Source organism: Nocardia donostiensis, from assembly GCF_002081715.1.
Classification (GTDB): domain Bacteria; phylum Actinomycetota; class Actinomycetes; order Mycobacteriales; family Mycobacteriaceae; genus Nocardia; species Nocardia donostiensis.
The window spans coordinates 57,672-114,907 of the sequence record NZ_MUKP01000007.1 but is presented as its reverse complement, the minus strand read 5'-3'; the positions used below and the strand labels follow the sequence as shown (position 1 = coordinate 114,907).

Genomic DNA, 57,236 nt, shown 5'->3' with positions numbered 1-57,236 from the left:
AAACGCCGTGCCGAAACCGGGCTTTCGGTGCGTTCGGCCGACGGCCGCTCACCCAGCGAACAGTTGGAGCTGATCGCCGCGCGAACCCAGGAGATCGCCGTCCGGCACGCGCGGGTCTTCCTCGACGAGGTGCTGCCTGCGCTCACCGCAGAAGGTATCGAGATCATCGATTGGGCCGATCTGGACGACGAGGAACGCCGCAGGCTTTCTGCGCACTTCCAGGACCAGGTGTTCCCGGTGCTCACCCCGCTCGCGGTGGATCCGGCGCATCCGTTTCCCTATATCAGCGGGCTGAGTCTCAACCTTGCGGTGACGGTGCGGGACGCGACGAACGGCGGTGAGCACTTCGCGCGCGTGAAGGTTCCCGACAACGTCGACCGTTTCGTCCGGGTGCGGCGCACCTCCTCGGGTTCGTCGGTTGCGGCCTTCCTGCCGATGGAAGCGCTGATCGCCGCACACCTGGACCAACTGTTTCCCGGGATGAACGTGGTCGAGCAGCATTCGTTCCGGATCACCCGCAACGCCGATTTCGAGGTCGACGAAGACCGCGACGAGGACCTGCTGCAGGCACTGGAACGCGAACTGGCGCGGCGGCGCTTCGGTTCTCCGGTGCGGCTGGAGGTGTCCGACGATATGACCGAGCACATGCTCGATCTGCTGCTACGTGAGCTCGAGGTGGATCCGGCCGACGTCATCCAGGTACCGGGCCTGCTCGACCTGTCCTGCCTGTGGCAGGTGTACGGGGTGGATCGGCCGGGTCTGAAGGACGCCCCGTACGTTCCGGCGACCCCGCCCGCGTTCGGGGAGCGGGAAACACCGCGCAATGTGTTCGCCGCGTTACGCGAGGGCGATGTGCTGGTGCATCACCCCTACGATTCGTTCTCCACCAGCGTGCAGCGTTTCATCGAACAGGCCGCCGCCGACCCCCAGGTGCTGGCGATCAAACAGACGCTGTACCGCACCTCCGGCGATTCGCCGATCGTCAACGCGCTCATCGACGCCGCCGAAGCAGGCAAGCAGGTGGTGGCGTTGGTGGAAATCAAAGCCCGCTTCGACGAACAGGCCAACATCAAATGGGCGCGGGCACTGGAACAGGCCGGTGTGCACGTGGTCTACGGCCTCATCGGACTGAAAACCCATTGCAAGACCTGCCTGGTGGTGCGGCGCGAAGGCGCCACGATCCGCCGCTACTGCCATATCGGCACCGGCAACTACAACCCGAAGACCGCGCGGCTGTACGAGGACGTCGGCTTACTCACCGCAGCACCGGAAATCGGTGCCGATCTGACCGACCTGTTCAACTCGCTCACCGGCTACTCTCGCAAATCCGACTACCGCAATATTCTCGTCGCGCCGCACGGCATCCGGGCCGGGATCATCGCCCGTATCCAGCGCGAAACCGAACTGGCGCAGCAGGGTGTACCTGCCCGGATCCGGCTGAAAGCCAATGCCATCGTCGACGAAGAGATCATCGACGCCCTGTATCGGGCCTCCCAGGCGGGGGTGCCCGTGCAGATCGTGGTGCGCAGCATCTGCGGGCTGCGGCCTGGTGTCGCGGGGATGAGCGAGAACATCGAGGTCCGTTCCATCCTCGGGCGGGTGCTCGAACATTCGCGGGTGATGCATTTCCAGGCACAGAACCAGTACTGGATCGGCAGCGCCGATATGATGCACCGCAACCTCGACCGGCGGGTGGAGGTGATGGCCCAGGTGAAGGATCCGAAGCTGTGCGAACAGCTGAATGTGGTGTTCGATTCCGCATTGCATCCGATGACCCGCTGCTGGGTGTTGCAACCCGACGGCAGCTGGCGTGCCCGCCCCGCGCAGGCCGGTTCGGCCGTCGAGGACGGCGGCCAGGTACGCGACCATCAGGTGTTCCTCATGCGACTACGGCGACCGGACCAGCAGTGACCATGCACAGCAAAGCAACGACATTGCGTGATCCACAGGTGAAAGCCAATATCCACGCCGCGGGGGCAGTGCTGTGGCGACAGACGCCCGCTGGGGGGATCGAAATAGCCGTCGTGCACCGGCCCAAATACGAGGACTGGTCGCTACCCAAAGGCAAACTCGATCCGGGGGAGACTCCAGTGCTCACCGCGGTCCGCGAAACCGAAGAGGAGACAGGCCTGCGTTGCCGGCTCGGCCGTTACCTCGGCAAGGTGACCTATCCGATCCCCGGGCACCGCAAGCTCAAACGCGTCGATTATTGGGCCGCCGAAGTGGTCGGCGGCGAATTCAACGCCAATGTCGAGGTCGACCAACTGACCTGGCAACCGCTGGATCAGGTCATGGAGGCCCTGTCGTATCCGATGGACCGGCAGATCGTGCGCACGTTCGCCCGCCTACCCGCCGTCACCAGCACACTGCTGCTGGTGCGGCATGCGAAAGCGGGCCGCCGGGACAGATTCAGCGGACCGGATTCCCAGCGGCCGTTGGAATCGGCGGGCCGCACCCAGGCTGAGATTCTGACGCCGAATCTGCTGGCGTTCGGGGCACAGGAGGTGTTCTCCGCCGACCCGCTGCGCTGTGTGCAGACCGTTGCTCCGCTGGCCGAGCAGCTGGGTGTCGACATCGGGTTGGAGCCGCTGCTGTCGGAGCAGAGGTATGCCGCCGATCCGGATGCGGCGCGGCAGCGGGCGCTGGAACTCGTACCGGAGCACAGCGTCCGGGTGCTGTGCAGCCAGGGCAAGGTGATTCCGGATCTGCTGAACTGGTGGGCCGAGCGTGATGGGGTGGTGCTTCCGCCCGCACGCAACCGCAAGGGCAGTGTGTGGGTGCTGTCGTTCGCCGACGGGCGGCTGGTGTCCGCCGATCATCTCGACCGGTCGCTGTCGATCGACGTGGTGCCCGCTACGGCAGTGCAGAACTGAAAGACGGCAGAACAAAAACGCGGCGAGTGAGCACGCCGCGGTGATGGGTGATCAAACGGCCCCGGGATGCCCCCGGGGCCGTTGTTCGTCCGGTATCTGCTGGGCGACCCGTGGTCACCCGTTGCGGCGGTCAGCGCGCGACGTCAGCCAGAAGCCGGCGTGGACCGCGGAGGTCAGCGGGTGCGGCGAGCCGCGGTCTTCTTGGCCGCAGTCTTCTTCGCGGGGGCCTTTTTGGCCGTGGTCTTCTTCGCGGTGGCGGTAGCCTTCTTCGCGGGGGCCTTCTTCGCAGCCGTGGTCTTGGCCGCAGTGGTCGTCTTCTTCGCAGGTGCCTTCTTGGCGGCCGTCTTGCTGGTAGTCGATTTACGGGTGGTGCTCTTCGCAGGCGCCTTGGTCGCTGCCTTGCGCACCGTGGTTTTTGCCGGAGCCTTGGTGGCAGCAGCCTTCTTCGCAGCGGCCTTTTTGGCTGCCGTCTTCTTCGCAGCCGTTTTCTTCGCCGCAACCGGTGCATTGACGCCACGTTTCACAGCGGGGCCGGTGGGAGCCAACTTCTGTTTACCGGCGATAACCGCCTTGAACTGAGCACCGGGCCGGAACGCAGGCACCGAAGTCGGCTTAACTTTGACCGTTTCGCCGGTGCGTGGGTTCCGTGCGACCCGAGCGGCACGCTTGCGCTGTTCGAACACACCGAATCCGGTGATGGTGACACTCTGACCCTTGTACACTGCGCGCACGATGGTGTCGACCACATGCTCGACTGCCGCGGTAGCCGTGCGCCTGTCAGTACCCAACTTTTCGGTCAGAACGTCGATCAGTTCCGCCTTGTTCATTGAATCCTCCGCAGACTAATGGCCCGTCGTCGGACCGACTAGGTACCACGGTAAACCCACATTGGGCAAGAGTCTATGTGCCACGCCAAAATTCATGTGGTTTAGCACACGTACAGCTACCGGCCTGCCCGGTACTCAGCTAACGCTGTCGGGGTGATTACGTCTGCGAAATAGGCGCCGGAAGCGTGGTGGGTTTCCAACCTGGCCTTGTCTTTTCGAACTCGGCGATCACGTCGCTTCGCCGCAGGGTCAGGCCGATGTCGTCCAAACCCTCCAGTAGCCGCCACCTGGTGTAGTCATCAATATCGAACGGCAACACGATGGTTCCCGCGGTCACCGTACGCGCCTCGAGATCCACAACCAATTCCAGTCCGGGCTGTTCCTCGAGCAACTTCCAGAGCATTTCGACATCATTCTGTGACATACGAGCGGCCAACAGTCCACCCTTACCCGCATTGCCACGGAAGATGTCGGCGAATCGCGAGGAGATAACTACCCGAAAGCCATAGTCCGACAGAGCCCAGACAGCATGCTCACGAGAAGAACCGGTACCGAAATCCGGACCCGCCACCAGCACGGTTCCCCGCTTGTATGGTTCGGTGTTCAGAATGAACTCCGGGTCACTTCGCCACGCTGCGAAGAGCCCGTCTTCGAATCCTGTTCGAGTCACTCGCTTCAGATAGACGGCCGGGATGATCTGATCGGTGTCGACGTTGGATCGGCGCAGCGGAACACCGATCCCGGTGTGCACAGTGAATGCCTGCATGAGTTTCTCCTGATCGGGTATATGTGTCGGTCTCGGGAAGACTTACTCGCGGGTCAGACCAGATCCGCAGGCGAGGACAGAGTTCCACGGACCGCTGTCGCGGCAGCTACCGGCGGGGACACCAGGTGGGTCCGGCCGCCTTTGCCCTGCCTGCCCTCGAAGTTGCGGTTCGAGGTGGACGCACAGCGCTGGCCGGGTTCGAGCTGGTCCGGATTCATTCCCAGGCACATCGAGCAACCGGCCTGCCGCCATTCGGCGCCGGCGGCGGTAAAGATTTCACCGAGTCCTTCTTTTTCTGCCTGCGCCCGAACCCGCATAGATCCCGGTACGACGAGCATTCGCACCCCGTCGGCGACGCGGCGGCCCTGCAAAATATCGGCGACGGCGCGCAAATCCTCGATACGCCCGTTCGTGCACGAACCGACGAATACGGTATCCACGGCGACCTCACGCAGTGGAGTTCCCGGCGTCAAATCCATATACCGCAGTGCTTTCTCCGCGGACTCGCGGGCTGTCTCGTCGGCGATCTGGGCCGGATCGGGCACTCGATCGCCCAGCGGCGCGCCCTGGCCCGGGTTGGTGCCCCAGGTGACGAACGGGGTCAGCGTGCTCGCGTCGATATGGACTTCGGCGTCGAAAACGGCGTCTTCATCGGTCTTCAACGCATCCCAGGCGGCGACCGCGGCGTCCCAGTCCGCGCCCTGCGGTGCGTGCGGACGGCCCTTCAGGAACTCGTAGGTGGTCTCGTCGGGGGCGATCATGCCCGCCCTTGCGCCCGCCTCGATGGACATGTTGCATATCGTCATTCGCGCCTCCATGGACATGGCGCGAATGGCCTCGCCGCGATACTCCAGCACATAGCCCTGACCGCCGCCGGTACCGATCTGGGCGATCACGGCCAGAATCAGATCCTTGCTGGTGACCCCGGGCGGCAGCACCCCGTCCACGGTGATCGCCATCGTCTTGAACGGGCGCAACGACAAGGTCTGGGTGGCCAGCACGTGTTCGACCTCGCTGGTGCCGATTCCCATGGCCAGGGCGCCGAACGCGCCGTGGGTGGAGGTGTGGCTGTCGCCGCACACCACAGTCATACCGGGCTGGGTCAGGCCGAGCTGCGGGCCGACCACGTGCACGATCCCCTGTTCCAGATCGCCCATGGGGTGCAGCCGGACACCGAATTCTGCGCAGTTGCGCCGCAGGGTTTCGACCTGGGTGCGCGAGATCGGGTCGGCGATGGGCCGATCGATATCGATGGTCGGGACGTTGTGATCCTCGGTGGCGATGGTCAGGTCCGGCCTGCGCACCGGACGGCCGGCCGCACGCAGGCCGTCGAACGCCTGCGGGCTGGTCACTTCGTGCACCAGATGCAGGTCGATATAGATCAGGTCGGGTTCGCGTGCGTCCCCGTCGCCTTCACCACGGGCCACAACATGTTGTTCCCACACCTTCTCGGCCAGCGTGCGTGCCATTGTTCGATCACCTTTCGGGGGGCTCTGGCATCCGGTTCATACCGCAGCGGGCTGGCGGCGACCGGGTGCGCGACGAGATGGAATTCCTGCGCCCGGTTTTCGTCGGTTCGGATACCGGTAAAGGCTCAGCCCACCGCAGGAGCCTCGACCGGAGTAGCCATCCCAACATACGAGACGCTAATATCGTTCTATGAGACAGCATAGCGGTATCGGCGTTCTGGACAAAGCGGTGGCAGTGCTGTATGCGGTCGCCGAGCAGCCGTGTGGTCTCACCGAACTCTGCGAGCGCACCGGCCTACCCCGCGCCACCGCGCACCGGCTTGCCGTCGGGCTCGAGGTGCACCGGCTGTTGACCAGGGAAAACGGCGGCTCCTGGCGACCGGGCCCCGCCCTGGCCGAACTCGCCGCAGGCGCCACCGATCCGCTACACGAAGCCGCGGCGGCCATTCTCCCCCGCCTCCGCGAGATCACCGGCGAGAGCGTCCAGCTCTACGTCCGGGACGGTCACTCTCGGGTCTGTGTAGTGGCGTTGGAGCCGCCCGCCGGGCTGCGCGATACCGTTCCGGTCGGCTCTCGGCTGCCCCTGAGCGCGGGATCCGCAGCGAAGGTGCTGCTGGCCTGGGCCGATCCGGAGTTACAGCGCAGTGTTCTGCCCGAGGCAGTCTTCGGTGAACGGGTCCTGGCCGAGGTGCGTAAACGCGGTTGGGCGCAGAGCGCCGCGGAACGGGCGGCCGGGGTTGCCAGCGTCTCGGCTCCGGTGCGCGACGCGAACGGCGCGGTGGTGGCCGCCGTCTCGGTATCCGGACCGATCGATCGGATGGGACGCAGGCCGGGCGCACGCTGGGCCGCGGACCTGGTGGCTGCCGCGGACGCGCTGCACCGGCGCTTGTAAGCGGGGGCGGGCGCCCTCACTACAGTTGCCGCATGGGAGTTAACCAACGGTCGCAGATCGTGATGACCGAGGCCGAGATCACCGATTTCCTGACCCGTAGCCGCGTCGCCACCCTGGCGACCATCGGTGCTACGGGTGTGCCGCATCTCACCGCTATGTGGTATGCGCTGCTCGACGGTGCAGGCGATGCGGCGATGCCGGAACTGTGGTTCGAGACGAAGGCGAAATCGCAGAAGGCGGTGAATCTGCGCCGCGATCCACGGGTGACCTGCATGGTGGAGGCCGGTCAGACCTATGACACCTTGCGCGGCGTAGCGATCGAGGGTCGCGCGGAGATCATCGACGACCCCGAGAAACTGTTCGCGGTCGGGGTGAGCGTATGGGAGCGCTACACCGGACCTTACACCGAGGAGATGCGGCCGATGGTGGAGGCGATGCTGAACAAACGCGTCGCGGTGCAGGTGGTGCCGGAACGGGTGCGCAGCTGGGACCACCGCAAGCTGGGGCTGCCGGAGATGCCGTTGAGCGGGTCGACGGCGGGTGCCTTGGATTGATCTCGCGGCCGAGCACCCGTAACGAACGCCACATCCGCAACGACGGTTGTCTCGGCGCCTGATCCAGCCCACAGAACGAGAAAACCCCCGGTCAGCTGACCGGGGGTTCTGCACAGTAGCCCCGACGGGATTCGAACCCGCGCTACCGCCTTGAGAGGGCGGCGTCCTAGGCCGCTAGACGACGGGGCCAGGACTTGTTGGATCACCCCTGGTTGGGGCGGATCCGGTGGCTTTCGATCATTCGAAGCTCGGCTAGCGTAACCGACCGGAGCTCGGCGACCAAATCGCCAGGATGTGCACTGGCCGACCATCCCGCTACCGGGAGGGTTTCTCGTCAGACCCGAGCGCGGATATGAGTCGAAAGCCGAGAGCAGTCTCCGCTGGGGTACCAGGACTCGAACCTAGAATGGCTGAACCAGAATCAGCTGTGTTGCCAATTACACCATACCCCAATGACCTGAGCTTTCGGTCCCACCGCTGGGTGAGGCAGTACCGCGTTCCTGGCCGAGAAGAAGATTACCAAAAGCCTACCCGTAAACTACAAATCGCCTGGTCAGATGGCATGAATCAGCTGATACCCGCCCGGTTCGCCGCCCGCAGTGCGGGCAGGCGCGGGCGGCGAACCGACCGGGACCGCCGGTCCGCAACCCGCGCGTCCTCGCTCAGTTCGGCGCCTGCCATTCCCGAGCGGCGCGCAGCCGCTGCAGCGTCAGGTCGCGGCCGAGTAGTTCCAGCGATTCGAACAGCGGCGGGCTGATATGCGAGCCGGTCGCTCCCACGCGCACCGGCGCGAAAGCTTTACGCGGTTTCAGGCCCAGATCATCGATCAGCGCGGATTTCAACGCATCCTCGATACCGCCATGCTCCCAGGTCGTCAACCCCGTCAAAGCGGTAATAGCAGCATCCAATACCGGCTGTGCGTCCGGGCCCAAATTCTTGGCCCCGGCAGCGGGATCGATCGCGAACTCATCGGCGGGCGCAAAAAGGAAACGCAGCAGGTCCCAGGCATCGGATAGCACCACAATCCGGGTCTGTACGAGTTCGGCCGCGGCAGCAAACACCCGCTCGTCGATTTCGGCGCCGATACGATCGTGCTGAGTGAGGTATTCACGCAGCCGCTGCGCGAAATCCGCGGGGTCCAGCAACCTGATGTGCTCGGCATTCAGCGCATCGGCCTTCTTCTGATCGAAACGAGCCGGATTCGAATTAACTTTCGAAATATCGAACGCCGCTACCATCTCCGACATCGAGAACACATCGCGGTCATCGGAGATGCTCCAGCCGAGCAGAGCCAGATAATTCAGCAAACCCTCGGGAATGAAACCCCGGTCGCGGTGAGCGAACAGGTTCGACTCGGGGTCGCGCTTGGACAGCTTCTTGTTGCCCTGACCCATCACGAAGGGCAGATGACCGAATTCCGGCGTGAATTCGGCGACCCCGATCCGCCGTAATGCCGCATACAACGCGAGCTGACGTGGCGTGGACGACAGCAGGTCCTCCCCGCGCAGAACATGGGTGATCCGCATCATCGCGTCGTCCACCGGATTGACCAGTGTGTAGAGCGGCTCACCGCTGCCGCGGGTGAGCGCGAAGTCCGGCACACTTCTCGCCGGGAAGGTGGTTTCACCGCGCACCAGATCGTCCCAGACCAACTCGGTATCGGGCATCCGCAGCCGGATCACCGCCGGGCGGCCCGCCTCGCGGTAGGCCGCGATCTGCTCAGGCGTCAGATCGCGGTCGTAGTTGTCGTAACCGAGTTTGGGGTCGCGGCCCGCCGCCCGGTGCCGCGCCTCCACTTCTTCCGGGGTGGAGAACGATTCGTAGGCCTCACCCGCCTCGACCAGCTTGCGCACCACATTCAGGTACAGCTCCCGCCGCTGCGACTGCCGGTACGGGCCGTAGGGCCCGCCGACCTCCGGGCCTTCGTCCCAGGACAGGCCGAGCCAGCGCAGCGCGTCCAGCAGCGCCTGGTACGACTCTTCGGAATCGCGAGCTGCGTCGGTGTCTTCGATGCGGAAGACGAACGTGCCGCCGTGGTGGCGGGCGTAGGCCCAGTTGAACAGGGCAGTCCGGATCAGGCCGACATGCGGCGTTCCGGTCGGTGACGGGCAGAATCGGACCCGTACTTCAGTCATGGCTCTCTTTCGATCAGCGTTTGGCGGCAACGGGGTTGGTCAGCGTACCGATACCGGACACGGTCACCGACACGTTTTGTCCCGAGTTCATCGGACCGACGCCCTCGGGGGTCCCGGTGAGGATGACATCGCCCGGCAGCAAGGTCATCACAGCAGAAACCCATTCGATGAGCGCGGGAATATCGTGCAGCAGCAACGAGGTGTTGCTGCGCTGGCGGACCTCGCCGTCGAGTTCGGTGACGATCTCCAGATCCGCTGGGTCGGCAGTGGTTTCGATCCAGGGGCCGAGCGGGCAGAAGGTGTCGTATCCCTTGGCCCTGGTCCACTGTCCGTCCTGCTTCTGCTGATCGCGCGCGGTGACATCGTTGGCGACGGTGTAGCCGAGCACGACGTCCTTGGCGCGGGCGGCGGGCACGTCTTTGCAGGGACGGCCGATCACCACGGCCAGCTCACCCTCGTAATCGACCTGGGAAGAGTTGGGTGGCAACAGGATAGGGGCATTGGGTCCGATGATCGACGTGCTCGGCTTCATGAAGATCACCGGTTCCTCGGGCGCTACGCCGCCCATTTCCGCGGCGTGCGCGGCATAGTTCTTACCGACGCAGATCACCTTGCTGGCGAGGATCGGGGCGAGCAGGCGGACATCGGCCAGCGGCCAGCTCCGCCCGGTGAACGTCGGAGTGCCGAAGGGGTGTTCGGCGATCTCCTTGGCGACCTCGCCGCCTTCGATGCTGACGAACGCGACTCCATCCGGACTGGCAACTCGACCTAGACGCATGCCCGGCAGTCTATCGGCCGCCACCTGCCCGAACGCGCCCGACCGGGCGGTACGAATTCGTAGTGTGCCCCACCGCCCCACCCGCTCCCCTGCGGTAGCGCCCCTGCGGCCGCCGAGCGGGTGTACCGTGATGGCCGTGACTCATTGAATGAGATTCATGTCCCATATTATGAGATACGGAGTGAGTGTCGATGGCCGAATCATCACACGCGGCTGCCACCGAACGAGACGACGAACCGTCGTCAGGGCGGGTTACCGCACGCCGCACCACACCGTCACGGCGCTGGGCAATGCTCGGTCTCGGCGTTTTCGCACAGGCGGCGAGCGCAGTGTTCGTGCACGGCGTCCCGTTCCTGCTGCCCGCGCTGACCGACCGCGGTATGCCACTGGCCACGGCAGGTCTGCTGGTCGCGATGCCGACCATCGGCCTGGTCTGCACGCTCATCGCATGGGGCTATCTGGTCGACCGGGTCGGGGAACGCACGGTACTGGTGGCCGGGCCGCTGCTGATGGCGGCCGCGGGCGCGGGAGCCGCCATGACAACGAACTATCCCGCGCTGGGCGCGCTACTGTTCCTCGGCGGAGTCGGGGCGGCGAGCACCAACGGCGCCAGCGGCCGCGTCATCGTCGGCTGGTTCCCGCCGCGGCGGCGCGGGCTCGCCATGGGCATCCGGCAGACCGCGCAGCCACTCGGTGTCGGCGTCGGCGCCATGGCGATACCGGCGGCGGCATCGGAGTACGGTGTCGCGTCCGCGATTCTGGTGCCCGCACTGATGGCCGCAGTGGCGGCGGTGGGCTGCCTGTTCGGGATCGTCGATCCGCCGCGGCCCACCGGTGCGGCCGCCGACCGGGCGAATCCCTATCGCGGGGCCGCTACGCTCTGGCGCATCCACGGCGTCTCGATCCTGCTCGTGATCCCCCAGGGCACGGTGTGGACCTTTGCGCTGCTGTGGTTGCACCGCGATATCGGCTGGTCGCTCCCCGCCGCGGGAGCGCTCGTCACAGCAACCCAACTGCTCGGCGCACTGGGACGCATCGGTGCAGGCGCATGGTCGGACCGAGTCGGCAGCCGGATGGGACCACTGCGCATCGTCGCCATCGCAGCGGTGACGAGTATGGCCGCACTCGCCCTTACCGCATGGACCCAATGGTGGTGGGCCGCCATCCCGCTGCTGCTGATCGCCTCGGTGGTCACCGTCTCCGACAACGGCCTCGCCTTCACCGCGGTCGCCGAAATCGCCGGCCCCTATTGGAGCGGCCGCGGCCTCGGTATCCAGAACACCGGCCAGAACCTCGCCATGGCGGCGGTCCCACCGGTGTTCGGCGCGCTCATCACCGTCGCCGGTTTCCCCGCCGCCTACCTGCTGGCCGCCTTCCTCGCGGTCATCGCCATCCCATTGGTCCCAGCCGACCCCGCGCGATAAACCCGTCACGCCGGAAGCTGCCATCACTCGGCAGCCGTCGGGTCGACGCAGCCGGTATCGCACACCGGCCGCCACAATGGTCCTGGGCGCCGGTGTCAGCAGCGTCGCTCTGGATCAGACGGCGGCAGCGATACGGTCGCCGATTTCCACGGTGGAAGCCGGACCGGTGCGGGTGGTCAGGTCCTTGGCGACGGCGGTCTCGATCCGGGCGGCGGCTTCGCTGTTGCCGAGGTGTTCGAGCAGCAGCGAGACCGACAGGATGGCGGCGGTCGGGTCGGCCTTGGACTGGCCCGCGATATCGGGGGCGCTGCCGTGCACCGGTTCGAACATGCTCGGGTTGGTGCGGGAGGCATCGATATTGCCGCTGGCGGCCAGGCCGATACCGCCACTGACGGCGGCGGCGAGGTCGGTGATGATATCGCCGAACAAGTTGTCGGTGACGATCACGTCGAAACGCCCGGGATCGTTGACCATGTGGATGGTGGCCGCGTCGATGTGCTGGTAGGCGACCTCGACATCGGGGAACTCGGCGCCGACCTCGTCGACCGTGCGCTGCCACAGCGAACCGGCGAAGGAAAGCACATTGGTTTTGTGCACCAGGGTGAGATGCTTGCGGCGGGCCTGCGCCTTGGCGAACGCGTAGCGGACGACCCGTTCGACACCGAAACGAGTGTTGGTGCTGACCTCGGTGGCCACCTCGTGCGGGGTGCCGACACGGATCGCGCCGCCAGTGCCGGTGTAGGGGCCTTCGGTGCCTTCCCGGACCACGACGAAGTCGATCTCCGGGTTACCCGAGAGCGGACTGGTGACGCCGGGGAACAGCTTGGACGGCCGCAGGTTCACGTGGTGATCGAGGGCGAACCGGGTGTGCAGCAGCAGGCCGCGCTCGAGCAGACCGCTGGGCACCGACGGGTCGCCGATCGCGCCGAGCAGGATGGCGTCGTGCTGTTTCAGCTCGGGCAGCACCGAATCGGGCAGCACCTCGCCGGTAGCGTGGTAGCGCTTGGCGCCCAGATCGTATTCGGTCTTCGCTACACCGGGTGCGACCACGTCGAGGACTTTGAGCGCCTCGGCGATGACCTCCGGCCCGATCCCGTCGCCGGGGATGACAGCAAGCTTCATAACAACCACGCTTTCACGACAGCAATGTTCGAGTTCAACCGACCCGCGCAACACCGCGGCGCACCCGGATCAACAGGTGCGCCGCGGTTCGCGAGATCAGAACAGGTCGACCAGCACGACCTTGGTGGCTCCGACGGCATCGGCGATCGCGGACTGCACATCCGCCGGAACCTCGCGGTTGACCCGCAGAATCACAGTGGCGCCTTCCTTGTCGACGTCCTGAGTGAGCTGAGCGGCCAGGATGTCGACGTCGGCCTCGCCGAGCTTGGTGCCGATCTTGCCCAGCGCGCCCGGCCGGTCCGCGTAGTTCAGCACCGCCAAGTTCAGGCCCTCGGCACGCATATCGTAGTTGCGGCCGTTGATGTTGACGATCTTCTCGACCTGCTGCGGTTCGGTCAGGGTGCCCGCCACGTTCAAGGTGCGACCATCGCCGAACACCGCACGCAGATCGACCACACTACGGTGGCTCGGGCTCTCCGATGCTGTGGTGACCTCGGTGGTGATACCGCGCTCGGTGGCCAACGCCGGTGCGTTGACGAAAGTCACCTGATCCTCCACATGCTCGGAGAACACGCCGCGCAGCGCCGAAAGCTCCAGCACGCCGACCTCGTCGGAGGCCAGCTCACCGCGCACCTGGATCTCCAGGCTCACCGGCAGCTCGTCCGACAGCGCGCCCAGCAGCACACCCTGCTTGCGCACGATGTCCAGCCACGGCGCCACCTCGTCGCTCACCGCGCCACCGGTGACGTTCACCGCGCCGGGAACGAACTCACCGGACAGCGCCAACAGCACCGACTTCGCGACATCGGTGCCCGCCCGGTCCTGCGCCTCGGCGGTGGAGGCACCCAGGTGCGGGGTCACCACGACCTGCGGCAGGTCGAACAGCGGACTGTCGGTGCATGGCTCGGTCTCGTAGACGTCGATACCGGCGGCACGGACATGACCGGACTTGATCGCTTCGGCCAGCGCGGCCTCGTCGACCAGCCCACCCCGCGCAGCGTTGACGATGATCACGCCCGGCTTGGTCTTGGCGATCGCCTCCTTGCCGATCAACCCCTTGGTCTCCGGGGTCTTGGGCAGGTGGATGGAGATCAGGTCGGCGCGCTCCAGCACCTCGTCCAGGCTGAGCAGTTCGATACCGAGCTGCGCGGCGCGGGCCGGGGACACATAGGGGTCGTAGGCGACGATCTTGGTTTCGAACGCGGCAAGGCGAGCTGCGAACAACTGACCGATCCGGCCGAGGCCGATCACGCCGACGGTTTTGTCGAAGATCTCGACACCGTTGAACTTGCTGCGCTTCCAGGTGCGCTCACGCAGGGTGGTGTCGGCGGCCGGGATCTGGCGTGCGGCGGCCAGCAGCAGAGTGACCGCGTGCTCGGCGGCGGTGTGGATATTGGAGGTGGGCGCGTTGACCACGAGGACGCCGCGCTCGGTAGCGGCGGGCACGTCCACGTTGTCCAGGCCGACGCCTGCGCGCGCCACGATCTTCAGGTTCTTGCCCGCTTCGAGCACCTCGGCGTCGACGGTGGTGGCCGAGCGGACCAGCAGTGCATCGGCCTCAGGAACGGCGGCCAGCAACGCCGGCCGGTCCGGGCCGTCTACCCAACGGACCTCGACACCGTCACCGAGCGCGTCGACGGTCGACTGGGCGAGCTTGTCGGCGATCAGAACTACAGGACGGCCTGCTTGGCTCACGTGGGTTACTCCTGGAAGGAAGGGACGGCAGTTACCTCGGCCAAGCTTAGTTGCCTTACTTTCCCCCACTGGCTACCCCCTGGTAGGGCGCCTGTCGTCAGTACGCGGAGCGGGTTCTTTCCTGCCGCAGACACAGACCTGCCCCGGACTCCGCGCGAAGCCCGGGGCAGGGGGTTGCCGGCCGAGATCAGCCGCCGAAGGAGCCCGTCCACAGGGTGTTGACCAGACCGTGGAGCGCGGCACCCAGGGTGTCGAAAAGACCGTTCACGGCGGCACTACCGGTGTCGATGATAACGGGGATCATTTATTTACCTCTCGCTCTTTCGGTTAGCCCAGTTGAGCTGGTTTACATACAGAACATCGAGGGTCGATCGAATATGGTTACAGCATTGTTCGCGATAGTGCTGTAGGCCACAACGACCACCACGTCGTGATCGAGCCCACCCAGATACCGCTCCTATCAGGGCGATTGAGGTGGTACGCGGGCCGCACCCCTCGCCACAGCCGGACCTACCCACGCCCCGAGGCCCCTGTTGGCCATTCGCGGAGCAGAAGCCACGCATATTCTCCACGCCCCAATTCCTAGGGCATGGCCGGAACACCCGCTGCTGCCGGCCGTGATCCGTTGTTTATCGTTTCGTTAATGGTCCTGGACCGCTCGCGGAACATATTCACCCCTTCGACTGCCCCGGCTCGGTCGAGGCATCTGCCTTCCCGCCTCTTGCGTTCCCTTCTCGACGGTCTCGACGTCGTCGCCCCCCATCGACGTGCCTGGAGCCGAGCTCGAACATCGGGTCCACCAGCCGCGCCTGGCTATCTGTCGCCGGCCCTCGACAGCGATTGCGGTTCATTCGCGGCAGCCCGCACCCCTACCGGTCGCCGCGGCCCGCCGGTGCCCCTCGAGCCGCCGCCCCCATCTACCCCCTGACGCAACGAGCCCCCCGCACCGCTGTCGGTGCAGGGGGCTCGCCCAAGTCACTCTGTTCAGATGGTGCGAACGTCCTGAGCCTGGGGGCCCTTCTGGCCCTGGCCGATCTCGAACTCCACCCGCTGGCCTTCCTCGAGGGTCCGGAAACCCGAGCCGGAGACCGCCGAGTAATGCACGAAGACGTCAGGCCCGCCTCCGTCTTGCGCGATAAAGCCGAAGCCCTTCTCGCTGTTGAACCACTTCACGCTACCTTGAGCCATGTTACTTACTTCATACTTCCTGTAGACGAGCCAGGCATATCACGTTCGATTGCCTGATCTCCCTGACAACGATGCCACGAGCCGGGAAGTTCCTCCACAACAAAATGGGGTGACTGTGAGGTAACCAACGCGGAGCCGGACCGTGGATCGTGCTGCTTCCCCTGGTATGCCGCAAGCATGCCGTCTGATGGCCAGAGCCTTCGCCGCTACCCGTGACGTTCGCATTCGACCCCATGTCCCGACACAAAACCGCACTGGTGTGACACGCATCTGATGCACTATCTCCGCCGTAAACGACGGGCTACGCGCTCCATACTCGGTCGCTCGGGCGGCAACGCCCCAGCGAGACCGCAGGGCGGGTGTACGCCAGGAGCGTAATCCGAGTCCGATCCGTTGGCCTGAGCCTAAGCTCCTACCATGACCGAGCCCCGCAGACTCCACGCGATTCCCGGTGGCGGCACCGATCGGCCGCACCCGCAGCTGCCGGATGAGCCCGAACCCCTGTGGCGCGAAATGCTCGGCGGGCAATTGCGCACGCTGCGCCGCGAGCAGGGCGAAACGCTCGCCGAAACTGCCGAGCGCGCGGGGATTTCCCCGCAATACCTCTCCGAGGTCGAACGCGGCCGGAAAGAACCGTCGAGCGAGATGATCGCCGCGTTGGCCGGTGCCCTGGGCACTACATTAGGGCAGCTCACCGGACAGGTGGCCGACGAGCTACGTACCCGCCGTCGCCCCGCCGCGACCTCTCGGCCCGTTTCCAGGCCGACCCTCACACTCCGCGCGGCCTGACCCGACCTGCCGAGGGCGGCGCTCAGTCGAGACAACCGCCGCCCTCGGCAGCACCTTGTGTAGGTCAGGACTGGTGAACGACGAGCGGCCTTACCCGCTGCTGAACTGCGGGTTTTCGGACAGCGGTCAGCTCCTCATACTTCACGCGGCGCCAAGACTCGGTCCACCAGCCCGTACTCGACGGCCGCCCTGGCGGTGAACACCCGGTCCCGATCGGTGTCGTGCCGCAGCCGTTCCACCGTCTGACCGGTGTGCCGGGACAGAATGGATTCGATCTCGGCCCGCATCCGCACCAGCTCATCGGCCTGCAGAATCAGATCAGGGATGGCGCCCTGGCCCCGAGCCGCGGGCTGATGCAGGACCACCCGGGCGTGCGGGAGCATCGACCGATTCCCCGGGGCGCCGCCGGCGAGCAGGACCGCGCCCACCGCGATGGCCTGCCCCACGCAGGTGGTGTGCACGGGCGCGCCGATGTGCTGGATGGTGTCGTAGACCGCGAGCATGGATGGCAGGTCGCCGCCCTCACAGTTGATGTAGAAGTCGATCTGCTGCCCGGGGCTCTCCGATTCCAGGTGCAGTAGTTGCGCGATGAGCGCGTTGGCGACACCGGAGTCGATGGGTGTCCCGAGGTAGACGATCCGCTCGGCAAGCAGATGCGAATAGATATCGGTGATCCGCTCGCCACGCGGATGCTGGGCGATCACATTGGGAATCGTGTAGGTGCTCATGCTGTCTCTCCTCGACCCGAGTGCACTCTCGGCCGCACTCTGCGAAATGCGTCTGCGCGAACGGCGCTGCTCACGCGGAGATCCCGACGCGCCGCCGCTGCGGGACGACCTGCGCGAAATCGTCCACGATATGGTCGATGAACCCGTATTCCTTTGCCTGCGTAGCGTTGAACCAGCGGTCGTGCAAGGAATCGTCGTACACCTGGTCGTACGGCTGCCCGGTGTCCTCGGCGATCAGCCCGAGCACCGTTTCCACCGTGTAGCGCAGGTCGTCGGCCTGAACCTCGACATCGACAGCACTACCACCGATCCCCGCCGACCCCTGATGCATCAAAATCCGGGCATGCGGCAACGCGAAACGCTTACCGCGACTACCAGAAGAAAGCAGGAACTGCCCCGCACTGCACGCCAAGCCCAGAGCCAGAGTCGACACCGAGCAGGGCACCAACCGCATGACATCACGAATAGCGAGCATGGCCGGAACCGAACCACCCGGCGAGTGAATCCACAGCGAAATACCAGCTTCGCCGTCCTCGGCAGCAAGAGTGAGCAGCTGAGTGGTCAGCAGGGTGCCGTTGTCGTCGTCGAGCGGACCATCCAGAACAAGGATGCGCCGGGCCAGCAGTTGTTCCCTTGCCCGCCAACCGAACAGCGGGGTTTTGTCATCGTGAGCCATGTTTTCACGGTGCCCCACCAGAACGACGACCGGAAGTGCGTGCTGCTGTGAGCGGATCTGCTCTCAGCAGCGCGCCCGGAACTGGCCCTCAGTAAACACAGCCGGAGCGGGTCAGTGAACGACGCTAGGGTCTCCCAGGACGAATCTCGGGGGTGTATGGAGACGAGTTACCCCGCAGCAGTGGTCATTTCAGATGTGAAGATGAAACACTCCACTTGCGGAAACCGGGGCGGAACTCCAGTTGCGAGAGATGATCTTCGATCACCTCGCACGCCAGATGGCCGAGAAGGGCACGTTGACGCGGGATGAGCTCACCGCGTTCGCGGTCGGCAACGATGTACACCGCCTTATCGACCAAAATCGAGGGATCTGGAATCCGCGTCACCTCTCGGCAACTCTCTCCATCGTATCGAAGCCCGGCAGCCCGTACTCCGATGCCGAAATCGGCGATTCGATGTTCGCTTACTCCCACCGAGAAGGTAGCACTGCAGGCGACAACACCAAGCTCAGGCGAGCATTCGAGCTTCGGTCCCCCATCATCCTGCTGCGATGGCTCCAGCCCGGAGTGTATGTTCCGGTGTTCCCGGTCTACGTGATATCCGATGACCTCGAGCGCCGCCGCTTCATCCTCGCCCTGGACGAGAAACTGCTCGACGTCGAGGACCCATTTCATCTCGATCCCATCGAACGCAGCTACGCGCAGCGATTGAAGAAGCAGCGGCTGCATCAGCCGGAGTTCAGGGGACGCGTACTTCTCGCCTACGACAACAAATGCGGCGTGTGCAGCCTCGGCCACCGACAACTGCTGGACGCAGCGCACATCACCGCAGACAGCGAGGAGCAGGGCACTCCCGAAGTGGTGAACGGCCTGTGCTTGTGCAAAATTCACCACGCCGCCTACGATGCGAACCTGCTCGGCATCTCACCTGACTACCGCATCGTCGTCGGCGAGAAACTACTGCAGAATCCTGACGACAACCCGATGGTTCGGTATGGCTTCCGCGATATGGCGGGGCGAAAGTTGGCACTACCGTCTCGCCGTAGCGACCGGCCGTCACGTGAACGCCTGGAAACATGGTTCGCTGCTTTCCTCGAGGCCAGCTGACACGCCGCGTTGGTGCAAGATAGCCGACCGAAATCTGTTTCCGTGCTCCTCTAGATACAGCTGAGTATGACGAATCGTCATACTCGAGGCTGATTCTTCCCCGAAATGGGTGCTTTCCCCCATGACGTCGCCGCCCGACTGAGCAAGAGTGTTTACGTGCCGACCATCCCTACTCCAACGACGTTGCGGCGCTGTGTATCGCGGACCGATACGCGCGGTGGCGTCCGGAGCGGCTGTGGTGGCCTGCGCAGGTTCACGAGAAAGGATTCGACATTGTTCTCCCCACACAGATCTACCCCCTTCCGCAGGGCAGCGGCCCGTATCGCGGTTGCCGGTGCCTTGACCGTGGTTCCGCTGGCGGCGGTAGCGGTTCCGGCGGCGGCCTCCCCGGCCCCGGCTGAGCCCGGTGTCACCGAAATCAGTCGGCCCGGCCACCGCCACTGGGACGACCACCACCGGCACAACCGGCACCGTCATGATCGTGGCTGGGACCGGGATTGGGACCGCGGCTGGGATCGCGACGACCACCGCAGCTGGCATCGGCACGGCCACGACGGGGCCCGCTGGCTGCTGCGACATGTGCTGCCGCGCGGAGTGTTCGGCAGCAGCTGAACCGCGTGACACGACAACGGCTCGGTACGTGCGCCACGCAGTGCCGGGCCGTTGTCGGTCGGCGCCTCACCACGTCAGTGACGACGTCCGCAGTTCCGCGATCGACATGCCCCGGCGTTTCCGTACCAGTCCGCGCAGAGTCCCCGCGTTGAGGTAGCCCACTTTGGCGGCTATCGCTTCCAGGGTCAGGGGGGTGGTGCGCAGCAGGTGGGTGGCGTGTTCGAGGCGGATGTTGTTCACGAAATCGCGGGGTGAGATGCCGAGTTCGGCCTGGGTGGCGCGTTGCAGACTGCGTTCGGTGACGCCTAGTTCGCCGGCTACGGCGGCGATGCGGAACTGTTCGCCGAGATGGGCGCGGACCCATCGTTCGAAGGCGGCGGTAAGCGAATTACCGTGGGCGACCACTTCTGTGACGATGTAGTTGCCTTGGGTTCTGCCGTCGCCGACAACGAGATACCGGGAGGCCAGTTCGGCGACGGCGGGGCTGTCCACTTGTATCAGGGACAGGGCCAGGTCCAGGTGGGACAAGGCGGCGCCGGCGGTCGTGGCGCGGGCGCTTCGGCACAGGGTGCGGGATTCGTCGAGGGCAATGGCGGGATAGCGGCGGCGGAAGGTGGGGCCGAGCCACCAGCTGGTGGTCGCCGGGAGGCCATCGAGAATGCCTGCCTCGGCCAGGAAGAAGGTTCCGGTGCAGGCGGCGGCGATATGCGCACCGGATCGGTGAGCCAGCCGGATACCGTCGAGCACGGGTTTGCTTTCCGGCGCCGACACCAGTTCGATCAACGGGGCCGCGTCGAACACCCGGACCGCAGGCACGATCATCATGTCGAGTTCGGCGAACCCGTCGGGTGCAGGCAAGTCCGGCAGCGGGACGGTCGGGACGGTGAAACCGCTGCTGGAGCGCACACTCGAGCCGAAGGAAACGATTCGTATCCGCCACGGTGGGGGTGGCGACGGGACGGTATCGCGCACGGCGTTGGCGGTACCGAACGTCTCGAGCAGAGCGGAAAGCCCGAATTCGGCCACACCGTCCACCACGAAGATCCCAACCTCCATGTCGGGAATGGTACTGAAGATGTCGTATCCGACACTGACGCACAGCAAACCTCCGGCATAGCCTTGGCACGGGTAGCTCGCCGAGCGTCCGTTACCGCGGATGGCGGGTAGTGCCACCTTCTCTGTTCCATGACGTCATCGGAGTTTTCGCATGCCCTCGATCGCCACTACAGGCACCCACCACATCCGGCTCACCGTTACCGATATCCAGAAATCACGCCGCTTCTACGAGGAAGTGCTCGGTTTCCCGGTGGCCGTCGAATCACCTGGAAGCCCTGAAGATCCGAGTGTTCGCACCGACCCGTTCCAGCTCTACGGCGGGGTGGTGTTCCAGGCGAGCGGGATACTGCTGGGGTTGCGACCGGTGGCGGCGCAGTCCGATCGGTTCGACCCCGACCGGGTCGGCCTCGACCACCTCAGCTTCTCCGTTTCCTCCCGCGACGATCTGGTTGCCGCGGCGTCCCGACTCGACAAGGCCGGGATCGAACACGGCGAGATCATCGAAATGGGCGACTTGGGCATCGTGATCCTGTCCTTCGACGATCCGGACGGTATCCAACTGGAACTCACCGCGCCGTTCTGACGCACCACCGGGAACGGCCGTAGGCAACGATTCAAAGGGTTCGACATGACCGACCAGGACGACCACAGAGACGATGCGCTACCGCCGTTCCCTCAGCTATGGGCCCGCTGGGCGATTATCGCGGCCGGGTTCGCCGCCGCGGGATCACCGTGGGGGCCGCGGATTTTGCCGTCGGTTGCCTGGTTCGAAAGCACCGCACGCAGTGGGTCCACGCTATATGCGCTGCCGGGTGGGCGGGCAGTGCTGTCGGGCGGTGTGTGGGACCGCTGGACAAGTGCACCCGATACGATCTGCTCCGAATCACCCGACTGGGCAGTGGACCCGATGTTGAATCCCGGCGCGGACCCGAGGCTGCGAACGTTCTGTTACTGGTGGCAGGACCGATGCTGGCATCGGAGCGAGCCGTCGTCGCCCTGGGAGTGGACAGCCGCGTTACCCGATATCTGGACCGACGACGCGGTCGGCGACACTCTCGGCTCCTTGGTGTCCGGGCGTCCGGACACCCGACAGCGCGCGAGCGTGGCGACGCTGATCCACGCCGCCGGAACCGCGGTAGTGACCCAGGAGGTAGTGATGGACGTCTTCGGAGCCGGTGACCTGTTCGACATCGACTGCGCTATGGATCAATTCGCGATGGCGGGACTCACCTCGGCACCGACTCGGCGCCCACTCCCTGTCGCGGCTGGTGAGGGACGGTAACACGACAGACGGCCCGACACCTGCGAAGGCAGGTGCCGGGCCGTTGGACGTAACAGCCTGGTATCAGGCGGTTTCGGTGATGGGCCGGTCGACCCAGCTCATCAGGTCGCGCAGTTTCTTGCCGGTGACCTCGATGGGGTGCTCGGCGTTCTGCTTGCGCAGGCCTTCGAGTTCCTTGTTGCCGCCTTCGACGTTGGCGACGAGGCGCTTGACGAAGGAGCCGTCCTGGATGTCCTTCAGGATTTCCTGCATACGCTGCTTGGTGCCTGCGTCGATGACACGGGGGCCGGACAGGTAGCCGCCGAATTCGGCGGTGTCGGACACCGAGTAGTTCATGCGAGCGATACCGCCCTCGTACATGAGGTCGACGATCAGCTTCAGTTCGTGCAGGACCTCGAAGTAGGCCATTTCGGGGGCATAGCCGGCTTCGACCATCACCTCGAAACCGGTCTTGACCAGTTCTTCGGTGCCGCCGCAGAGCACGGCCTGCTCGCCGAAGAGGTCGGTTTCGGTTTCTTCCTTGAAGGTGGTTTTGATGACGCCGGCGCGGGTGCCGCCGATGGCCTTGGCGTAGGACAGGGCGAGCGCCTGGCCTTCACCCTTGGGGTCCTGGTCGACCGCGATCAGCGCGGGCACGCCCTTGCCGTCGACGAACTGGCGGCGCACCAGGTGGCCGGGGCCCTTGGGGGCGACCATGCCGATGGTGACGTTCGCGGGCGGCTTGATCAGGCCGAAGTGGATGTTGAGGCCGTGGCCGAAGAACAGGGCGTCGCCGTCCTTCAGGTTGGGCTCGATGTCGTTGGTGAAGATCGACGCCTGCGCGGTGTCAGGGGCCAGCAGCATGATGACGTCGGCCCATTCCGACACCTCGGCGGGGGTGCCGACGGTCAGGCCTGCCTCTTCGGCCTTCGGCCGCGACTTCGAGCCCTCGGCGAGACCGACACGGACCTCGACACCGGAGTCACGCAGGCTCAGCGAGTGGGCGTGCCCCTGGCTGCCGTAGCCGATCACGGCGACCTTGCGGCCCTGGATGATCGACAGGTCGGCGTCGTCGTCGTAGAACATCTCGACTGCCACGATGTGGTTTCCCTTCTGACGGAAGTCCCCGCAACACGGGGAACGGTTATATGAACTAAGAACTACCGCGTAGCCGTGATCGACTTCGGACCACGACCAAGCGCGACAACGCCGGATTGCACGATCTCGCGGATCCCGTATGGTTCGAGCATGCGCAGCAGCGCGTCGAGTTTGGACCGGGTTCCGGTCGCCTCGACGGTGAGCGCATCCGGCGAGACGTCGATGACCTTGGCCCGGAAGAGGTTGACGGCCTCGATCACCTGGGTGCGCACACTGGCGTCGGCGCGCACCTTCACCAGGATCAGTTCGCGTGCCACCGAGGTTTCGGAGTCCTGCTCGACGATCTTGATGACGTTCACCAGCTTGTTGAGCTGTTTGGTGACCTGCTCCAGCGGCAGCTCCTCGACGGTGACCACGATGGTCATCCGGGAGACATCCTTGACCTCGGTCGCCCCGACCGCCAGCGATTCGATGTTGAACCCGCGGCGGGAGAACAGGCTGGCCACCCGGGCCAGCACGCCCGGCTTGTCCTCGACGAGGACGCTGAGTGTGTGGGTGCTGCTCATGCTTGGTCCTGCGCCTTCTCGTGTCCCATGGCCTCGTGGATGACGGCGGGCTCGGCGGCCTGCTCGTCCTCGTCGAACAGCGGGCGGATACCGCGCGCTGCCATGATCTCGTCGTTGCTGGTGCCCGCAGCGACCATCGGCCAGACCTGTGCGTCCTTACCGACGATGAAATCGATCACCACGGGACGGTCGTTGATCGACTGTGCTTCCCGGATCGCGGCCTCGACGTCTTCCTCGCGTTCCACCCGGATGCCGTGGCAGCCCAGCGCCTCGGCGAGTTTCACGAAATCGGGGATACGCAGACCGTGCGTGCCCAGGTCGGTGTTGGAGTAACGCTCCTCATAGAACAGGGTCTGCCATTGGCGGACCATGCCGAGGTTGCCGTTGTTGATCAGCGCGACCTTGATCGGCACGCCCTCCACGGCGCAGGTGGCCAACTCCTGGTTGGTCATCTGGAAGCAGCCGTCGCCGTCGACCGCCCACACCTCGCGGTCGGGCATGCCCATTTTCGCGCCCATCGCGGCGGGCACGGCGTAGCCCATGGTGCCGAGACCGCCGGAGTTCAACCAGGTGCGCGGTTTTTCGTACTTGATGAACTGGGCGGCCCACATCTGATGCTGGCCGACACCTGCGCAGTAGATGGCGTCGGGTCCGGCGAGGCGGCCGAGCGCTTCGATGACGTATTCCGGCGACAGTGAACCATCCGAGGGAGTGGTCCAGCCCAGCGGGTAGCTGTCGCGGACACCGGCGAGATAGGTCCACCACTCGGTCAGGTCGAGCTGCTGACCGGCCGGATCGGATTTGATGGTTTCGATCAGTTCGGCGATGACCTCGCGGCAGTCACCGACGATCGGGACATCGGCGTGCCGGTTCTTGCCGATTTCGGCGGGATCGATATCGGCGTGGATGACTTTCGCGCCGGGCGCGAACGAATCCAGCTGGCCGGTGACCCGGTCGTCGAAACGAGCGCCGAGAGTGATCAGCAGATCCGATTTCTGCAGCGCCGCGACCGCGGCCACGGTGCCGTGCATCCCGGGCATCCCCAGGTTGAGGCGGTGGCTGTCGGGGAACGAGCCGCGCGCCATCAGCGTGGTGACCACCGGGATGCCGGTCAGTTCGGCCAGCTCGAGCAGTTCGGCCGAGGCGTCGGCCTTGATCACGCCGCCGCCGACGTAGAGCACCGGCGAGGTGGCTTCGGCGATGAGGCGGGCGGCCTCGCGCACCTGTTTGCCGTGCGGTTTGGTGACGGGACGGTAGCCGGGCAACCGTAGCTCCGGCGGCCAGCTGAAGGTGGTTTCACCCTGCAGCACGTCCTTCGGAATGTCGACCAGAACCGCCCCTGGCCTGCCGCTGGCGGCCAGGTGGAAGGCTTCGGCAATGATCCGCGGGATATCGATGCCCTCGGTGATCAGGAAGTTGTGTTTGGTGACCGGCATGGTGATACCGGAGATGTCGGCTTCCTGGAAGGCGTCGGTTCCGATCAGGCCGCGGCCGACCTGGCCGGTGATCGCGACGATCGGCACGGAGTCCATCTGCGCGTCGGCGATCGGGGTGACCAGGTTGGTCGCGCCGGGACCAGATGTCGCCATGCAGACGCCGACCTTGCCGGTGGCCTGGGCGTAGCCGGTGGCGGCGTGCCCCGCGCCCTGTTCGTGGCGGACCAGCACGTGGCGAACCCTGGTGGAATCGAACAGCGGATCATAGACAGGAAGGATGGCGCCGCCAGGAATGCCGAATACGGTGTCGACGCCGAGCTCCTCGAGCGACCGGACAACCGACTGCGCGCCGGTGACCCGCTCTGGCGGGACCTGGCGGCGGGTCGCCTGGGTCGTCGAGGTGCCGGTGGCCGATGCCGGCTGATTGACCGAAGGCGCTGGCCTGCGGGCCGAGGAGGGCCCGGGTCGTGCGGTAGGTGCGCTCACCGTCTTGGTTCCTTACTGTTTTGTCGTTTCGACCCCGGACGAACCGTGGATGGGGCGTTCGCGTCGCCGACACGAGGTCCCTGACACAAAAAAGCCCTCGACAGCGCGTGGCTGTTCGAGGGTGGCGCGTCGCGGCGCGAGCTGACGTATTCGACTCAGGCAGTCGGGCTCAACGCTGGACGCGCCGGCCGATTACGAGCAACTCGTTTCGATTCACGCGCATGACGGTATGTGTGCGTGCGGTGAACAGTCAAACAGCCTGCCACCATCTTCCCATTATGTGGGACGACAGTGGGTGCTCTAGTCCGTCCGCCGAGATGCGAGGATGGTGGTGTGTCATCTCCGCATCAGTCCGTGCCACCGGCTAAATCGTCCCATATCCCCGAGGGGGGAAAGGACACGGGTGGGGCGGGCACCGAAGAGAATGTGACGCATGTCATCCGGGTGACTCGCCTGGCCTTCCTCGGGGTGTTCCTCCTGCTGATGTGCGTGTTCTTCCCGATCGTCGGCTGGCCGGCCGGGCTGTGGTGGCTGCTGGTGCTTCCACTCGGAGTTCTGGTGTGGGTGCTGCGTATGCAGACCACGGTCTCCTCGGCCGGGCTGGATCTGCGGACGGTGTTCGGCTCGCGGCATATCGACTGGGATCGGGTGCGCGGGCTGCGCATCCCCACACGAGGCTTCGTGCGCGCCCATCTCGACGACGACACCGAGGTGAAACTGCCCGCCGTGAGCTACGACCGGCTGCGCGAACTGGTGGAAGCTTCCGACGGACGCATCCCTGACCCGTTCGCTCGCCCCGACGTCGCCGATGCTCCTGCCGAAGGCGGAGCGAACACCACCGAAAGCACCCAGGTGGCCATCGAAGACACCGACACCGACACGCCTGTGGGCTCGGATAAGTCTGTGGGCACCGACAAGACCACGACCTCGGACGAGACCACGGACACCGACAAGATCACTGGCTCCGACGGACACTGATAAGACCTCGGTGCGGGCAAACACGGGCCCGGGCACGGACATCGGCGTGGTCACGACCGCGACAAAGACACCGGCACGTAACAACCCGCGCCCAGCACCGCCGGTCGGCGCCGCCCCCCACGGGAGTAACGTGAAGTAACGCCGATCGAACCGGACCGGTGCACTCCGCTTGTGCCCGGCACCGGCGGCGTCGTCGCATATCCAGCCCCGCGACCCGACCGAGGACACCCATGCCACCGCTTCGTTCACGCACGACCACCATCGGACGCAATGCCGCAGGCGCGCGCGCCCTATGGCGGGCCACCGGAATGACCGATAACGACTTCGGCAAACCGATCGTCGCCATCGCGAACTCCTACACCCAGTTCGTTCCCGGGCATGTCCACCTCAAAGACGTCGGCGATATCGTGGCCGACGCGGTCCGCGAAGCCGGTGGCGTGCCGCGCGAATTCCACACCATCGCCGTGGACGACGGCATCGCCATGGGCCACGGCGGCATGCTGTACTCGCTGCCCAGCCGCGAGATCATCGCCGACTCGGTCGAATACATGGTCAACGCGCACACCGCCGACGCGCTGGTGTGCATCTCCAACTGCGACAAGATCACCCCGGGCATGCTGAACGCCGCCATGCGGCTCAATATCCCCGCGGTGTTCGTCTCCGGTGGGCCGATGGAGGCCGGTAAGGCCGTGGTGGTCGGCGGTGTCGCGCAGGCGCCCACCGATCTGGTCACCGCGATCTCCGCCAGCGCCAACACCGCGGTGACCGATGACGGACTGAGCGAGGTCGAGCGCAGCGCCTGCCCTACCTGCGGCTCCTGCTCCGGTATGTTCACGGCGAACTCGATGAACTGCCTCACCGAGGCGCTGGGTCTCGCGCTGCCGGGCAACGGTTCCACGCTGGCCACGCACGCCGCGCGGCGCGCCCTGTTCGAGCGGGCGGGCCGTATCGTCGTCGATATCGCGACCCGCTGGTACCGCGACGACGACGATACGGTGCTGCCGCGAAACGTCGCCAATGCCAAGGCTTTCCGCAACGCGATGACACTGGACGTCGCAATGGGCGGCTCCACCAACACCGTGCTGCACACCCTGGCCGCCGCCCAGGAAGGTGAGATCGACTTCGATCTGCAGACCATCGACGAGATCAGCCGGCGGGTGCCGACCCTGTCGAAGGTCGCCCCCAACTCCGATTACCACATGGAGGACGTGCACCGAGCAGGCGGTATCCCCGCGATCCTCGGCGAACTGCGCCGCGCCGGGCTGCTGGAAACCGACGTCACCACGGTGCATACGCCAACGCTGGACGAATGGCTCGACACCTGGGACATCCGCTCCGGTAAGGCCTCCGACGCGGCGATCGAACTGTTCCACGCCGCCCCGGGCGGGGTGCGCACCACCGAGGCGTTCTCCACCGAGAACCGCTGGTCGTCACTGGACACCGACGCTGCGGGCGGCTGTATCCGCGATCTCGAGCACGCCTACACCGCCGAGGGTGGCCTGGTGGTGCTGCGCGGCAACCTCGCCACCGACGGCGCCGTGCTCAAGACCGCTGGCATCGACGAGGAGCTGTTCTCGTTCCAGGGCCCGGCAGTGGTCGTGGAATCCCAGGAAGAGGCCGTGTCGGTGATCCTGGGCAAGAAGATCCAACCCGGCGATGTGCTCGTGGTCCGTTACGAGGGTCCGGCCGGTGGGCCGGGAATGCAAGAGATGCTGCATCCGACCGCGTTCCTCAAGGGTGCGGGCCTGGGCAAACAGTGCGCGCTGATCACCGACGGTCGTTTTTCCGGCGGCACTTCGGGCCTGTCGATCGGCCATATCTCGCCGGAGGCTGCCAGCGGCGGTGCGATCGGGTTGGTCGAGAACGGTGACCAGATCCGCATCGATGTCGCCACCCGCACGCTGGAGGTGCTGGTCGACGACGCCGTGCTGGCGGAGCGGCGCGCCAAGATGGACGCCAGGGAACAGCCGTGGGCGCCGGTGCAGCGGGACCGTCCGGTGACCACCGCGCTGCGTGCCTATGCCGCGATGGCGACGTCCGCCGACAAGGGCGCTGTCCGGCACGTGCCCTGACCCTGCGACCGGACCGGATCGGCCGCTCCCGTCACACATATGCAGGAGCGGCCGATTTCCGTTCGGGCAGGCAGACGCTGATCTCGCGGGATACCGGCCTCTCGCCGCATGCCGGTCAGCAGCGGATCCAGTGGTGACTCCGATCGACTGCGTGCCGCTGTACTCGCACGGAGGGGCGTCGCGGGCTCGGTCGGTGTCTTTCCTGGTGGGTGGCTCCGCTGCGGGCTCTTCCCGCGATCAGTCGAACGGGCCGATTCCGGTGAGCGGGTTGCCGTCGTGCAACCACCACCAGGTGGCAACCGCCGCGGCGATGGCCAGCAGCAGCACCACGAACGAACCGCCGTACGGGCGGGTGGCCCAGCCGCGGCTGCGGTCGAACGACCAACGCCCCGGACCGGTGAGGATGAGGGCGGCCGCGGTACCGGCGAGGATGGTGTCGAGCTCTACCGCGTTCTGCCCCATCGAGTACTGGAAACCCGGCTCCATACTCTGTTTCAGGAACCACGCGTTGAGGATGACCGCGAGCACCGCGCCCGCGGCCAGCGGTGTGGCGAGGCCGAGTATCAGCAGCGCGCCGCCGCCGACCTCGCCCGCGACGAGCATGGCCGTGGCGAGTGACGGGTGGTCCCAGCCGCCCTCCTCCAGCGACTGACGCATACCGTCCAGGCCGGGTCCGTCGAACCAGCCTGCCAGCTTCTGCAGGCCGTGGTAGAGGAAGGTGCCGCCGACGACCAGCCGGAGCAGGAACAGGCCGAGATCGAGGGTGCCGCGCCTGGTGTCGCCGTTGCGGGCGCGCAGCCTGTTGTTCCCGGTCGGCGCGTTCGTCGCGGGCGGGATGCTGGCATAGGAGTAGGTTTCGCCGTGTGGCTGCGCTGTGGTGGGAGCAGCACCGGCACCCGCAGCACCTGCACCTGCGGCGCCGGTAGCGCCCGCCGCGGGCACTTCCTCGCCTGGGTCCAAGCCGAGTTCGTCGTCGGTGCGGGGCACGTCCTTGCCGAGGTCGGGACGGTTCGTACGCGGCAGCTGCTCGGTCGGCCGGACACCACCGGAAGCCGGATCGTGCACAGGCGGTGACGCCTCCGACAAGGGCCCAGCGGACCCTGCCGCGGCGGCTGCCTCGTCTTTCGACTGGTCACTCATAGCACACAGCCTAGAACGCCTGCGCCTGCCTGGGCGCGGCAATGCGGAATAGCGTGTCAGGTTCACGAATACGCGATACACGTGTTGGGAAGGACCCGGAAGAGGCACCGATGCGGGTGCTTCCGTTACGTTTGGGGGTATGAAGTCGGTTGGCGCGAAATGCTTGGCGGTGGGGGTGGTGCTGGGCTCGTTGATGCTGGGCGGGTGCGCCCGGTTCGACGACTCCGCGTCCAGCCCGTTCACTCCGGAGCCGACGCTGCACGGCGCGAATATCGACCCGAGGCGTCCGCAGCAGCCGCCCACCTCGACCACCCGGCCGAGCGGCCCGTGCATCGACCCCGACCCCGCCGTGGTCGCGACCTGCCTGGACACCACCGGTGGCATGGTGTCGCTGGGGCAGAGCGCACTGGTCACCGAACGGCGTACCGGCCGCATCCTGCAGGTGGCGCCGGAGCAGCCGCCGCTCGAGGTCGCCCAGGTGGATGTGGACCCAGCAGGCGACGGTGGGCTCAGCGATCTCGCATTGTCGCCGACCTACGGTGAGGATGGGCTGCTCTACGCCTACATCACCACCCCCAGTGACAACCGGGTGGTGCGTATCGCACCCGACGGCCCGCCGAAACCGGTGCTGACCGGGATCCCTAAGGGCACCACCGGTAATCGCGGCGCGATCGAGTTCGTCGGCCCCGATGAACTGCTGGTGCTGACCGGCGATGCGGGTGACCCGGGCGCGGCGAGCAACGCGTCCTCGCTCGCGGGCAAACTGCTGCGGGTGCATTCGCCCTCTCCGGGCGGTACACCGCCACCGGAGGTCGCGGTATCGGGGATCGGCAGTGCGGGCGATATCTGCCTCGGCGGCGATCAGATCTGGATCACCGACCGCGCCCCTGCCCAGGATCGGTTGCAGCGCATCGGTCCCGACGGCGTCGTCACCACCGCATGGACCTGGCCGGACCGTCCCGGCGTAGCCGGATGCGCGACGACACCCGAGGGTGTGGCGATATCGCTGACCGGCGCGAAAGCCCTCGCCCTCGCCATCGCAGACCCCGTCACCCACGCGGTGACAGCCCCGCCGACGCTGATCGCGCAGGACAGGTACGGCCGCCTCATCGGCGCAGGCGCGGGTTCGGACGGGACCATCTGGGTGTCCACCGCCAATAAATCCGAGGGCGGTGCGCCCGGGCCGTACGACGACCGCGTGGTCCGTATCCCGCCGCCGTCCGGCGCGGGTGGTGGGCCGGACTGATCGCCTGACCGGCTGGTATCGCAGGGACAGTGTCGTACCGTCGAGTTGGCTTCTCCCGCACCCGAAGGAAGGAACGGCTGTGGGAACCTGGGGCGAAGGGCTACTCGACAGTGACGGAGCGCACGACGCGCTGGACGGATTGCGCGATGTGGACTCCTCGACGGCGGAGGCACGTGTCCGCGAAATGTGCGGTTACCTTCTGGAATCGGAATATGCCGACTGCTATGACGCCCAAGGTGTTATCGGCATCGCCGTCCTGTCGACCCATCTCTGTGCACCGAATCCGGGCGACACCGACATCGACAGGTTGGCGGCCGGTATCCAGCTGACACCGACTCCGGAATTGCGGCTGTTACTGCTGCGCTGCCTGAGCCGGATCCAGGATCCGGCCGATAACGAGTGGTTCGACCTGTGGGAGGACACCGGCAACGGCGTGGGTACGGAGATGATCCGATCGCTGGACCGCTACCGTGACGCCCTGGCCGCATGGCCGACGGTCTCCGGTGGCGTCAGCCGATCCTGACCTGTGGGCACGACCTCGCTCCGGACGCCACGGCTTCGGCCCTGGCGTCCGGGCTCTCCCGTCAGGAGCAGGCGGCGAGGACGAGTTCGCGGACGCGGGCTGCGTCGGCTTGGCCGCGGGTGGCTTTCATGACGTCGCCGACAATTTTGCCCGCGGCCTGGACTTTGCCTGCGCGGATCTTGTCAGCGATATCCGGATTGGCGGCCAGTGCCTTGTCGACTTCGGCCTGCAGGGCGCCTTCGTCGGAGACCATGCCAAGGCCCTTGTCCTCGACGATTTTCGCTGGGTCGCCTTCGCCGGCGAGTACGAGGTCGACGACCTGCTTGGCGACCTTGTTGTTGACCGTTTTCGCCTCGACGAGCCCGATCACCTCGGCCACCTGAGCGGGTGTAATCGGCAGATCGGCCAGCTCGACGCCGCGTTCGTTGGCCTTCTCGGTCAGGTAGGCGACCCACCAGGAGCGGGCTTGCGTGGCGGGCGCGCCCGCGTCGACGGTAGCGATGATCAGATCGAGGGCGCCGGCGTTGACCAGATCGCGCATCACCTCGTCGGAGACACCCCACTCGTCCTGGATCCGGGCCCGGCGCAGCCACGGGTATTCCGGAATGGTGCCGCGCAGCTGCTCCACCCATGCGGCGTCGGGCGCGACGGGCTCGAGGTCGGGTTCGGGGAAGTAGCGGTAGTCCTCGGCGGTTTCCTTACGGCGGCCGGGCGAGGTGCTGCCGTCGGCCTCATGGAAGTGCCGGGTCTCCTGGACGACGACGCCGCCGGTGGACAGCACCGCAGCTTGACGGCGCATCTCGAACCGCACCGCCACCTCGACACTCTTGAGCGAGTTGACGTTCTTGGTTTCGGTGCGGGTGCCGAATTCGCTCGCCCCGACCGGCATCAGCGAAACGTTGGCGTCGCAGCGCAGCGAGCCGTGCTCCATCCGCACATCGGAGACGTTCAGCGCTTTGAGCAGATCGCGCAGCGCGGTGACGTAGGCGCGCGCCACCTCCGGCGCGCGGTCACCGGCCCCGGTGATCGGTTTGGTGACGATCTCGATGAGCGGCACCCCGGCGCGGTTGTAGTCCAGCAGTGAATGGCTGGCGCCGTGGATGCGGCCGGTGGCGCCGCCGACGTGCACCGACTTACCGGTGTCCTCCTCCATATGGGCGCGTTCGATCTCCACCCGGAAGGTGCTGCCGTCGTCCAGCGGAACGTCGAGGTAGCCGTTGGTGGCGATGGGCTCGTCGTACTGGCTGATCTGGTAGTTCTTCGGCTGGTCGGGGTAGAAGTAGTTCTTGCGGGCGAACCGTCCCCACTCGGTGATGGAACAGTTGAGCGCCAGCCCGATCCGGATGGCGGATTCGACGGCCTGCTGATTGACCACCGGCAGCGAGCCGGGCAGGCCGAGGCAGACCGGGCACACCTGGGTATTCGGTTCGGCGCCGAACGTGGTCGGGCAACCGCAGAACATCTTGGTCGCGGTGGACAGCTCGACGTGGACCTCCATGCCCAGCACCGGCTCGTACCGGGTCACGACATCGGCGTAATCCATCAGTTCGACGGTTGGTGCGCTCATGGCGAACAGTCTATGTAAGAGCCTGCCCCGCACTGCGCGGACCATCGCTATGACGGCGCGCTCGCACTATTTCGTCGGAACCCGCTGCTGTAGCCAGCCGGTGACGTAGTCGAGCACCTCCGGCGCGATCGTGGTTTCGATGGCGGCGTACTCGTCGGGCATACCGGTGTTCGCGGGCTGCATCAGATGGTTGAGGTTGTCGAAGGTGTGCACGGTGGCGTCGGAATTGCCTGCGAGCAGATCGCGCATCGGCTGCTCGTTCTGTGCCGGTATGACCTGCACGTCCTTGCTGCCGAAGAACGCCAGCACCGGAACCTTGGTCGCTGTCAGCGCCGGAGCCGGGTCGTAGGAGATGAACGAGACCATCGACGGCGCGAACATCGCCTCCACCTGGTCGGCGGGCGCACGCTGTTCGGGTGGCAATGATTCGTTGTGCCGCCGGGCCAGGTCCCGCGCCCCGGCCAGGTCGTTCGCGCGCACCAGCGCGGTCATCTCGGTGATATAGGTGACCTGGGCATCGGTCTGTTCCGGGGTCGCGCCACCGACCTGGAACAGTTTCCGGTTCTGTTCGATCAGTACATCACCGCCGGGCACGGACGGTCCGGCCATCAGGATCGCGAACGCGACACCGCTGTCGGGTTTCGAGGCGACCAGCGGGGCGAGGTATCCGCCCTCGCTGTGCCCGAACAGACCGATCCGGGTGGGGTCGATCTCGGGCTGTTCCCGCAGGAAACCGATTCCGGCGTCGATATCGGAGGCCAGATCGGCGTAGGTGGCTTGGGCCAGGTCGCCGCCGGTGCCGCCGACGCCGCGGTCATCGGTGCGCAGTACCGCGTAGCCCTGCCGGGTCAGTGTGTCGGCGATCAGCAGGAAGATCTTGTGACCCATCAGTTCTTCGTCGCGATTCTGCGGGCCGCTGCCGGTGATCAAGAGTACTGCCGGGAACGGGCCCGCACCTTCGGGTTTCGTCAGGGTGCCCGCGATGGTTATATCGCCGTTACGGTAGGTGACCTCGTCGGATCGGTACGGGAACGGCGGTTTCGGTTCCTGCGGGCGCGCCATTTCCAGCGTGCCCGGTTCCAGGGTCAGCGGGAACGTCTGCCCGGATTGGGTGAATTCGCCGGTGATCCGGTCGCCTTCGCGGGTGCCGCGATACACCGGGTCGCCCGGGATGTCGGGAATAGCGAATTCCACCCGTTCGGCTTCGGCCACCACATCTTTGAGCTCGAGCCCTCGCACACCTTGCACCGGGATATCGATGGTGGCGGCATCGACGGCGGTGAAGTGTACCGCGAGTTCCAGCGGTTGCTCGGGTATTTCGATCGCGCCGTGCCAGTCGCCGCGCACCTGATCGTCACCGGGGCCGGAGCCCGAGCATCCGGCAACCACCATGACGGCGATCGTCAACAGAGCCAACACCGTGAACCGACCAGCACGCATGCCGCTCACCATACCGAGCGCGCACCAGCGACGTCCCCTTCTGCGTCGTATGGGTTGCTCAGCTGGCGTTATTCGGCGCGCGCATAGTTGATCGATGCGGCGACGGCATCCATATCCACCCGCAGCCCGGGGTCGCGCCGCATCGCCTCGGCGATCTCGTCCAGCGAATCCTGGGTGGTGGTCCGGCGCGCGGACGCGATCAGCTCGTCGCGGACGTACTGCGCCACATCGACGCCGAGGGCGCGGGCGCGGCGGACGAGCACGTTACGTACATCCGAGGGCAGCTCACCGAGTTCGACCGACGTCCAAGCGGCTCCGGCAGTCAGATCACGCCCTTGCGATTCGAGGAACTCCACCACCGGGTCGACCGCACGACGCTTACGCCCGAGCGCCACCAGCTCATGCCGCACATACGCCGGTAACGGCAGGCCGGCGCGGCGGGCGCGGCGGGCCAGCACCTCCACGGTGGCGGCGGGCAGATCGGAAAGCTGGATCGACGTCATATCCGCGAGCCTAACCCCGCGGTCCCTCGCGCCACCCGGCTTCGATCAGCCGAAGAACGCCTCGGCTTCCCGGTAACGATCGGTGGGGACGCGTTTGAGCTGTTTGGTGGCTTCGGTCAACGGAACGAGGCCGATCTCGGTGCCGCGCAGCGCCACCATCTGACCGAAGTGTCCGGCGTGCACGGCCTCGGCCGCGTGCAGGCCGAAGCGGGTGGCCAGCACCCGGTCATACGGGGTGGGGCTGCCGCCGCGCTGCACATGCCCGAGGACGGTGGTGCGGACCTCTTTGCCGATCCGGCGTTCGATTTCGGTGCCCAACTGCTGGGCGACGCCGGTGAAACGTTCGTGCCCGAATTCGTCGATACCGCCCTCGCGCAGGGTGAACCCGGAATCGGGAGCCGGATGCGAGCCCTCGGCGACCACGCAGATGAAATGTTTGTCACCGCGCTGGAAGCGGCGTTTGATCATCGAGCACACTTCCTGCACGTCGAACGGCACCTCCGGGACCAGGGTCAGGTGCGCGCCCGCCGCCATACCGGAGTGGATCGCGATCCAGCCCGCGTGCCTGCCCATCACCTCGATCAGCATCACCCGCTGATGCGATTCGGCGGTGGTGTGCAGGCGGTCGATGGCCTCGGTGGCGATAGACAGGGCGGTGTCGTGTCCGAAGGTGACATCGGTGCAGTCGATGTCGTTATCGATGGTTTTCGGGACACCGACAACCGGCACGCCCTCTTCGGCCAGCCAGCTTGCGGCGGTGAGGGTGCCCTCGCCGCCGATCGGGATCAATGCCTCGATGCCGTTGTCGTCGAGGGTCTGCTGGATGCGGCCGAGCCCGTCGCGCAGCACGTCCGGGTTGGTGCGAGCTGTGCCGAGCATGGTGCCGCCCTTGTTGAGCAGCCGGTCGGTGCGGTCATCGTTGTTGATCCGAATCTTGCGGTCTTCCAGTAAGCCGCGCCAACCGTCCTGGAAGCCGACGATCGCGTCCCCGTAGCGGCCGTTCGCGGTACGAACAACAGCACGGATGACAGCGTTCAACCCCGGGCAGTCTCCGCCTCCGGTCAAGACTCCGATACGCATGGCGCTATCTTGCCCCGCCCGCGGGCACGTCGCGGCTCCGACCCCGTGAACGCTGGGTAACAGAGAAACAACGGCCCGCGACCTGCGAAGATCAGGCCGGGCAGCGCCCGCCGGTGAGTTCACCGAGATGTTCGGAGACCAGGTCGGTCATCGTGTTGAGCATCGCGAGACCGTCGGAGAAGGTGCCCGAATCGGGTTTGGCGGCAAGCGCGATCGCGATTGTGCCGCCGGTGGCGGGTACCAGACCGAACTGGCGGACCAGATAGGAACCGGAGGCGTCGGGCCCCCAACCGCCCTTGAATTGCGCAGCGCTGAACACCGAACCCAACCCCCACTGGTGGTTGGAAACGATCTGCTCCATCAAGTCGACGACCTCACCTGCTTCGGGCAGGCACGGCAGCCGGGACGCGAAACGCACCTGGTCGGCCAGCGACCATTCGGATTGACCGAACGCCGAATAACCGGGCCTGCTCCGGGTGGCAGGCACCGTCGTCACCTGGTCACCGCCTTCTCGCAGCACCTGCTCCACCGCCCGCGCGGCCTCCTCCGGGGTGCCGAGGGACTCCCACAGTGTCTCGGCGGCCGAGTTGTCGGAGGCGGTGATGGCAGCGGTGAGCGAGTATGTCGAGACACCGGAACCCGAGGCACCGGAACTCTTCCTGGACGCTGCAATGGCCAACGGCACCTTCATCGTCGACCAGGCCGGTCCGGTGGTCCAGTCGCCGAGCACCACCATGCGATCACCGCCGACCGGCATGATCGCCAGGCCAAGCTGGCCTTCTTCCCCGGCCTGTAATTCTGCGAACTCGGCGGCCAGCGTTCCGGGAACGGTGACCGAGATACTGTCCTGTTCAGCAGGTCCGGCCACCTCGGTGGCGGCAGAGCGCGGCGGCGGTGAGGCCGCATCGGAATCGCTACCGCAGGAGGTAACGAATGCGGCAACAGCGCAGCAGAGTACGGCTGTCAGATGACGTCCGGACAAGGGGAGGTGGCGGATTCCTTCGGTAAACACATCTCGACGCATCGTCGTTGCGAACTCCCACAATCCCGGTATCAGTAGATGGCCGCCGAAACCGTACTCCATCTACCGTGTCGCGCGCGCTCTGCCGAGGTCAGCGCACCAGGATCGGTGACAGGCCTGTCCCATCGTGTCGGCGGGGAACGCTCGGGTGCGGGGCTGTCACGGTGTGACGTCCGGAGGCAGCGGCCTGGCGCTGTCGTGCGGTTCGCCTGCGGTCCACACATCGAACGGCACCTGCAGGGTGATGGTGCCCGCGTGTTCGAAGGTGAAGTCGAACGGAGCTGTCAACCCGGGCACCAACGTGGGGTCCTGGATCGTTACCGGCACCGTGATCTTCTCGTCGGGGGCCGAGGGTGTGGCGAGTTGTTCCACCGGCTCGCCCGCGGCCAGGCTTGTGCCGGGCCGGAGTTCGAGCGTGTCGGCCGGGGCCTGGAGGTTCACCGATGCTTTGGGCGATGCGATGGAGACCAGCCGGTCGGTGGCGGTCTCGCTGGTGTTGACAATGGTGAATGCCAGCCGGGTATCGCGGTAGACGTTGGTGTCGGGGCCCACGGGTTCGCCGTGGAGGAAGACGTTGCGCAGGTCCAGGTCCCCGATCCGGCCGTGTGTGCCGTTGACCGCGGACGACTGTTCGGAAGTCTGGGCGAGCTGCCCGGCACTACAGCCGCACAGCAACAACGCCAACGCGGCCAACCCTGCCCACATCACTGCGCATGGCCGGAGCGAATGCGGAGACACGCCCCCACAAGCGGTAGCGCGGGTTCGCCACCGCCCGCCGGGTGCGGTGGCCGAAACCGGATCCGGAACCTTGCTCGTCGAGGTGCTCACCTCCACGCCGTACCCGTTATCCGCCTGGTCACCGTCGTAATCGGATTGCGATCCGGCAACGACCGTGCCACGGGTCTCAGTTGTGTTCCTCGGAGTAGAGGTAGACGACCGCGTTGTCACCCCCGCTACAGGTGATCAAACCGCCGTCCGCGACGCAGTTCATCGTGTAGGACAGGCCCGTCACCGGGCTCGCCGCGACAACGGAACGCGAACCGGCGCCGGTCGCGGCGCCGATCGGGTTGTCCGAGTACGCCTTACGGACCTCTTCGGCGAAACCGCAGCTTGTCACCGATGTCCCCACCGCGGAGTTGGCGAATTCGGTGCCGCCGTCGTGGACCTGGGGGCACGGTTGGGCGTCGTCGGGCAGTGTCACCGGTGTCGGCGTCGCCGTCGTGGTGGTCGGCCTGCGGGCGGGCGGGGTGACCAGGGGCGCGGCGACGGGCGTGCTGGTGCGGCTGGATGCGGCAGCGACGGTGGTCGCGGCGGGACGCGAGCCGAGCACCTGCCAGCCGATCACACCGCCCACCGCGACCACGGCGATCGCCAGCACCGCGATCATGATGGGCGCGGCGATGGAGCGGTTGCGCCCGGAACGACGCTGTTCGTGCTGCTGATACGGATCGGTGGGGTAGCCGGGCTGATCCTGGTAATCGGGCGCCTGGTCGCGATAGGAGTCGTATGTCGCGGTGGGGGGCGCGTCGTAGGCGCTGTAAGCGGTGGGATAGGCATCCTGGCTTGCCGCATCCTGATAGCCGGTCGGCTGCGGCGCGCCCGGATCGGCCGGGTAGTGCGCGCCCGGTGGTGTGCCCCCATGGCCGGAGGCACCGGCCCCCGGGATCTCCGCGGCGCCGTACACCCGAGTTTCCTCGGCCGCCGGATAGCCGGGCTGTGCGTCCGATGACTCGGTGTCGCCACGCCAACCGCTCGGATCAGCGGCCGGATGCAATTGTGCGTCCTGATACAGGTGTGCATCGGGGAACGGCCGCACCGGCGGGCCACCGGGAACGACGGGACTGCCTGCTGGGGGCTGCTGTTGTGACAGGGGGGTGAACTGGGTTTCGGTGGGGCGCACCTGGGTGGGGTCGCCCGGAATGATCGCAGGCAGGGTCAGTTCACCGGTCTCGGAAGCACCGGGCCCTGCCGCCTCCGACGGCTTGGCGCGGTCGGGGATCCGTACCACCAGGGTCGGTATCCCGCCGGTCGCGGGCGCGGACGGTGTCGGCACGGTACGACCCGGTGGCGCGGCCGACGGCTGCGGTGTGGTTCCGGGAGCGGCGGTCAATGCGATGCGGGCGGCCCTGGCCAGTTCGCTCGCGCTCGCATACCGGTCCTGCGGATCCTTGGCCATCCCCCGCGCGATCACGGCGTCCAGCGCAGCGGGCACTCCGGCCCGCTGCACGCTCGGGCGCGGCGGCGGTTCGGACAGGTGGGAGCGGATGAGCACGCTCATACTCGCCGCGGAGAACGGTGTCGCACCGGTGAGGCATTCGTGCAGGACGCAGGCGAGCGCGTAGATATCGGCGCGGGCGGTCACCGGGCCGATATCGAAACGCTCCGGCGCCATATAGGTGTAGGAGCCGATCGCGACACCGACCATGGTGATGGCGCTGTCGCCTTCGACGTGCGCGATACCGAAATCGGCGAGGTAGGCGAAATCCTGTTCGGTGACCAGGATGTTCGCCGGTTTGACGTCACGGTGCACCAGCCCGTCGGCGTGCGCGGCATCGAGCGCGGCGGCGATCTGCTCGACGATGGCGACGGCGCGTGCCGGGGCCAACGCCCCACCGGTGCGCAGCAGGGTGCGCAGATCGGTGCCGGGCACCAGGCGCATATCGATGAACAGCCTGCCGTCGATCACACCCCAGTCGTGGATGGGGATGATATGCGGTTCGGCCAGCCGGGCCGCGGCCTGCGATTCCCGCCGGAATCGGACCTGATACTCGGGGTCCTGGGCGAGTTCGTCGGACAGCAATTTGACCGCGACCACGCGGTCTTTGACCGTGTCGTAGGCCTCGTATACCTCCCCCATTCCCCCTTTGCCCAGTAAGGACCGTAGCTCGTACGGTCCGAACCTCTTGCCGACTTCGGACCCAGGTGCTTCCACCCCGTCCATCCTCCACATCCCGGGCGGTGGTCGCAGACCCGGACGCTTCGCGCCCCTGCCCTGCCCGTCAACCAGAGGATTGTCCAGGTGAGACCACCCGTGGTCAAACACGTAGCCGACGCGGCCCGACGGAGCACTTGCGGCGCCGCGCTATCGGTGCAACATTCTTCTGGACTCGAGTTGGAGGAGGCGGGGGACACGATGACCCAACCGGCCATACTGGAGCTGTCGAACGTCGTCAGGGAGTATCGGGTCGGCGGCCAGCCGGTGCGCGCGCTCGACGGTATCGATCTGCGCCTGGATGCGGGCGGGTTCACCGCGATCGTCGGGCCGTCCGGTTCCGGTAAGAGCACACTGCTGCATCTGCTCGGCGCGCTGGACAGCCCCGATTCCGGCTCGATCCGGTTCCAGGGCGAGGAGATCGGCGACCTGGACGAGAAACGTCGATCCGAATTCCGCAGGTATCAGGTGGGGTTCGTATTCCAGTTCTTCAACCTGCTGCCCACGCTGTCGGCCTGGGAGAACGTCGCGGTGCCGAAACTGCTCGACGGCACGGGGCTGCGCAAGGCGAAACCGAGGGCGCTGGAACTGCTGGACCGGGTCGGGTTGAGCGCACGCGCCGGGCACCGCCCGGCGGAACTGTCCGGCGGCCAGATGCAGCGGGTCGCGGTGGCGCGGGCGCTGATCATGGATCCGCCGCTGATCCTGGCCGACGAACCCACCGGCAATCTCGACTCCATCACCGGCGCCGCCATTCTGGAACTGCTCGGTGCAGTGGCGGAATCGGGTAACACGGTGGTGATGGTGACCCACGATCGCGGCGCGGTGCGGCACTGCGACCGGGTGATCACCTTGCGCGACGGCCGCATCGGCGGCGACGAGCGCGGCGACACCGTCATCCGCGACGACGAGCACACTGTCACCGCCTGAGGCGCCCTCACAGCGGCGCGTCGGCCCACCACTGCATGACGGCCACATCAGAGGGCAACTGCTCGTCCCCCTCCTGCGCTTTCGGCGCGCCTCGATAGCTCACGTAGACGAGAGAATTGCCGCGCGCCGGTGCGTCGCCGAAACCGACCACCAGATTCGTGGTGTACAGCGGGCCGGGTGGGCCGGGTTCGCTCCAGTGGTGCGCGGTGTAGGGCGCGCCGCTTTTAGCGCCTGTGGTGCGGTTGTGCACGGGCAGGTCCTCGATCACCGCGCGGGCGTCCTCTGGGCTGTCGTAGGTGAGGATCGTGTAACTCATATGGCTGGGGTCGGCGACCTTGCGTTCGCATACCCAGATCGAGGTCCACGGCCGCGATTCCAGCGCCTCGTGCTCGATCTCGACAGGTTCGCCCGGCTCGTATCTGGCGCAGGCGGCATTCTGGTATGCGCTCCCGGTGTCTGCTTCACCCTGCGGGAGCAGGCTCGGGAACATGCTGCTGCCGCTGTTACCGGGCGCGGCGGTGGCGTCTGTCCCGGTGGCAGGCGCGGCGGCATCGGCGTCGTCGACGCCCTCACCGCCCAGCACGAACACTGCGGCGCCGATCGCGGCCGCCACGACGAGCAGCGCGATCAGCGGGATCAGCAGCAGCGCCACGCTGGGGCCGCGTTTCGCGGGATGCGGCTGCCCCGGATGCGGGGCGTATGGCGGGGCGGTATACGCCGCCGGTTGTGCCCAGCCCTGCGCTGGGATCGGACCGCTGGGAGGGGACTCCGGGCTTGCCGGGTACGGCGGGGCGGGATCGCCGCTCGCAGACGCCCCCGGATATCCGGGGGATTTGGCTTCTGACTGTGGTGTGGCGTCTGGTTGGTCATGGGCGTGTGGCGCAGCGGACGGGTCCGCACGCGGCCCGGGGGTACCGGTTGCCGTAGCAGAGCTGCCCCCGGAACCGGCTGCCTGCGGATACGGAGCCGCAACTGTCGATGCCGCGGTCCGAGTGAGCGCATGACGGGCGGCGGCGGCGAATTCGGCGCAGCTGGCGAAACGGTGCGCGGGATGTTTGGCCATCGATTTGGCCAGGACACTGTCCAGTCCCGCGGGCAGGCCGGGGCGTTTGACGGCCAGCGGCGGCGGGGCGAGTTGCAGGTTGCCGTGGATGATGTCGGCCGGGTTGGGCGAATCGAACGGGGCCATGCCGGTGAGCAGCCAGTACAGCGTGCACGCCAGCGAATACTGGTCGGAGCGGTGGTCGAGGTCCTGGCCGGTCATCTGTTCGGGGGAGGCGAAGGCCAGTGTCGCGGTGAACATCCCGGTCTGGGTGAGCCGGGTGGTTTCCGCGCGCAGCCGGGCCAGCCCGAAATCGGTGAGGAACACACGTTCGCCGTGGCCGCCGCCGGAGCGGGCCAGCATGATGTTCGCCGGTTTCACGTCCCGATGCAGCACGCCCATACCGTGTGCGTAATCCAGGGCGGGTGCCACACCTTCGATGATCTGCACCGCTTTGTCCGGCGGCAAGTTGAGCGGGTTGACCGTGCCCGCGTCGGCACCGTCGACGTATTGCATGCAGATCCACAGCTGCTCGTCCTCGGTGCCGCGGTCGTAGACGGCGACGATCCCGGGATGATCCAGTTGCGCGACCAGGTCGGCTTCGCGTTCGAACCGCGCCCGCACCGAGGCGTCGGCGAACAGGTCCCGGTTCAACAGTTTGAGCGCGGTCAAGCGGTCCAGCCGTGGATGACGGGCCAGATACACCGACCCCATGCCCCCTTGGCCGAGCAGGCGTTCGATGGTGAACCCGGCGAAAACGTCACCGCTGTTGAGCAACACGACCCCCTTCGAGTGACAGACGGCCTTGTGAGCCTACCGGGACTGTCCCGCCGTGCTCAGCACGACAACGAACAGCAACGCAGCAACTCCGGTGTCGGTTCATCGCTGTGCTCACTCCACGTCATCCGGGGGTGACCAGACCCGATTCGTAGGCCAGCACCACCGCCTGCGCCCGGTCCCGCAGACTCAATTTGGTGAACACCTTCGACACATGGGTTTTCACCGTCTGCTCCGCAACGAACAGTGCCTGGGCGATCTCGGTGTTCGACATACCTTTCGCGATCAGCTCCAGCACTTCCCGCTCCCGCGGCGTCAACGAGGCCAGCGCAGGCGTCGGCTTGGTTCTGGCCATGCGGCGGCGGGTGACGTCGGCGATGAGCCGCCTGGTCACCGTCGGCGCGAGCAGCGCTTGTCCGTCGGCGACAACGCGGACGGCGCGCACCAGTTCCTCGGCGGGCGCGTCCTTCAGCAGGAAACCGCTCGCCCCGAGGCTCAGCGCCTCGTAGACGTAATCGTCGATATCGAAAGTGGTCAGCATCAATACCCGGATCGGCGGTTCGAACCCGGCGGCGAGGATAGCGCGCGCGGCGTCGAGCCCGTTCATCTCGGGCATCCGCACATCCATCAGCACCACATCCGGCCGCAGCCGTTTGGCCTCGGCGACCGCGACCTTCCCGTCGGGGGCGTCACCGACCACGCTGATGTCGGGTTGCGCGGCGAGCAGCGCGCCGAATCCTTGACGCACCATCGCCTGATCGTCGGCGATCAGAACCGTTATTGCCACATACCCCACCCTAATTCCCGGTCCGCGGCCACCGATCGCCGCACAGGAGGAACGAGAACCGAGGCAGCTCACAACCGGTGCTTCTATTTCGAACGCATCTCGTGACCAGCCGAGTGAGGACGCAGACAGAAACGAAAGCAGCCTCGGCCGCGGCAGATAACGCGGCTGGGCGCGCCGATACCGAGGTGCTCGACCCGGCCCGGTTCAGCGCGAAGCACCGTCAACGAATGAGACCTGCTCGGCCGTGTCACGCAGCGCAGACCCGAGCGGAAGGTTGGCGCGGACCTCGAAGCCGCCGTCGTCGCGCGGGCCCGCGGTGAGATGCCCGCCGACGGCGACGGCGCGGGCGCGCATACCTTCGATACCGTGGCCGCCGTTGCCGACCGGTTTGGCGGCGGTGGCACCCGGCCCGTTCGTGATGGTGAGGTCGAGGGAGGTGCCGCAGGCGATGTGCACGCGCACCGGTGCGCCGGGGGCGTGGCGTGAGGCGTTCGACAGTGATTCCTGGGCGATCCGATACAGGGCGAGCCCGACGGTGTCGGGGATCGTTTCGAGTACGCCGTCGACGGTCCAGGCGATATCGACACCCGCGCGGGACGCTCCGGCGCACAGGGCCAGCACATCGGCGGCCTTGGGCTGTGGGGCGTGTTCGGCGAGTTGGCCGTCGCTGCGCAGCACGCCGAGCATGCCGCGAATCTCGTTGAGCGCTTCGCGGGCGGTGGCGCCGATGGATTCGAATTCCGCCCGTGCTTGCGGGGCGATGCCCTCGACCCGGTAGGGCGCGGTCTGGGCCTGCACCACCACCAGCGACATATGGTGGGCCACCACATCGTGCAGATCGCGGGCGATGCGGGCCTTCTCCTCCAGGATGGCGCGCCGCGCCCGCTCCAGTTCGTTGGCTTCCTCCTGCTGCACCAACTCCCGGCGCGATTGCACCAGCCAGCGCACCAGCAGCGCGAACAGCACGACCGCCGCCAGCGCGAGCGGCCACGCCCAGGCCGAATCGTCGCGGGCGCCGACCGTGGTGGCCAGCAGCAGCGACGTCGCGCCCCATATCACCGCGACCAGGTGCGGCTGCGCCCGCAGCGCGACCGCGAACAGCAGCACGAACAGGGCGATGATGTGCACCACCTGGAAGGGGAGGTCGTTACCCGGCTGATGCGGAATGGCCAACGCGATCAGCAGCGCCGATGCCGCCGAAACAGCCCAGCCCAGAGCCGGATTCACCCGGGCCGACACGATCGGGAACGCGGCGAGCGCGGCGAGGAAGGGTTGCACCAGCGGCGGCACCGCATGGGTGAGGTGCAGGGTCGGCCAGGCAACTGTGAACAGCACCAGCGCGGTGAACGCGGCCCCCGCGTCGCACCAGGTCTGCGCGGGCAGCCGCCGGGTCCAGGCCCAACCGCCGGTTGTGGGTGTCGCCGCGGCCGGCACGTCGGCGCTCTGCTTCGTCATGTCCTCGACAGTAGAAACCGCGCCTGCCTCGGGCCTCATACCCCCGGGTGAATTCCGGCCCCCTACCCGGGAGCTAGTCGGCTGCCCTGCTCACCCGCCGGAGCGGGTGAGAAAACGGCCCGCGGTGGGACGTCGGCACAGGCCCCCGGTTCCTAGCGTCGGCGATCATGACCACATCGAACAGTGATCACCCGGTTTCGCGGCGAGCGGCGGCCCTGGCGGCGGCCACCCTCACCGCGATGTCGGCGGCGGTTGCGCTGGCTCCGGCCACCTCTGCGGCAACCTTCACCCCACCCGCAGCCGAGAGCGAGCGCGCCGCGGCGGCGGTGTCCGGTCTGACTTCCGGACCGGGCTCGACCATATCGCTTCCCGCCGATTTCGCTGCCGTGTCCGGGTACCGTCCGGCGACGGTGGACGGTCTGCTCGTCGCCCCGCATGGTGGCTGCTCGTCTCCGGTGCCGCTGCCCGCCGAATTCGACACCGCCTGCAAGGCGCACGACCTCGGCTACGACCTGCTCCGCTACGCCGATCGTTCCGGCGCCCCGCTGGGCCCGTGGGCACGGCAGGCACTCGACCACACCCTCGACGTCCGGATGCGGCAGGCCTGCGCAGCGCGAACCGAACCCATCGCCCGTATCCGCTGCCGGGCCATGGCCGGAATCGCCGCCACCGCCGTCGATCTGAATTCCCGCCGTCAGGACTACGGCGTCCCCGTTGTCGAAACGCTGTTCGGCGCGGGCTTCGTCGGTTCTGCACTGCGTCCCTGGACGGCAGTCGGCGGAGGCCTCGCAGCGTTCGCAGCGGTGCTGGGCATCTACGCGCGTCGCGCCCGCTCCGGCGCCCTACGTCGCGCACCCGTATCGCGGCGCATTCCGGCCGCTGGTGGTGTCCGATGAGTCGGACGACGACATCGGACGCTCGCCATGCTCCGGGCATCTCCAGCGCGGCGGACCTGACAGACGGTGCGATGGGCATCGGGCAGCTGGCCGGCTGCCCTCGTCCAGCCGTCGATCTGCCGACGCCGGACGATGGCCGGGCCGCGCGCGAAAACGGCGGTGCAGGTGTAGTGAACCGTCCGATATGGCCCCGGATGGGGACCACGGCCGCGATCGGTATCGGGGTGACCGCATCCCTCACCCCAGGTTTGCTACCTCGTACGGCCGAGGCACAAGCAGTGGTCACCGGACTGTTGGTTGCCGTGGCGCTCGGCGGCGCCGGTCTGATCCGGTTCATGCTGCGACGTAGGGGGGTGAACGCCGAAAACACGCGTGGGCGCCGGGTGTTTCTGCTGGTGGCAATGCTGTTGATCATGGTGGCGGCGTGGTATGCGGGCAGCTGGCAGAACACGCTGCGTGCCGCGATGGACACGGCGCCGATCGGTCCGGGGTACTGGCTGCGTTGCGCGGTGATTGCGACAGTGCTGGTGTTGCTGCTGCGCGGGATCGGGCAGGGGATCAGGTGGGTGCTGCGGAGGCTCAGGTGGGCCAGGAGTACCGCGCTGGTGATGGTGGTCGGGACGGTCGGGTACTTCGGAGTGGTGCCGACGGTGGTGGACTATCAGCTCGGTGTGTACGCGAACGCCAACGCGGCGGTCGATCCGGAGCTGGTTCGGCCGGTATCGGTGACCCGGTCGGGCAGCGCGGCATCGATGGTGGACTGGTCGACGCTGGGCCGGGAGGGGCGTCGCTTTGTCACGGGTGCTCCGGTCGGACCGGTGCGCGTCTATATCGGGCTGGATTCGGCCTCCGATCTGGACTCCCGGGTGCGGCTGGCGATCCAGGAGTTGCAGCGGGCCGGGGGTTTCGCACGGTCGCATCTGGTGGTCGCGGTGCCGACGGGTTCGGGGTGGATCGACGCCAATGCCGTGCGCGGATTCGACGAGCGTTTCGGCGGTGACGTCGCGCTCGTCGGACTGCAGTACTCGTACGCGCCGAGCTGGGCGACGTTCGTGTTCGGTCGCGAAGCCGCGGTCACCTCGGCGCGCGCCCTGTTCACTGCCATCGAACGGTATATCGCCGGGCTCGAGCACCCACCGCGCCTGTACCTGTACGGCCAGAGCCTGGGCGCGCTCGGCGGCAGCGCGGTTTTCACCGACGACGCCGATCAGGATCGCCGCACCTGTGCGGTGCTGTGGGCGGGTCCGCCCGCGGGTGCGGTGCACCGATCCGGGGCGGTCGTGCTGGCCAACACCTCCGACCCGGTTGTGCACTGGTCACCGGCTTTGTTCTGGCGCGCACCGGACCTGAGTGGTGCGCGCGTCGACGCCCCGGTCCCCGGCTGGATACCGGTGCTCAGCTTCGTGCAGACCACCGCCGATCTGCTCTACGCCCTGGACGCACCCCCGGGGCACGGTCATCGCTACGGCACCGACCAGGGCACCGTCCTGCCCGGCTGCTGACCCACCTTGACCCCACGCTGAAACGCGTTCTAGTTTGAGGTGTGCTTGTTGTGGACGACGCGGTCGAGATCGATGCCCCTGCCGAGGTGGTCTGGTCGGTGCTCACCGACCTGGAGCAATACGGCGAATGGAATCCGTTCATCATCAGGTGCCGTTCGACCTTGGAGGTCGGCGCACCCATCGATATGGTCGTGAACCACATCATGCCCAAACCGATGAAGATGCGGGAATGGATCCGCAGCCACACCCCCGGCCGCGAGTTCAGCTACTCCATGAAACCCGTCCCGCTCGGCGCGCTGCGCAGCGAACGCTCCCATAAGGTCACCCAGCTCGGTCCCGACCGGTGCCGCTACGAATCCCACTTCCAGCTCGCCGGGTGGTTGTCCCCGCTGGTCGGACTGCTGTTCGGCGGCGGGTTCCGTAAAGGCTTCCCGGGGATGGTCACCGGTGTGCAGCGGCGCGCCGAACAACTCCACGCGGGATAGTTCCCGCCGCCCGTCGCGGATCAGCATCGAGCGGCCGCCGCACCCTTCAGCGCTGGATGCGGCGGCCGATCCGATTCGTTCTCGTCAGCTGATCGGTCCGCGAGCCGCCTCATAAGCAGCCCCGACCCGGTACAGCCGATCGTCGGCCAACGCAGGCGCCATGATCTGCAGACCGACGGGCATACCGTCGTCCTCGCTCAACCCCGACGGCACCGACATGGCCGGATGCCCGGCCAGGTTGGTGGGCAGCGTGCACAGGTCGGACAGGTACATGGCCAGCGGATCGTCGACCTTCTCCCCCAGCTTCCAGGGTGTGAACGGGCTCGTCGGCGACACCAGAACATCGACCTGCTCGTAGGCGGCGTCGAAATCGCGGGCGATCAGGGTGCGAACCTTCAGCGCCTGGCCGTAGTAGGCGTCGTAGTAGCCGGCCGACAGCGCATAGGTGCCGATCATGATGCGGCGCTTGACCTCCGGGCCGAAACCAGCGGCGCGGGTCGCTGCCATCACCTGTTCGGCGCTGTGTGCACCGTCGTCGGCGACACGCAGGCCGTAGCGCATGGCATCGAAACGAGCCAGGTTCGACGACACCTCACTCGGCATCACCAGGTAGTACGACGACAGCGCGTACTCGAAGTGCGGGCACGACACCTCGATCACCTCGGCGCCCAACTCCTTCAACACTGCCACCGCGGCATCGAAGGAGGCGAGCACACCGGACTGGTAGCTGTCGGAGTGCAGTTCCTTCACCACCCCGACCTTCACCCCGCGCAGGTCACCGGAGGCGCCCGCGCGGGCGGCGGCCACCACCGGCGGGACCGGCACATTGCGGGAGGTGGAATCGCGCGGATCATGCCCCGCGATCACCTCGTGCAGCAACGCGGTGTCGAGCACCGTGCGCCCACATGGGCCGCCCTGATCCAGCGACGACGCACACGCCACCAAACCGAACCGCGACACCGTCCCGTAGGTGGGTTTCGTGCCGACGGTCGCGGTGAGCGCGGCCGGTTGGCGGATGGAACCGCCGGTGTCGGTACCGATGGCCAGCGGGGCCTGGTGCGACGCCAGCGCGGCCCCTGAGCCGCCACCGGAACCGCCGGGGACCCGGCTGGTGTCCCACGGGTTGCGGGTGGGGCCGTACGCGGAGTTCTCGGTGGACGAACCCATCGCGAACTCGTCCATATTCGTTTTCCCGAGGATCGGGATACCCGCCTGGCGCAGCTTGGTGGTCAGCGTCGCGTCGTACGGCGCCACCCAGCCATCGAGAATTTTCGAGGCGCAGGTGGTCGGCATATCGGTGGTGGTGAACACGTCCTTGAGCGCCAACGGAACCCCGGCCAGCGACGAGGCCGGCTCGGCCCCGTCCGCGATGGCGGAGTCGACCGCGGTGGCCGCGGCCAGCGCCTGCTCACCCGCGACGTGCAGGAACGCGTGATACTCCCCGTCGACCTCGGCGATGCGGGCCAGATGGGCTTGGGTGACCTCCACCGAGGTGATCTCGCGGCCGTGGATCTTGGCCGCCAGTTCGGCGGCGGTCAGCGTGGTCAGGTCGCTCATTCCGCTTCTCCCAGGATCTGCGGCACCATGAACCGCTGCTCTTCCACTGCGGGCGCACCGGACAGCGCCTGCTCCGGCGTCAGGCCGGGCACGACATCGTCTGGGCGCGTCACATTGGTCACCGGATCCGGCGACGCGGTGGCAGGCACATCGGCGGCGGCGACCTCGGAGATGGTGCGCACATGGCTCAGGATCGAATCCAGCTGACCGGCGAACTGATCCAGTTCGGCCTCGGTCAGGGCGAGCCTGGACAGCCGGGCGAGGTGTGCGACCTCGTCGCGGGAGATGGCGGTCACCGCGAACCCCTTTCGGCGTGGTGTTGTCAGCATTGGTCAACGGTCACGAACAGCCTAGCGACCTGCGCTCGACGCCCCTGCGAGGCATCGGCGGCAACCGGTTCGCGCTGCGCGCGGTCCCGCCGGGCGCGGGCCGCTGCGAGCGCGTTGAACTGCGCAGACCGGGCTCACATACCAGTCGTCGAGCCGGTTCAGGTCACTGTCCGGATACTGATTCGGCTCGATTCCCACCACTTCGGGTGTAAGGATTGCCAGACCGGGTATCCGTTCAGAGCCTCGGCCGCAGAAGGAAAGGGAAACGCACGTGTCTTATCTGCTCCGCGTGCAACTTCCGGATCGTCCGGGAAGCCTCGGTGCGCTAGCCCTCGCATTGGGTTCGGTCGGTGCCGACATCCTCTCCCTCGACGTCGTGGAACGCGGGGCGGGCTTCGCGGTCGACGATCTCGTGGTCGAGGTGTCGCCGGGCGCGCTGCCCGACACGCTCATCACGGCCGCCGAATCGGTCGGTGATGTGCGAGTCGATTCCATCCGGCCGTACTCCGGTGTCCTGGACACCCACCGTGAACTGGAGTTGATCGATCAGGTCGCCGGCGCCCACGACGACCGGCTACAGGTGCTGGTCGACGGGGTGCCACGAGTGCTGCGCGTCGGCTGGAGCACCGTCCTCGATATCGGTCCGCAAGGGGCCTACCGCGTGGTCGGCAGTCAGAGTGCGCCGGAAACCCAGGCGTCTTCCACGCCCTGGATGCCGCTAGAGAAACCCACGATCCTCGACCCCGAAGCCGACTGGGTGCCCGAAATCTGGCGCGATATGGACACCAAACTCGCCGCTGCGCCGCTCGGCAACTCGAGCAAAACACTGCTGCTCGGACGCCCCGGCGGACCCGATTTCCGGCCGTCGGAGGTCGCTCGCCTCGGATACCTGGCCGGGATCGTCGCCACCGTCCTCGGCTGACGGCCGCCCCCGAAGGTAGTAGCACGCTGCTAGTCGGCGGCGGCCAGCGGAAGGCGCAGCACCGTCAACGGATCACCGGCCGGTGTCAGCCAATTACGTTCCGGCACCGGGACGAAACCCAGGCGGTCATAGATGCGGCGGGCATCGACCATGCTCGGCATTGTCGTGAGGACAACGGCCGCATTCCGTTTCGTGCGAGCGATATCGATAACAGTGCGCACCAGCGCAGTTCCCGCCCCCAGGCCGCGCGCGTCGGCGGCGACCGCGAGCATCCGGAACTCGATTTCCCCGGGCCTGGCGATGTCCGCGTACTCGTTCCCGGCGGGCGCCACGGTCAGCGAGCCGACGATCCGGCCGTCGTATTCGGCGACCAGCACCTGCGCCGCGGCCGCGCGGCGGGCCGTGTCGGCCAATTCGGCGAGGTACGGGCTGCCCGCGCGAACATATCCCTCGCCGCCGTAGACGGCGACCGTCAACTCCGCCACCGCCCCGTACTCCGCGGGCACGGCGGCACGCACCACCACGTCGGCAACCCGCGTATCCGTGCCCACATCCCGCGGGCAACACTGCCGGTCCGTCATTTCTCGAACGGGTTCCCGGAGCCCGGCGCGGCGATCTGCCAGCGCTGCGGCTTCCCCGGCGGGTAGACCACGGTGAGGGTGTCACCGATGGACGGCCAGTTGCCGACGTCCCAGACGAAACGACCGTAGACGACCTCGCCGGGCACCGACGGCCCCGTAAGGTTGCCGGTGAGCGTCACGAACTGCTCCCCCATCGCGTCGGGGCGCGGGCTGACCCCGGTCAGGTACAGCGTCCCCACCTCGGGTTCGGTCAGCTGGACGCCGCGCCGCCCGCGCAGGTACAGCGCCAGCACACCGGCCAAAGCGCCCACCATGATGATCAGCATCCCGATTTCCAGCACGACCCCATGCTATGCGTACCTCCGCCTTCGCTCCGGCCATGCGCATTTCTGTTTACCTCCCGCATTCGCACAGCTGCGCGGGCGGATGGGCCGGCCGCACGGTCGGCCGGACCCGGATCGCGTAGTCGATATCGCTGAACACAGCGAACGAGTCCGCCACATCCGCTATCGCGGCTGCACCGGGGAGCTAGTGGACATCCCCAGCGCGGCCGCAAGTGACATGAGCAGGACCGCACAGCCACACAAACGAGTGCCAGAGTGTATTTCGACGGCAAGATCAGCAGTCACATCGACCGACCGTGGGAATCAGCAGCGCCCACCGCTGGCGGGATAGTGACATCACCGTCACCCGAGGGCCCCGGTGGTGATCCACCTCCGCTCCGGCCATGCGCTCCCGGCGTGTCACGCCTTCGCTGTGATCATGCGCGGCACCTCGGCACGTGCGCCGGTTTCAGCGGGCGGTGAGTTCGCTGGTTCCGTGGCCGGTGCGGATGATCTGCCAGACCGCGGTGCGGGTGCGGTGGGAGCGGCCGTTGCCGCGGTCGATGAGGGCGCGGTTGCCGGTGGTGAAGATCAACTGGGCGCCGCGGGTGTTGGTTTCCGGGTTCTGGAACAGCTGGACGAGGCGGTCGGTTTCCTCGACGGGTAGGTGCGCATCGATATCGTCGACGGCCAGCACCCGGCCGGAGTCGAGGGCGTCGAGCATCGTCGGCAGCAGACGCAGTAGGGCGACGGTGGCGGTGGATTCGTCGGTGATGGCCAGCGGGGTCTCGACGCCGTCGTGAACCAGGCGCAAACCGACGCCGCGGCGCGCAACCATCCTGGCGTAGAGGGCGTCGCGGGCGTTGCGCATATTCGTCAGTTCGCGATCGAGTTCGAGCACGGTGATATCGCTGTCCCGGGTCAGCTGTTCGGCGAAACCGGGGGTGGACGCGCAGCGTTCGAGCTGCTCGGTGAGGCCGGCGATATCGGTATCGAGTTCGCTCAGGTAATCGGCGTACATGGGGTCGCTCTGCGCGATGAGCACATCGGTGATGCCGAGGTCCGCGGACTGCAGCAGGGTGAGCAGGCGGGCCGCGTTGTGCACCGAACGCGACAGGTGACTACCCAACCGCAGTTCGACGGCGCCGGGGTCGGCGGCACCGTGCTGCACCTGCAGCATCGTGTCGAACCAGCGGTAGGCGGGCACCAGCGCTTCGGCATACATCTGCCCGGCCAAGCTCAGCAGCAGCGCATTCGGCCGGACCAGCGGCGCGAGCGCGGCGATGCCGTACCGCGCCGCCTCGAACATCGGCCCGATCCTGACCTGTTCGCCGAGCCGTTCGAACACGATCCGCTTCCTGGACCGCGGATGGCTGTACAACCATTCCGCGGCCACATCGGCGTTGTCGAGCCGGAACCCATAGGTGTACGGGCAGCCTTCCGCCACGAACACGGCCTCGAACTCCGACGGCTGGTCGGCGCGATCCAGATGCGGCGCCCGCACCGGCCCGGCATACGGGTCCCAACCGGTCACCGAATGCAGCACCGCGTCCCGCATATGGGCCAGCGCGCCGATCAGGTTGGTTTTGCCCGAAGCGGTGCCACCGTGGATCGCGGTCACCGGCACCGCAACCGCATTAGCGCCGCGACTCGACCGCAGTTCCTGCGGTTCGGCCAGGGATTTGTGGTTGGTCACCCGAAAACTGCGCAGCATTCCGCCATCCTCTCGCACCAGCGCCCGAATAGCTGGCCCCGCGCGCCGATCCGAGGCGGGAACCGAGACGGAACTCCGACGAATACGGTTGTCGGCCTCCGGTGCCACCCCTCATCGGCTTCGCGCCTGGTTCACAAACTCGATGAGGTTCACGGGTAGCGCATCGCCGAAAAATTTGACAGCCTACTGACAATAGAACTTCGACTGTCACATTGGAGGGGCTATGCGAACAATTGCTCTCGAGGAACACTTCACCACCCCGGCCTTCCTGTCCGGCCCCGGACGTGCAATGGCCGAGCAGGCACGGGCGGCAGGTGGAGGCCCGATCCTGGACCTGCTCGGGGAGCTCGGTGACGAACGGATAGCAGCGATGGACCGGGCCGGGATCGATGTGCAGGTGCTGTCATTGACCGCGCCGGGAGTCGAGCAGTCCGATCCGCGCGAGGCCGCGTCACTGGCTCGGGAGACGAACGACCACCTGGCTGAAGCGGTACGGCGGCACCCCGCCCGGTTCGCCGCATTCGCCACCTTGCCCACTGCCGTCCCGGAACGCGCCGCCGACGAACTCGAGCGCGTGGTCCGCGAGCACGGATTCGTCGGGGCACTGATCAACGGCCACACTCGGGGTCGCTATCTGGACGACGAGTTCTTCTGGCCGATATTGGAACGGGCCGAGGCGTTGCGGGTTCCGATCTACCTACACCCGACACCGCCCCCGCGGCCGGTGGTCGAGGCGTCCTACCTCGGCAACTACCCGCCTGAGGTAGCCGAGACGTTCGCGACCAGCGGCTGGGGCTGGCACATCGAGACCGCGACCCACGTCCTGCGTATCGTGCTCAGCGGGGCGTTCGACCGCTTCCCCGAGCTCCAGTTGGTGATCGGTCACATGGGTGAAGGACTCTCGTTCATGATGCCGCGATTCGAACAAATCATGTCCCACGTCGTGAAACTGGAACGACCGGTCGGCGAGTACTTCACGACCAACCTCCACTACACGTTCGCCGCGTTCAACTGGACACCCACGTTCTTGAACCTGCTGCTGCAGGTCGGCGCCGACCGAATACTCTTCGCCACCGACCATCCCTACGGTTCGATGGACATCGCACGATCCTTCCTGGATCAGCTTCCGGTCGGTCGACCAGACCGGGAACAGATCGCCTACCGCAATGCCGAACGTCTGCTGAGGTTGCCGTCATGAGTGGACTGCGCGAAAGGAAGAAGGAACGCACGCGTCGTGCGATCCAAGAGCACGCGCTGCGCCTGTTCGGTCAGCAAGGTTATGAGAACACGACGGTCAAACAGATCGCCGAGGCCGCGGAGGTCTCCGAGCGGACCTTCTTCCGCTACTTCCCTACCAAAGAAGACGTCGTGCTGTGGGACGATCTCGACTTTTCCTTCGTCGCGCGGTTCCGGGCACAACCAGCCGATACCGGTTCTTTCGAAGCGATGCGCACAGCGCTTCGCGACACCTTCACCGAACTGCCGCCGACCGAACAGCACCACCTGCGCGAACGGATAGAGCTGATGACATCAGTACCGCCGCTGCGGGCCGTACTGCTGGACCAGCTCATCGGTGCCGGCCGCACGATAGCCGGTCTCGTCGCCGAACGCAGCGGCACCGGTCCAGATGATCCGGCGGTCCGCGCGGTCGTCGGCGCCGTCGTCGGAGCCGGTTTCGCAGCCGTGCTTGCGGTGCAAGAAAATCCGCACACCGATTTCGCCACGCTGCTCGACGAAACACTCGTCAAACTCACTGTGGTCGCAGTCGACCCACCAACGGCTTCTCCCACGTGAAGCATCGAATCGAACGGTCTCGTCATACGCTCTGACTACCAGGTCCGCTGACCAGAGCCCCTGATGCGTTCGCCGGAAACCTAGGGCTCGAGCTCACCGTATCCCGGAGTTCGCCGGTACTGTGCCTCACGCTGCTGTTCGCCGGTATCCGGCCGTCCATGATTTCCGTCCTGGTAGACGAGCCCGGGAAGCCTATTCCGGTGCGCTCTCGGAGCTGTCGGAGGCGGCAGCGACGGCATCCGGCCCCGATTCCAGTAGTAATCGGAAGCCGTCTTCGTCGAGGATCGGAATGCCCAGTTCCTCGGCTTTGGCGGCTTTGGAGCCGGGGGCGTCCCCGACGACGACGAACGCGGTTTTCTTCGACACCGAACCGGCTGCTTTTCCACCGCGCCGCAGGATGGCCTCTTTCGCACCGTCGCGGGAGAACCCTTCCAGTGATCCCGTGACTACGATCGACAGCCCTTCGAGGGTGCGTTCGATGGTGTCGTCGCGTTCGTCTTCCATCCGCACGCCTGCAGCACGCCATTTGTCGACGATGGCGCGATGCCAGTCGACGGTGAACCATTCGGTGACCGCTGTCGCGATGGTGGGGCCGACACCATCGGTGGCGGCGAGTTCCTCCACCGACGCCTGTTCGATGCGGTGCATACTGCCGAACTCGATGGCGAGGGCGCGGGCGGCGGTGGGACCGACATGGCGGATCGACAGGGCGACCAGCACCCGCCACAGCGGCCGGTGCTTCGCGGTGGCGAGGTTGTCGAGTAGTCGGCGGCCGTTGGCCGAGAGGCTGCCGTTCTTGTTGACGAACAACGGGGTGTTGCGTAGACGTTCCTCGGTGAGGTCGAACAGGTCGCCTTCGTCGGCGATGGCGCCGGAATCGAGCAGCGCGATCGCGCCCTCGTAGCCGAGGGCTTCGATATCGAAGGCGCCGCGCCCGGCGACGTGGAACACCCGTTCCCGCAACTGCGCGGGGCAAGTCCGCTGGTTCGGGCAGCGGATATCGGCGTCGCCTTCCTTTTCGAAGGCGAGTTCGGTGCCGCATTCGGGGCAGTGCGTGGGCATGACGAATTCGCGTTCGGAGCCGTCGCGCATATCGACGACGGGTCCGAGCACTTCGGGGATCACGTCACCGGCCTTGCGGATGGTGACGGTGTCGCCGATCAGCACGCCTTTGCGCACCACTTCGGCGGCATTGTGCAGGGTCGCCATCGAGACCGTTGATCCGGCGATCACCACCGGTTCCATTACCGCGAACGGGGTCACCCGGCCGGTGCGGCCGACGTTCACGGCGATATTGCGGAGTTTGGTCGTGGCCTCCTCCGGCGGATATTTGAACGCGATCGCCCAGCGTGGGGCACGAGAAGTCGAGCCGAGCCTGCGCTGCAGGGCGCGTTCGTCGACCTTCACCACCAGGCCGTCGATTTCGTGCTCGATATCGTGCCGGTGCTCACCCCAGTAGGTGATCTGCTCCAGCACCTCGTCGATGTTGCCGACCAGTTTCGTGTGCGCGGAAACGGGCAGACCCCACGCGGCGAGCGCTTCGTATGCCTCGTGCAACGAGTTCGGGGTGTAGCCGTCGATGCGGCCGATGCCGTGACAGATCATGCGCAGCCGCCGCCGCGCAGTGACCGACGGGTCCTTCTGTCGCAGCGACCCGGCGGCGGTGTTGCGCGGATTGGCATACGGCGCTTTGCCTTCGGCGACGATGGCGGCGTTGAGGGTCTCGAAATCCTCGAGCCGGAAATACACTTCGCCGCGCACTTCCAGCAGGTCCGGGATCGGATGGTCCGGATGCGCGGTCAGTTCGCCGGGGATGTCTTCGATGGTGCGCGCGTTGAGGGTGACGTCCTCACCGGTGCGCCCGTCGCCGCGGGTGGCGCCGCGGACCAGCCGCCCGTGCTGGTACACGAGGTTCAGCGCGACACCGTCGATCTTCACCTCACACAGATAGTGCAGGCCGGGACCGGTTTCGGCTTCCACCCGCGCGGCCCACGCGCGCATGTCCTCTAGGCGGAAGGCGTTGTCCAGCGACAGCATCCGCTCGAGATGGTCGACCGGGGTGAAATCGGTGGCGAACCCGCCGCCGACCAGCTGCGTCGGCGAG

53 protein-coding genes and 2 tRNA genes (2 of these 55 cut by a window edge) are annotated in these 57,236 nt (G+C 66.6%); 21 read left to right on the top strand and 34 right to left on the bottom strand.

Going from position 1 to position 57,236, the window contains the following annotated elements:
- On the top strand, positions 1–1,911 hold the 3' portion of the coding sequence (locus B0T44_RS06950) for an RNA degradosome polyphosphate kinase (protein ID WP_077115837.1). The gene continues 273 nt to the left of window position 1, outside the view; the window shows 1,911 of its 2,184 coding nt (coding positions 274–2,184); the start codon falls outside the window, past its left edge; its stop codon occupies positions 1,909–1,911.
- A 2-nt stretch (positions 1,912–1,913) separates the two neighbouring features.
- Positions 1,914–2,873, top strand: coding sequence for an NUDIX hydrolase (locus B0T44_RS06945; RefSeq protein ID WP_077115836.1), 960 nt, complete (start codon positions 1,914–1,916; stop codon positions 2,871–2,873).
- Positions 2,874–3,046: 173 nt separating this feature from the next.
- Here the strand turns inward: B0T44_RS06945 and B0T44_RS06940 are convergent, their stop codons facing one another.
- The 3 genes from B0T44_RS06940 to leuC all read right to left on the bottom strand — a co-directional run bounded on the left by B0T44_RS06940 (position 3,047) and on the right by leuC (position 5,935).
- Positions 3,047–3,700: an HU family DNA-binding protein gene (locus tag B0T44_RS06940; protein WP_077115835.1), complete on the bottom strand. Its 654-nt coding sequence runs from the start codon at positions 3,698–3,700 to the stop codon at positions 3,047–3,049.
- Between the two features lie 157 nt (positions 3,701–3,857).
- Positions 3,858–4,466 (bottom strand): 3-isopropylmalate dehydratase small subunit, encoded by a 609-nt coding sequence (gene leuD, locus B0T44_RS06935; RefSeq protein WP_077115834.1) that lies wholly within the window; start codon positions 4,464–4,466, stop codon positions 3,858–3,860.
- Positions 4,467–4,519: 53 nt separating this feature from the next.
- Positions 4,520–5,935 carry a 3-isopropylmalate dehydratase large subunit gene (gene leuC, locus B0T44_RS06930; RefSeq protein ID WP_077115833.1) on the bottom strand — a complete coding sequence of 472 codons (1,416 nt, stop codon included), beginning with the start codon at positions 5,933–5,935 and terminating at the stop codon, positions 4,520–4,522.
- 190 nt (positions 5,936–6,125) lie between these two features.
- Between leuC and B0T44_RS06925 the strand changes: the two genes are divergently transcribed.
- Positions 6,126–6,827 (top strand): IclR family transcriptional regulator, encoded by a 702-nt coding sequence (locus B0T44_RS06925; RefSeq protein ID WP_077115832.1) that lies wholly within the window; start codon positions 6,126–6,128, stop codon positions 6,825–6,827.
- Positions 6,828–6,859: 32 nt separating this feature from the next.
- The gene (locus B0T44_RS06920; protein WP_077115831.1) at positions 6,860–7,381 is read left to right on the top strand and encodes a pyridoxamine 5'-phosphate oxidase family protein; all 522 of its coding nucleotides are present in this window, start codon (positions 6,860–6,862) and stop codon (positions 7,379–7,381) included.
- Between the two features lie 116 nt (positions 7,382–7,497).
- Here B0T44_RS06920 and B0T44_RS06915 read toward each other — a convergent pair.
- The 4 genes from B0T44_RS06915 to B0T44_RS06900 all read right to left on the bottom strand — a co-directional run bounded on the left by B0T44_RS06915 (position 7,498) and on the right by B0T44_RS06900 (position 10,294).
- A tRNA-Glu gene (locus B0T44_RS06915) sits at positions 7,498–7,570 on the bottom strand.
- Between the two features lie 191 nt (positions 7,571–7,761).
- A tRNA-Gln gene (locus B0T44_RS06910) sits at positions 7,762–7,833 on the bottom strand.
- 210 nt (positions 7,834–8,043) lie between these two features.
- On the bottom strand, positions 8,044–9,516 hold the full coding sequence (gene gltX, locus B0T44_RS06905) for a glutamate--tRNA ligase (RefSeq protein WP_077115830.1): 1,473 nt from the start codon (positions 9,514–9,516) through the stop codon (positions 8,044–8,046).
- Between the two features lie 13 nt (positions 9,517–9,529).
- Positions 9,530–10,294, bottom strand: coding sequence for a fumarylacetoacetate hydrolase family protein (locus tag B0T44_RS06900; RefSeq protein WP_077115829.1), 765 nt, complete (start codon positions 10,292–10,294; stop codon positions 9,530–9,532).
- A 290-nt stretch (positions 10,295–10,584) separates the two neighbouring features.
- Between B0T44_RS06900 and B0T44_RS06895 the strand changes: the two genes are divergently transcribed.
- Complete coding sequence (locus tag B0T44_RS06895) at positions 10,585–11,718, top strand: MFS transporter (RefSeq protein WP_077115828.1); 1,134 nt, start codon at positions 10,585–10,587, stop codon at positions 11,716–11,718.
- A gap of 114 nt (positions 11,719–11,832) precedes the next feature.
- Here B0T44_RS06895 and B0T44_RS06890 read toward each other — a convergent pair whose 3' ends face one another.
- From B0T44_RS06890 to B0T44_RS06880, 3 genes are all read right to left on the bottom strand, one after another.
- The gene (locus tag B0T44_RS06890; RefSeq protein ID WP_077115827.1) at positions 11,833–12,840 is read right to left on the bottom strand and encodes a 3-isopropylmalate dehydrogenase; all 1,008 of its coding nucleotides are present in this window, start codon (positions 12,838–12,840) and stop codon (positions 11,833–11,835) included.
- Between the two features lie 96 nt (positions 12,841–12,936).
- Positions 12,937–14,535: a phosphoglycerate dehydrogenase gene (serA, locus tag B0T44_RS06885; RefSeq protein WP_077115826.1), complete on the bottom strand. Its 1,599-nt coding sequence runs from the start codon at positions 14,533–14,535 to the stop codon at positions 12,937–12,939.
- 984 nt (positions 14,536–15,519) lie between these two features.
- Positions 15,520–15,723, bottom strand: a complete 204-nt coding sequence (locus tag B0T44_RS06880) for a cold-shock protein (RefSeq protein WP_077115825.1) — start codon at positions 15,721–15,723, stop codon at positions 15,520–15,522.
- A 417-nt stretch (positions 15,724–16,140) separates the two neighbouring features.
- On the opposite strand from B0T44_RS06880, the gene B0T44_RS06875 reads away from it, so the two are divergent.
- Positions 16,141–16,512 carry a helix-turn-helix domain-containing protein gene (locus B0T44_RS06875; protein WP_081511729.1) on the top strand — a complete coding sequence of 124 codons (372 nt, stop codon included), beginning with the start codon at positions 16,141–16,143 and terminating at the stop codon, positions 16,510–16,512.
- 134 nt (positions 16,513–16,646) lie between these two features.
- Here B0T44_RS06875 and B0T44_RS06870 read toward each other — a convergent pair whose 3' ends face one another.
- From B0T44_RS06870 to B0T44_RS27895, 3 genes are all read right to left on the bottom strand, one after another.
- Positions 16,647–17,240: a ClpP family protease gene (locus B0T44_RS06870; RefSeq protein WP_077115824.1), complete on the bottom strand. Its 594-nt coding sequence runs from the start codon at positions 17,238–17,240 to the stop codon at positions 16,647–16,649.
- A 70-nt stretch (positions 17,241–17,310) separates the two neighbouring features.
- A complete protein-coding gene (locus B0T44_RS06865; protein ID WP_077115823.1) occupies positions 17,311–17,916 on the bottom strand; it encodes a ClpP family protease in 606 nt (201 codons plus the stop codon).
- Positions 17,917–18,100: 184 nt separating this feature from the next.
- A complete protein-coding gene (locus B0T44_RS27895) occupies positions 18,101–18,643 on the bottom strand; it encodes a hypothetical protein (RefSeq protein ID WP_254893662.1) in 543 nt (180 codons plus the stop codon).
- Between B0T44_RS27895 and B0T44_RS27890 the strand changes: the two genes are divergently transcribed.
- Together B0T44_RS27890 and B0T44_RS06855 are read left to right on the top strand one after the other, a co-directional pair.
- Entirely contained in the window at positions 18,623–19,021 is a 399-nt protein-coding gene (locus B0T44_RS27890) for an HNH endonuclease (protein WP_254893661.1), read from the top strand. The two genes, B0T44_RS27895 and B0T44_RS27890, sit on opposite strands and share 21 nt — an antisense overlap.
- 273 nt (positions 19,022–19,294) lie before the next feature.
- Entirely contained in the window at positions 19,295–19,633 is a 339-nt protein-coding gene (locus B0T44_RS06855) for a hypothetical protein (RefSeq protein WP_139347744.1), read from the top strand.
- 66 nt (positions 19,634–19,699) lie between these two features.
- On the opposite strand, the gene B0T44_RS06850 is transcribed toward B0T44_RS06855, so the two are convergent.
- Entirely contained in the window at positions 19,700–20,689 is a 990-nt protein-coding gene (locus B0T44_RS06850) for a GlxA family transcriptional regulator (protein ID WP_077115928.1), read from the bottom strand.
- A 151-nt stretch (positions 20,690–20,840) separates the two neighbouring features.
- Here B0T44_RS06850 and B0T44_RS06845 point away from each other — a divergent pair, with 151 nt between their 5' ends.
- On the top strand, positions 20,841–21,272 hold the full coding sequence (locus B0T44_RS06845) for a VOC family protein (protein WP_077115820.1): 432 nt from the start codon (positions 20,841–20,843) through the stop codon (positions 21,270–21,272).
- Between the two features lie 45 nt (positions 21,273–21,317).
- Positions 21,318–21,971 (top strand): hypothetical protein, encoded by a 654-nt coding sequence (locus tag B0T44_RS06840; protein WP_077115819.1) that lies wholly within the window; start codon positions 21,318–21,320, stop codon positions 21,969–21,971.
- 63 nt (positions 21,972–22,034) lie between these two features.
- Here the strand turns inward: B0T44_RS06840 and ilvC are convergent, their stop codons facing one another.
- The 3 genes from ilvC to B0T44_RS06825 all read right to left on the bottom strand — a co-directional run bounded on the left by ilvC (position 22,035) and on the right by B0T44_RS06825 (position 25,536).
- Positions 22,035–23,036: a ketol-acid reductoisomerase gene (ilvC, locus tag B0T44_RS06835; protein ID WP_175647975.1), complete on the bottom strand. Its 1,002-nt coding sequence runs from the start codon at positions 23,034–23,036 to the stop codon at positions 22,035–22,037.
- A 74-nt stretch (positions 23,037–23,110) separates the two neighbouring features.
- Positions 23,111–23,614, bottom strand: a complete 504-nt coding sequence (gene ilvN, locus B0T44_RS06830; protein ID WP_077115817.1) for an acetolactate synthase small subunit — start codon at positions 23,612–23,614, stop codon at positions 23,111–23,113.
- Entirely contained in the window at positions 23,611–25,536 is a 1,926-nt protein-coding gene (locus B0T44_RS06825; RefSeq protein ID WP_077115816.1) for an acetolactate synthase large subunit, read from the bottom strand. The genes ilvN and B0T44_RS06825 overlap by 4 nt, the downstream gene beginning before the upstream one ends.
- Positions 25,537–25,869: 333 nt before the next feature.
- Between B0T44_RS06825 and B0T44_RS06820 the strand changes: the two genes are divergently transcribed.
- Together B0T44_RS06820 and ilvD are read left to right on the top strand one after the other, a co-directional pair.
- The gene (locus tag B0T44_RS06820) at positions 25,870–26,514 is read left to right on the top strand and encodes a PH domain-containing protein (protein WP_245839283.1); all 645 of its coding nucleotides are present in this window, start codon (positions 25,870–25,872) and stop codon (positions 26,512–26,514) included.
- Positions 26,515–26,744: 230 nt separating this feature from the next.
- Positions 26,745–28,586, top strand: coding sequence for a dihydroxy-acid dehydratase (gene ilvD / locus B0T44_RS06815; protein WP_077115815.1), 1,842 nt, complete (start codon positions 26,745–26,747; stop codon positions 28,584–28,586).
- Positions 28,587–28,823: 237 nt separating this feature from the next.
- On the opposite strand, the gene B0T44_RS06810 is transcribed toward ilvD, so the two are convergent.
- Complete coding sequence (locus B0T44_RS06810; RefSeq protein ID WP_081511727.1) at positions 28,824–29,726, bottom strand: DoxX family protein; 903 nt, start codon at positions 29,724–29,726, stop codon at positions 28,824–28,826.
- 139 nt (positions 29,727–29,865) lie between these two features.
- Here B0T44_RS06810 and B0T44_RS06805 point away from each other — a divergent pair, with 139 nt between their 5' ends.
- Together B0T44_RS06805 and B0T44_RS06800 are read left to right on the top strand one after the other, a co-directional pair.
- Entirely contained in the window at positions 29,866–30,972 is a 1,107-nt protein-coding gene (locus B0T44_RS06805) for a PQQ-dependent sugar dehydrogenase (RefSeq protein WP_077115814.1), read from the top strand.
- 79 nt (positions 30,973–31,051) lie between these two features.
- On the top strand, positions 31,052–31,495 hold the full coding sequence (locus B0T44_RS06800; protein ID WP_077115813.1) for a DUF4259 domain-containing protein: 444 nt from the start codon (positions 31,052–31,054) through the stop codon (positions 31,493–31,495).
- Positions 31,496–31,556: 61 nt separating this feature from the next.
- Here B0T44_RS06800 and gatB read toward each other — a convergent pair whose 3' ends face one another.
- From gatB to B0T44_RS27515, 7 genes are all read right to left on the bottom strand, one after another.
- Positions 31,557–33,062, bottom strand: coding sequence for an Asp-tRNA(Asn)/Glu-tRNA(Gln) amidotransferase subunit GatB (gene gatB / locus B0T44_RS06795; protein ID WP_077115812.1), 1,506 nt, complete (start codon positions 33,060–33,062; stop codon positions 31,557–31,559).
- A 66-nt stretch (positions 33,063–33,128) separates the two neighbouring features.
- Positions 33,129–34,502 (bottom strand): alpha/beta hydrolase family protein, encoded by a 1,374-nt coding sequence (locus tag B0T44_RS06790; RefSeq protein ID WP_077115924.1) that lies wholly within the window; start codon positions 34,500–34,502, stop codon positions 33,129–33,131.
- Positions 34,503–34,570: 68 nt separating this feature from the next.
- A complete protein-coding gene (locus tag B0T44_RS06785) occupies positions 34,571–35,005 on the bottom strand; it encodes a hypothetical protein (protein WP_077115811.1) in 435 nt (144 codons plus the stop codon).
- 45 nt (positions 35,006–35,050) lie between these two features.
- On the bottom strand, positions 35,051–36,085 hold the full coding sequence (locus B0T44_RS06780) for an ATP-dependent 6-phosphofructokinase (RefSeq protein ID WP_077115810.1): 1,035 nt from the start codon (positions 36,083–36,085) through the stop codon (positions 35,051–35,053).
- A gap of 91 nt (positions 36,086–36,176) precedes the next feature.
- Entirely contained in the window at positions 36,177–37,067 is an 891-nt protein-coding gene (locus B0T44_RS06775; protein WP_245839281.1) for a serine hydrolase, read from the bottom strand.
- Positions 37,068–37,265: 198 nt separating this feature from the next.
- Positions 37,266–37,811 carry a copper chaperone PCu(A)C domain-containing protein gene (locus B0T44_RS06770; RefSeq protein WP_077115809.1) on the bottom strand — a complete coding sequence of 182 codons (546 nt, stop codon included), beginning with the start codon at positions 37,809–37,811 and terminating at the stop codon, positions 37,266–37,268.
- A 199-nt stretch (positions 37,812–38,010) separates the two neighbouring features.
- Entirely contained in the window at positions 38,011–40,038 is a 2,028-nt protein-coding gene (locus B0T44_RS27515) for a serine/threonine-protein kinase (RefSeq protein WP_245839279.1), read from the bottom strand.
- 201 nt (positions 40,039–40,239) lie between these two features.
- Between B0T44_RS27515 and B0T44_RS06760 the strand changes: the two genes are divergently transcribed.
- Positions 40,240–40,968: an ABC transporter ATP-binding protein gene (locus B0T44_RS06760; protein ID WP_077115922.1), complete on the top strand. Its 729-nt coding sequence runs from the start codon at positions 40,240–40,242 to the stop codon at positions 40,966–40,968.
- 7 nt (positions 40,969–40,975) lie between these two features.
- Here the strand turns inward: B0T44_RS06760 and B0T44_RS06755 are convergent, their stop codons facing one another.
- The 3 genes from B0T44_RS06755 to B0T44_RS06745 all read right to left on the bottom strand — a co-directional run bounded on the left by B0T44_RS06755 (position 40,976) and on the right by B0T44_RS06745 (position 45,029).
- Positions 40,976–42,790, bottom strand: coding sequence for a serine/threonine-protein kinase (locus tag B0T44_RS06755; RefSeq protein WP_077115807.1), 1,815 nt, complete (start codon positions 42,788–42,790; stop codon positions 40,976–40,978).
- Between the two features lie 121 nt (positions 42,791–42,911).
- The gene (locus tag B0T44_RS06750) at positions 42,912–43,574 is read right to left on the bottom strand and encodes a response regulator (protein WP_077115921.1); all 663 of its coding nucleotides are present in this window, start codon (positions 43,572–43,574) and stop codon (positions 42,912–42,914) included.
- Positions 43,575–43,778: 204 nt separating this feature from the next.
- On the bottom strand, positions 43,779–45,029 hold the full coding sequence (locus B0T44_RS06745; protein ID WP_081511722.1) for a sensor histidine kinase: 1,251 nt from the start codon (positions 45,027–45,029) through the stop codon (positions 43,779–43,781).
- Positions 45,030–45,196: 167 nt separating this feature from the next.
- Here B0T44_RS06745 and B0T44_RS06740 point away from each other — a divergent pair, with 167 nt between their 5' ends.
- From B0T44_RS06740 to B0T44_RS06730, 3 genes are read left to right on the top strand one after another with little or no spacing between them, the layout of a single operon-like run.
- Positions 45,197–45,925: a hypothetical protein gene (locus B0T44_RS06740; protein WP_139347743.1), complete on the top strand. Its 729-nt coding sequence runs from the start codon at positions 45,197–45,199 to the stop codon at positions 45,923–45,925.
- Positions 45,922–47,427: an alpha/beta-hydrolase family protein gene (locus B0T44_RS06735; RefSeq protein ID WP_254854165.1), complete on the top strand. Its 1,506-nt coding sequence runs from the start codon at positions 45,922–45,924 to the stop codon at positions 47,425–47,427. The genes B0T44_RS06740 and B0T44_RS06735 overlap by 4 nt, the downstream gene beginning before the upstream one ends.
- A gap of 50 nt (positions 47,428–47,477) precedes the next feature.
- Positions 47,478–47,912: an SRPBCC domain-containing protein gene (locus B0T44_RS06730; RefSeq protein ID WP_254893660.1), complete on the top strand. Its 435-nt coding sequence runs from the start codon at positions 47,478–47,480 to the stop codon at positions 47,910–47,912.
- 84 nt (positions 47,913–47,996) lie between these two features.
- Here B0T44_RS06730 and gatA read toward each other — a convergent pair whose 3' ends face one another.
- Together gatA and gatC are read right to left on the bottom strand one after the other, a co-directional pair.
- Complete coding sequence (gatA, locus tag B0T44_RS06725) at positions 47,997–49,469, bottom strand: Asp-tRNA(Asn)/Glu-tRNA(Gln) amidotransferase subunit GatA (protein WP_077115805.1); 1,473 nt, start codon at positions 49,467–49,469, stop codon at positions 47,997–47,999.
- The gene (gene gatC, locus B0T44_RS06720) at positions 49,466–49,765 is read right to left on the bottom strand and encodes an Asp-tRNA(Asn)/Glu-tRNA(Gln) amidotransferase subunit GatC (protein ID WP_077115804.1); all 300 of its coding nucleotides are present in this window, start codon (positions 49,763–49,765) and stop codon (positions 49,466–49,468) included. The genes gatA and gatC overlap by 4 nt, the downstream gene beginning before the upstream one ends.
- Positions 49,766–50,069: 304 nt before the next feature.
- Here gatC and B0T44_RS06715 point away from each other — a divergent pair, with 304 nt between their 5' ends.
- Positions 50,070–50,720, top strand: a complete 651-nt coding sequence (locus B0T44_RS06715) for an ACT domain-containing protein (protein WP_077115803.1) — start codon at positions 50,070–50,072, stop codon at positions 50,718–50,720.
- Positions 50,721–50,749: 29 nt separating this feature from the next.
- Here the strand turns inward: B0T44_RS06715 and B0T44_RS06710 are convergent, their stop codons facing one another.
- The 3 genes from B0T44_RS06710 to B0T44_RS06700 form a co-directional block, all read right to left on the bottom strand.
- A complete protein-coding gene (locus B0T44_RS06710) occupies positions 50,750–51,271 on the bottom strand; it encodes a GNAT family N-acetyltransferase (protein WP_245839275.1) in 522 nt (173 codons plus the stop codon).
- Positions 51,272–51,297: 26 nt separating this feature from the next.
- Complete coding sequence (locus B0T44_RS06705) at positions 51,298–51,642, bottom strand: hypothetical protein (protein WP_077115801.1); 345 nt, start codon at positions 51,640–51,642, stop codon at positions 51,298–51,300.
- A gap of 451 nt (positions 51,643–52,093) precedes the next feature.
- Positions 52,094–53,338: an AAA family ATPase gene (locus B0T44_RS06700; protein ID WP_077115800.1), complete on the bottom strand. Its 1,245-nt coding sequence runs from the start codon at positions 53,336–53,338 to the stop codon at positions 52,094–52,096.
- 223 nt (positions 53,339–53,561) lie between these two features.
- Between B0T44_RS06700 and B0T44_RS06695 the strand changes: the two genes are divergently transcribed.
- Together B0T44_RS06695 and B0T44_RS28405 are read left to right on the top strand one after the other, a co-directional pair.
- Positions 53,562–54,536 (top strand): amidohydrolase family protein, encoded by a 975-nt coding sequence (locus tag B0T44_RS06695; protein WP_077115799.1) that lies wholly within the window; start codon positions 53,562–53,564, stop codon positions 54,534–54,536.
- On the top strand, positions 54,533–55,132 hold the full coding sequence (locus tag B0T44_RS28405) for an acyl-CoA-like ligand-binding transcription factor (protein ID WP_077115798.1): 600 nt from the start codon (positions 54,533–54,535) through the stop codon (positions 55,130–55,132). Before B0T44_RS06695 ends, B0T44_RS28405 begins: the two co-directional genes overlap by 4 nt.
- A gap of 192 nt (positions 55,133–55,324) precedes the next feature.
- On the opposite strand, the gene ligA is transcribed toward B0T44_RS28405, so the two are convergent.
- Positions 55,325–57,236: the 3' portion of an NAD-dependent DNA ligase LigA gene (ligA, locus tag B0T44_RS06685; RefSeq protein WP_077115917.1), read on the bottom strand. The gene runs 215 nt beyond the window's last position; only the last 1,912 of its 2,127 coding nucleotides appear in the window; its start codon lies beyond the right edge, outside the window — the gene reads right to left on this strand; it ends in the stop codon at positions 55,325–55,327.

Coding starts and splice junctions, on each gene's coding strand:
- B0T44_RS06945 (WP_077115836.1), top strand. CDS start 1,914: ATGCACAGCAAAGCAACGACATTGCGTGATCCACAGGTGAAAGCCAAT.
- B0T44_RS06940 (WP_077115835.1), bottom strand. CDS start 3,700: ATGAACAAGGCGGAACTGATCGACGTTCTGACCGAAAAGTTGGGTACT.
- leuD (WP_077115834.1), bottom strand. CDS start 4,466: ATGCAGGCATTCACTGTGCACACCGGGATCGGTGTTCCGCTGCGCCGA.
- leuC (WP_077115833.1), bottom strand. CDS start 5,935: ATGGCACGCACGCTGGCCGAGAAGGTGTGGGAACAACATGTTGTGGCC.
- B0T44_RS06925 (WP_077115832.1), top strand. CDS start 6,126: ATGAGACAGCATAGCGGTATCGGCGTTCTGGACAAAGCGGTGGCAGTG.
- B0T44_RS06920 (WP_077115831.1), top strand. CDS start 6,860: ATGGGAGTTAACCAACGGTCGCAGATCGTGATGACCGAGGCCGAGATC.
- gltX (WP_077115830.1), bottom strand. CDS start 9,516: ATGACTGAAGTACGGGTCCGATTCTGCCCGTCACCGACCGGAACGCCG.
- B0T44_RS06900 (WP_077115829.1), bottom strand. CDS start 10,294: ATGCGTCTAGGTCGAGTTGCCAGTCCGGATGGAGTCGCGTTCGTCAGC.
- B0T44_RS06895 (WP_077115828.1), top strand. CDS start 10,585: ATGCTCGGTCTCGGCGTTTTCGCACAGGCGGCGAGCGCAGTGTTCGTG.
- B0T44_RS06890 (WP_077115827.1), bottom strand. CDS start 12,840: ATGAAGCTTGCTGTCATCCCCGGCGACGGGATCGGGCCGGAGGTCATC.
- B0T44_RS06880 (WP_077115825.1), bottom strand. CDS start 15,723: ATGGCTCAAGGTAGCGTGAAGTGGTTCAACAGCGAGAAGGGCTTCGGC.
- B0T44_RS06875 (WP_081511729.1), top strand. CDS start 16,141: ATGACCGAGCCCCGCAGACTCCACGCGATTCCCGGTGGCGGCACCGAT.
- B0T44_RS06870 (WP_077115824.1), bottom strand. CDS start 17,240: ATGAGCACCTACACGATTCCCAATGTGATCGCCCAGCATCCGCGTGGC.
- B0T44_RS06865 (WP_077115823.1), bottom strand. CDS start 17,916: ATGGCTCACGATGACAAAACCCCGCTGTTCGGTTGGCGGGCAAGGGAA.
- B0T44_RS27895 (WP_254893662.1), bottom strand. CDS start 18,643: ATGCAGCCGCTGCTTCTTCAATCGCTGCGCGTAGCTGCGTTCGATGGG.
- B0T44_RS06850 (WP_077115928.1), bottom strand. CDS start 20,689: ATGGAGGTTGGGATCTTCGTGGTGGACGGTGTGGCCGAATTCGGGCTT.
- B0T44_RS06845 (WP_077115820.1), top strand. CDS start 20,841: ATGCCCTCGATCGCCACTACAGGCACCCACCACATCCGGCTCACCGTT.
- B0T44_RS06840 (WP_077115819.1), top strand. CDS start 21,318: ATGACCGACCAGGACGACCACAGAGACGATGCGCTACCGCCGTTCCCT.
- ilvC (WP_175647975.1), bottom strand. CDS start 23,036: ATGTTCTACGACGACGACGCCGACCTGTCGATCATCCAGGGCCGCAAG.
- ilvN (WP_077115817.1), bottom strand. CDS start 23,614: ATGAGCAGCACCCACACACTCAGCGTCCTCGTCGAGGACAAGCCGGGC.
- ilvD (WP_077115815.1), top strand. CDS start 26,745: ATGCCACCGCTTCGTTCACGCACGACCACCATCGGACGCAATGCCGCA.
- B0T44_RS06810 (WP_081511727.1), bottom strand. CDS start 29,726: ATGAGTGACCAGTCGAAAGACGAGGCAGCCGCCGCGGCAGGGTCCGCT.
- B0T44_RS06805 (WP_077115814.1), top strand. CDS start 29,866: ATGAAGTCGGTTGGCGCGAAATGCTTGGCGGTGGGGGTGGTGCTGGGC.
- gatB (WP_077115812.1), bottom strand. CDS start 33,062: ATGAGCGCACCAACCGTCGAACTGATGGATTACGCCGATGTCGTGACC.
- B0T44_RS06790 (WP_077115924.1), bottom strand. CDS start 34,502: ATGCGTGCTGGTCGGTTCACGGTGTTGGCTCTGTTGACGATCGCCGTC.
- B0T44_RS06785 (WP_077115811.1), bottom strand. CDS start 35,005: ATGACGTCGATCCAGCTTTCCGATCTGCCCGCCGCCACCGTGGAGGTG.
- B0T44_RS06780 (WP_077115810.1), bottom strand. CDS start 36,085: ATGCGTATCGGAGTCTTGACCGGAGGCGGAGACTGCCCGGGGTTGAAC.
- B0T44_RS06770 (WP_077115809.1), bottom strand. CDS start 37,811: ATGTGGGCAGGGTTGGCCGCGTTGGCGTTGTTGCTGTGCGGCTGTAGT.
- B0T44_RS06760 (WP_077115922.1), top strand. CDS start 40,240: ATGACCCAACCGGCCATACTGGAGCTGTCGAACGTCGTCAGGGAGTAT.
- B0T44_RS06745 (WP_081511722.1), bottom strand. CDS start 45,029: ATGACGAAGCAGAGCGCCGACGTGCCGGCCGCGGCGACACCCACAACC.
- B0T44_RS06740 (WP_139347743.1), top strand. CDS start 45,197: ATGACCACATCGAACAGTGATCACCCGGTTTCGCGGCGAGCGGCGGCC.
- B0T44_RS06735 (WP_254854165.1), top strand. CDS start 45,922: ATGAGTCGGACGACGACATCGGACGCTCGCCATGCTCCGGGCATCTCC.
- gatA (WP_077115805.1), bottom strand. CDS start 49,469: ATGAGCGACCTGACCACGCTGACCGCCGCCGAACTGGCGGCCAAGATC.
- B0T44_RS06700 (WP_077115800.1), bottom strand. CDS start 53,338: ATGCTGCGCAGTTTTCGGGTGACCAACCACAAATCCCTGGCCGAACCG.
- B0T44_RS06695 (WP_077115799.1), top strand. CDS start 53,562: ATGCGAACAATTGCTCTCGAGGAACACTTCACCACCCCGGCCTTCCTG.
- B0T44_RS28405 (WP_077115798.1), top strand. CDS start 54,533: ATGAGTGGACTGCGCGAAAGGAAGAAGGAACGCACGCGTCGTGCGATC.